49 protein-coding genes (1 of these 49 only partly in view) are annotated in these 52,662 nt (G+C 69.4%); 34 read left to right on the forward strand and 15 right to left on the reverse strand.

Going from position 1 to position 52,662, the window contains the following annotated elements; all coding sequences use genetic code 11:
* From ABT304_RS16630 to ABT304_RS16715, 18 genes are all read left to right on the forward strand, one after another.
* Positions 1-649 carry the 3' portion of a branched-chain amino acid ABC transporter permease gene (locus ABT304_RS16630; protein WP_350716711.1) on the forward strand. Its footprint begins 434 nt before the window's first position, so only the last 649 of its 1,083 coding nucleotides appear in the window; the start codon falls outside the window, past its left edge; it ends in the stop codon at positions 647-649.
* Complete coding sequence (locus ABT304_RS16635) at positions 646-1,974, forward strand: ABC transporter substrate-binding protein (RefSeq protein ID WP_350716713.1); 1,329 nt, start codon at positions 646-648, stop codon at positions 1,972-1,974. Before ABT304_RS16630 ends, ABT304_RS16635 begins: the two co-directional genes overlap by 4 nt.
* 128 nt (positions 1,975-2,102) lie before the next feature.
* Complete coding sequence (locus ABT304_RS16640; RefSeq protein WP_350716715.1) at positions 2,103-2,882, forward strand: SDR family oxidoreductase; 780 nt, start codon at positions 2,103-2,105, stop codon at positions 2,880-2,882.
* Between the two features lie 9 nt (positions 2,883-2,891).
* Complete coding sequence (locus tag ABT304_RS16645; protein WP_160025306.1) at positions 2,892-3,662, forward strand: serine hydrolase; 771 nt, start codon at positions 2,892-2,894, stop codon at positions 3,660-3,662.
* Positions 3,663-3,664: 2 nt separating this feature from the next.
* A complete protein-coding gene (locus tag ABT304_RS16650) occupies positions 3,665-4,774 on the forward strand; it encodes a dipeptide epimerase (protein ID WP_350716717.1) in 1,110 nt (369 codons plus the stop codon).
* Positions 4,771-5,352 carry a C40 family peptidase gene (locus ABT304_RS16655; protein ID WP_350716719.1) on the forward strand — a complete coding sequence of 194 codons (582 nt, stop codon included), beginning with the start codon at positions 4,771-4,773 and terminating at the stop codon, positions 5,350-5,352. The genes ABT304_RS16650 and ABT304_RS16655 overlap by 4 nt, the downstream gene beginning before the upstream one ends.
* Positions 5,353-5,451: 99 nt before the next feature.
* Complete coding sequence (locus tag ABT304_RS16660; RefSeq protein ID WP_160025303.1) at positions 5,452-7,191, forward strand: glycerol-3-phosphate dehydrogenase/oxidase; 1,740 nt, start codon at positions 5,452-5,454, stop codon at positions 7,189-7,191.
* A 280-nt stretch (positions 7,192-7,471) separates the two neighbouring features.
* Positions 7,472-7,906, forward strand: coding sequence for a hypothetical protein (locus tag ABT304_RS16665; protein ID WP_350716721.1), 435 nt, complete (start codon positions 7,472-7,474; stop codon positions 7,904-7,906).
* 90 nt (positions 7,907-7,996) lie between these two features.
* Positions 7,997-8,596 (forward strand): hypothetical protein, encoded by a 600-nt coding sequence (locus ABT304_RS16670; protein ID WP_350716723.1) that lies wholly within the window; start codon positions 7,997-7,999, stop codon positions 8,594-8,596.
* Between the two features lie 48 nt (positions 8,597-8,644).
* Positions 8,645-10,267 carry a succinic semialdehyde dehydrogenase gene (locus ABT304_RS16675; protein ID WP_350716725.1) on the forward strand — a complete coding sequence of 541 codons (1,623 nt, stop codon included), beginning with the start codon at positions 8,645-8,647 and terminating at the stop codon, positions 10,265-10,267.
* Positions 10,264-11,982, forward strand: a complete 1,719-nt coding sequence (locus ABT304_RS16680) for a GMC family oxidoreductase N-terminal domain-containing protein (protein ID WP_350716727.1) — start codon at positions 10,264-10,266, stop codon at positions 11,980-11,982. Before ABT304_RS16675 ends, ABT304_RS16680 begins: the two co-directional genes overlap by 4 nt.
* A gap of 269 nt (positions 11,983-12,251) precedes the next feature.
* Positions 12,252-13,826, forward strand: a complete 1,575-nt coding sequence (guaA, locus tag ABT304_RS16685; RefSeq protein ID WP_160025297.1) for a glutamine-hydrolyzing GMP synthase — start codon at positions 12,252-12,254, stop codon at positions 13,824-13,826.
* A gap of 36 nt (positions 13,827-13,862) precedes the next feature.
* Positions 13,863-14,894: a hypothetical protein gene (locus ABT304_RS16690; protein WP_350716729.1), complete on the forward strand. Its 1,032-nt coding sequence runs from the start codon at positions 13,863-13,865 to the stop codon at positions 14,892-14,894.
* Positions 14,895-14,960: 66 nt separating this feature from the next.
* A complete protein-coding gene (locus ABT304_RS16695) occupies positions 14,961-15,302 on the forward strand; it encodes a DUF3140 domain-containing protein (protein WP_350716731.1) in 342 nt (113 codons plus the stop codon).
* 79 nt (positions 15,303-15,381) lie between these two features.
* Complete coding sequence (locus ABT304_RS16700; protein WP_350716733.1) at positions 15,382-16,014, forward strand: UdgX family uracil-DNA binding protein; 633 nt, start codon at positions 15,382-15,384, stop codon at positions 16,012-16,014.
* 81 nt (positions 16,015-16,095) lie between these two features.
* Positions 16,096-16,467, forward strand: a complete 372-nt coding sequence (locus ABT304_RS16705) for a DoxX family protein (RefSeq protein ID WP_350716735.1) — start codon at positions 16,096-16,098, stop codon at positions 16,465-16,467.
* 103 nt (positions 16,468-16,570) lie between these two features.
* Positions 16,571-16,924 (forward strand): hypothetical protein, encoded by a 354-nt coding sequence (locus ABT304_RS16710; RefSeq protein ID WP_350716737.1) that lies wholly within the window; start codon positions 16,571-16,573, stop codon positions 16,922-16,924.
* 10 nt (positions 16,925-16,934) lie between these two features.
* Positions 16,935-17,198: a hypothetical protein gene (locus ABT304_RS16715; RefSeq protein WP_350716739.1), complete on the forward strand. Its 264-nt coding sequence runs from the start codon at positions 16,935-16,937 to the stop codon at positions 17,196-17,198.
* 30 nt (positions 17,199-17,228) lie between these two features.
* On the opposite strand, the gene ABT304_RS16720 is transcribed toward ABT304_RS16715, so the two are convergent.
* Complete coding sequence (locus ABT304_RS16720; protein ID WP_350716741.1) at positions 17,229-17,870, reverse strand: GntR family transcriptional regulator; 642 nt, start codon at positions 17,868-17,870, stop codon at positions 17,229-17,231.
* Positions 17,871-18,020: 150 nt separating this feature from the next.
* Here ABT304_RS16720 and ABT304_RS16725 point away from each other — a divergent pair, with 150 nt between their 5' ends.
* The 5 genes from ABT304_RS16725 to ABT304_RS16745 are packed head-to-tail and all read left to right on the forward strand — an operon-like array spanning position 18,021 to position 24,183.
* Positions 18,021-19,277 carry an NRAMP family divalent metal transporter gene (locus ABT304_RS16725; RefSeq protein WP_350716743.1) on the forward strand — a complete coding sequence of 419 codons (1,257 nt, stop codon included), beginning with the start codon at positions 18,021-18,023 and terminating at the stop codon, positions 19,275-19,277.
* A 14-nt stretch (positions 19,278-19,291) separates the two neighbouring features.
* A complete protein-coding gene (locus ABT304_RS16730; protein WP_350716745.1) occupies positions 19,292-20,065 on the forward strand; it encodes a LamB/YcsF family protein in 774 nt (257 codons plus the stop codon).
* Positions 20,062-20,856, forward strand: a complete 795-nt coding sequence (locus ABT304_RS16735; RefSeq protein ID WP_350716747.1) for a putative hydro-lyase — start codon at positions 20,062-20,064, stop codon at positions 20,854-20,856. Before ABT304_RS16730 ends, ABT304_RS16735 begins: the two co-directional genes overlap by 4 nt.
* Positions 20,853-22,466, forward strand: a complete 1,614-nt coding sequence (locus ABT304_RS16740) for a 5-oxoprolinase subunit B/C family protein (protein ID WP_350716749.1) — start codon at positions 20,853-20,855, stop codon at positions 22,464-22,466. Before ABT304_RS16735 ends, ABT304_RS16740 begins: the two co-directional genes overlap by 4 nt.
* Before the next feature lies 1 nt (position 22,467).
* Positions 22,468-24,183 carry an acetyl/propionyl/methylcrotonyl-CoA carboxylase subunit alpha gene (locus ABT304_RS16745; RefSeq protein ID WP_350716751.1) on the forward strand — a complete coding sequence of 572 codons (1,716 nt, stop codon included), beginning with the start codon at positions 22,468-22,470 and terminating at the stop codon, positions 24,181-24,183.
* A gap of 1 nt (position 24,184) precedes the next feature.
* On the opposite strand, the gene ABT304_RS16750 is transcribed toward ABT304_RS16745, so the two are convergent.
* Positions 24,185-26,296 carry an MMPL family transporter gene (locus ABT304_RS16750; protein ID WP_350716753.1) on the reverse strand — a complete coding sequence of 704 codons (2,112 nt, stop codon included), beginning with the start codon at positions 26,294-26,296 and terminating at the stop codon, positions 24,185-24,187.
* A 94-nt stretch (positions 26,297-26,390) separates the two neighbouring features.
* Here ABT304_RS16750 and ABT304_RS16755 point away from each other — a divergent pair, with 94 nt between their 5' ends.
* Positions 26,391-26,843 carry a MarR family winged helix-turn-helix transcriptional regulator gene (locus ABT304_RS16755; RefSeq protein WP_350716757.1) on the forward strand — a complete coding sequence of 151 codons (453 nt, stop codon included), beginning with the start codon at positions 26,391-26,393 and terminating at the stop codon, positions 26,841-26,843.
* Between the two features lie 43 nt (positions 26,844-26,886).
* On the opposite strand, the gene ABT304_RS16760 is transcribed toward ABT304_RS16755, so the two are convergent.
* The 3 genes from ABT304_RS16760 to ABT304_RS16770 all read right to left on the reverse strand — a co-directional run bounded on the left by ABT304_RS16760 (position 26,887) and on the right by ABT304_RS16770 (position 29,313).
* Positions 26,887-27,741, reverse strand: a complete 855-nt coding sequence (locus ABT304_RS16760) for an alpha/beta fold hydrolase (RefSeq protein WP_350716759.1) — start codon at positions 27,739-27,741, stop codon at positions 26,887-26,889.
* A 40-nt stretch (positions 27,742-27,781) separates the two neighbouring features.
* Positions 27,782-28,831, reverse strand: a complete 1,050-nt coding sequence (locus tag ABT304_RS16765; RefSeq protein ID WP_350716761.1) for an adenosine deaminase — start codon at positions 28,829-28,831, stop codon at positions 27,782-27,784.
* A gap of 248 nt (positions 28,832-29,079) precedes the next feature.
* Entirely contained in the window at positions 29,080-29,313 is a 234-nt protein-coding gene (locus tag ABT304_RS16770) for a hypothetical protein (protein WP_350716763.1), read from the reverse strand.
* 68 nt (positions 29,314-29,381) lie between these two features.
* Here ABT304_RS16770 and ABT304_RS16775 point away from each other — a divergent pair, with 68 nt between their 5' ends.
* A complete protein-coding gene (locus ABT304_RS16775) occupies positions 29,382-29,777 on the forward strand; it encodes a VOC family protein (RefSeq protein WP_350716765.1) in 396 nt (131 codons plus the stop codon).
* On the opposite strand, the gene ABT304_RS16780 is transcribed toward ABT304_RS16775, so the two are convergent.
* On the reverse strand, positions 29,774-30,232 hold the full coding sequence (locus tag ABT304_RS16780; protein WP_350716767.1) for a DUF5709 domain-containing protein: 459 nt from the start codon (positions 30,230-30,232) through the stop codon (positions 29,774-29,776). The genes ABT304_RS16775 and ABT304_RS16780 overlap by 4 nt on opposite strands.
* Positions 30,233-30,359: 127 nt before the next feature.
* On the opposite strand from ABT304_RS16780, the gene ABT304_RS16785 reads away from it, so the two are divergent.
* Positions 30,360-31,901 (forward strand): sulfatase-like hydrolase/transferase, encoded by a 1,542-nt coding sequence (locus tag ABT304_RS16785; RefSeq protein WP_350716769.1) that lies wholly within the window; start codon positions 30,360-30,362, stop codon positions 31,899-31,901.
* On the opposite strand, the gene ABT304_RS16790 is transcribed toward ABT304_RS16785, so the two are convergent.
* Both ABT304_RS16790 and ABT304_RS16795 read right to left on the reverse strand, forming a co-directional pair.
* Positions 31,886-32,863, reverse strand: a complete 978-nt coding sequence (locus ABT304_RS16790) for a formylglycine-generating enzyme family protein (protein WP_350716771.1) — start codon at positions 32,861-32,863, stop codon at positions 31,886-31,888. The two genes, ABT304_RS16785 and ABT304_RS16790, sit on opposite strands and share 16 nt — an antisense overlap.
* Before the next feature lie 10 nt (positions 32,864-32,873).
* Positions 32,874-34,091 (reverse strand): hypothetical protein, encoded by a 1,218-nt coding sequence (locus tag ABT304_RS16795; RefSeq protein ID WP_350716772.1) that lies wholly within the window; start codon positions 34,089-34,091, stop codon positions 32,874-32,876.
* A 133-nt stretch (positions 34,092-34,224) separates the two neighbouring features.
* On the opposite strand from ABT304_RS16795, the gene ABT304_RS16800 reads away from it, so the two are divergent.
* Together ABT304_RS16800 and ABT304_RS16805 are read left to right on the forward strand one after the other, a co-directional pair.
* Entirely contained in the window at positions 34,225-34,812 is a 588-nt protein-coding gene (locus tag ABT304_RS16800) for a nucleotidyltransferase family protein (RefSeq protein WP_350716774.1), read from the forward strand.
* Positions 34,812-35,213 (forward strand): hypothetical protein, encoded by a 402-nt coding sequence (locus ABT304_RS16805; RefSeq protein ID WP_350716776.1) that lies wholly within the window; start codon positions 34,812-34,814, stop codon positions 35,211-35,213. Before ABT304_RS16800 ends, ABT304_RS16805 begins: the two co-directional genes overlap by 1 nt.
* Positions 35,214-35,219: 6 nt before the next feature.
* On the opposite strand, the gene ABT304_RS16810 is transcribed toward ABT304_RS16805, so the two are convergent.
* The 6 genes from ABT304_RS16810 to ABT304_RS16835 all read right to left on the reverse strand — a co-directional run bounded on the left by ABT304_RS16810 (position 35,220) and on the right by ABT304_RS16835 (position 45,735).
* Positions 35,220-35,801 carry a hypothetical protein gene (locus ABT304_RS16810; RefSeq protein WP_350716778.1) on the reverse strand — a complete coding sequence of 194 codons (582 nt, stop codon included), beginning with the start codon at positions 35,799-35,801 and terminating at the stop codon, positions 35,220-35,222.
* Between the two features lie 11 nt (positions 35,802-35,812).
* The gene (locus tag ABT304_RS16815; RefSeq protein ID WP_350716780.1) at positions 35,813-38,338 is read right to left on the reverse strand and encodes a bifunctional FO biosynthesis protein CofGH; all 2,526 of its coding nucleotides are present in this window, start codon (positions 38,336-38,338) and stop codon (positions 35,813-35,815) included.
* Between the two features lie 37 nt (positions 38,339-38,375).
* Positions 38,376-40,643 (reverse strand): serine/threonine protein kinase, encoded by a 2,268-nt coding sequence (locus tag ABT304_RS16820; protein WP_350716782.1) that lies wholly within the window; start codon positions 40,641-40,643, stop codon positions 38,376-38,378.
* A 114-nt stretch (positions 40,644-40,757) separates the two neighbouring features.
* Positions 40,758-41,933 (reverse strand): hypothetical protein, encoded by a 1,176-nt coding sequence (locus ABT304_RS16825; protein WP_350716784.1) that lies wholly within the window; start codon positions 41,931-41,933, stop codon positions 40,758-40,760.
* A 344-nt stretch (positions 41,934-42,277) separates the two neighbouring features.
* On the reverse strand, positions 42,278-44,587 hold the full coding sequence (locus ABT304_RS16830; protein WP_350716786.1) for an MMPL family transporter: 2,310 nt from the start codon (positions 44,585-44,587) through the stop codon (positions 42,278-42,280).
* 92 nt (positions 44,588-44,679) lie between these two features.
* Positions 44,680-45,735 carry an LLM class F420-dependent oxidoreductase gene (locus ABT304_RS16835; protein WP_350716788.1) on the reverse strand — a complete coding sequence of 352 codons (1,056 nt, stop codon included), beginning with the start codon at positions 45,733-45,735 and terminating at the stop codon, positions 44,680-44,682.
* Between the two features lie 23 nt (positions 45,736-45,758).
* Here ABT304_RS16835 and fgd point away from each other — a divergent pair, with 23 nt between their 5' ends.
* The 4 genes from fgd to ABT304_RS16855 all read left to right on the forward strand — a co-directional run bounded on the left by fgd (position 45,759) and on the right by ABT304_RS16855 (position 49,541).
* Entirely contained in the window at positions 45,759-46,763 is a 1,005-nt protein-coding gene (gene fgd, locus ABT304_RS16840; RefSeq protein ID WP_160025275.1) for a glucose-6-phosphate dehydrogenase (coenzyme-F420), read from the forward strand.
* A 168-nt stretch (positions 46,764-46,931) separates the two neighbouring features.
* The gene (locus tag ABT304_RS16845) at positions 46,932-47,906 is read left to right on the forward strand and encodes an RNA polymerase subunit sigma-70 (protein ID WP_350716790.1); all 975 of its coding nucleotides are present in this window, start codon (positions 46,932-46,934) and stop codon (positions 47,904-47,906) included.
* Between the two features lie 107 nt (positions 47,907-48,013).
* Complete coding sequence (locus ABT304_RS16850; RefSeq protein WP_350716792.1) at positions 48,014-48,796, forward strand: SDR family NAD(P)-dependent oxidoreductase; 783 nt, start codon at positions 48,014-48,016, stop codon at positions 48,794-48,796.
* Between the two features lie 19 nt (positions 48,797-48,815).
* Positions 48,816-49,541, forward strand: a complete 726-nt coding sequence (locus ABT304_RS16855; RefSeq protein WP_350716794.1) for an acyltransferase — start codon at positions 48,816-48,818, stop codon at positions 49,539-49,541.
* Positions 49,542-49,568: 27 nt separating this feature from the next.
* On the opposite strand, the gene ABT304_RS16860 is transcribed toward ABT304_RS16855, so the two are convergent.
* A complete protein-coding gene (locus ABT304_RS16860) occupies positions 49,569-50,747 on the reverse strand; it encodes an alpha/beta fold hydrolase (RefSeq protein WP_350716796.1) in 1,179 nt (392 codons plus the stop codon).
* A gap of 160 nt (positions 50,748-50,907) precedes the next feature.
* On the opposite strand from ABT304_RS16860, the gene ABT304_RS16865 reads away from it, so the two are divergent.
* Together ABT304_RS16865 and ABT304_RS16870 are read left to right on the forward strand one after the other, a co-directional pair.
* Positions 50,908-51,786 (forward strand): glycerophosphodiester phosphodiesterase family protein, encoded by an 879-nt coding sequence (locus ABT304_RS16865; RefSeq protein WP_350716798.1) that lies wholly within the window; start codon positions 50,908-50,910, stop codon positions 51,784-51,786.
* A gap of 28 nt (positions 51,787-51,814) precedes the next feature.
* Positions 51,815-52,435, forward strand: a complete 621-nt coding sequence (locus ABT304_RS16870; protein ID WP_350716799.1) for a TetR/AcrR family transcriptional regulator — start codon at positions 51,815-51,817, stop codon at positions 52,433-52,435.
* Positions 52,436-52,662: the final 227 nt, after the last annotated feature.

The following is a 52,662-nucleotide window of genomic DNA, read 5'->3' on the forward strand; positions in this document are numbered from 1 at the left end:
GTGGGAGGTCCTCGGCGGTGAGCAGGGGCTCCAGGTGCCGGTTCCCCGCGCGACCGACCTCCCGGCCTGGATCCAGGACCTGGTCTGGTTCTTCACCGCGGTGGAGATCGACCAGTACTCCTTCCTCGCCTACCTCGGCTGGCTGCTCCTCGCGATCACCTTCGTGGCGCTCGCCAACCTGAGCCGCTCGCGGGTCGGTCGGCGCTGGCGGGCGGTGCGGGACGACGACGTCTCCGCCGAGCTGGCCGGCATCCACCTGGGCCGTGCCCGCGTGGTCGCCTTCACCGTCAGCGCCATGGCTGCCGGGCTGGCCGGCGGCCTGATGGCCATGAACGTACGTCTCACGGCGCCGGGCGCGTTCACGATCACGCTCTCTCTGACGCTCCTGGCCGCTGTCGTCCTGGGCGGGCTCGGCAGCCTGACCGGAGCGCTCATCGGGGCCGGCGTACTCGCCTTTCTTCCTCACTTCGCCACCGATCTCGGGGAGTCGGTCGGGCTCAGCGCAACCCAGGCCGCGGAGGTCACCCCGGTGGTCTACGGACTGGTGCTGATGCTCGTCATCCTCCTCGCTCCGGCAGGGATCGTCGGCAGCCTGCGCACCTTCCTAGCGCGCTCAACTCTCGGGTCAACCAAGGAGAAGACAACATGAGAACCACTGCACGCAGAGCCGTACAGGTCGTCTGTGTCCTCACCACTGCCTCCCTCCTCGCGGCCTGTGGCGCGGGGAAGGAGAGGCCTTCCGAGGACGGGTCGGCGGTCGGTGTCACCGACACCTCGATCAAGGTCGGTGCGCACTTCCCGCTGACGGGGCCGGCCGCGCCCGGCTACTCGGAGATCCCGTCCGGCCACCAGGCGTTCTACGAGTACGTCAACGACAACGGTGGCGTCCACGGCCGGGACATCGAGATGGTCGTCAAGGACGACGCCTACAACCCGACCAACACCAGCGCGGTCACCAACGACATGATCCTGCAGGACGAGATCTTCGCGATGGTCGGTGGCCTCGGCACCCCCACGCACCGCGCGGTCGTCCAGCGCCTCAACGACGACGGCATCCCCGACCTGTTCGTCTCCAGCGGCTCGCTGCAGTGGGGCGACAACCCGTCCGGCTCGCCGATGACGTTCGGCTGGCAGCCGGACTACGAGATCGAGGGCAAGGTCATCGGTCAGTACATCAAGGAGAACATGCCCGACGCCAAGGTCGGTCTCTTCCTGCAGGACGACGACTTCGGCGAGGACGGCGAGAAGGGCGCACGGCAGTTCCTCGACGCCCAGATCGTCGACGTACAGAAGTACACGCCGGGTGGGTCGACCGACTTCTCCCCCCAGATGTCCTCGTTCAAGTCCAAGGGCGTCGACCTGGTGATCGGCTTCAACACGCCGTCCTACACCGCGCTGAGCCAGATCGCCGCGCAGGGCGTCGGCTTCAAGTCGAAGTGGTTCTACTCGAACGTCGGCTCGGACCCGGCGCTCGTCGGCGGGCTGCTGGCCTCGATGACCAAGGGCAAGATCCCGGCCGAGCAGGGCGTGAAGCTGATGGACGGGATGATGACGACCGAGTACATCCCCGGCGTCGACGCTCCTGACGACGAGTGGGTCAAGCTGTGGCAGAAGGTCTGGGACGAGTACTCCAAGAAGGGCTCGGAGAAGCTGACCAACTACCGGATCTACGGCATGTCGCAGGCCTATACCTTCGTCCAGGCGCTGCAGGCCAACGGCAAGGATCTGACCCGCGAGTCGATCGTGGAGACCATCGAGAAGGAGGGTTCCTCCTTCGAAGGACCCGGGATGGCGCCCTTCCGGTTCTCCGAGGACTCCCACATGGGCATCTCCGGGATGAGCGTGGTCGAGATCAAGAACGGTGCCTCGGAGCCGCTCACGCCGGTCCTCGTCACCGACATCGGCGACGCCCCCATCGAGGAGGACGACAGCGCTGCCTCGGACGCCCCGCCCTCGTCGGGGATCCCGGAGTGAGTGCGGGTCCCGTAGATCGGCACTGATCCGGCACCACCGGATACTGATCAGTAGGTTGCTGCACGTTCACGGACCGGCCTCGGTTACAGTGATTAACCCTCACTAACGCCACTGGAGGTGGTCGGTCCGTGAACGTACTCGCACCCGGGAGCGGGGTGGTTGTGACCGGAGCAGCCCGAGGGATCGGGAGAGCCCTGGCCATGCGGTTCGCAGCGGAGGGGTGTCGTGTCGTCGTGGCGGACATCGAGACCGCCGAGCTCAACTCCGTGGCGGACTCGATCGGCGCCCTGGCGGTCCCCGGGGACGCCGCCTCGGCCGCCGGCACCGCGGCGCTGGTGGACGCTGCCCGGGAGGAGCTCGGCAAGATCGACGCCTGGTACGGCAACGCGGGAGTCGAGCGCGGCCGCGGGCTCGAGGCCTCGGACCACGCCTGGATGACCTCGTACGAGGTCAACGTCCTCGCCCACGTACGCGCAGCGCGGCTGCTGCTGCCGGAGTGGGTCGCCCGCGGCGCCGGCCGGTTCGTGGTCACCTCCTCCTCAGCGGGTCTCCTCACGCTGCTCGGCTCCCCGTCGTACGCGGCGACCGAGCATGCCGAGATCGCCTTCGCCGAGTGGCTCGCCGCCACCTACCGGCACCAGGGCGTCGTCGCTCAGGCGATCGTCGCGCGCAGCGTGAAGACGGCGATGCTCGAACGCTCCTCCGGACTCCCGGGTTTCCGGTCGGCCGAGGGTGCGCTCACCGCCGAGGAGGTCGCCGACGCCGTCTGGGAAGCCGGGCAGAGCTCGCGGTTCTGGATCTCGCTCGAGCCCGACGTGGCCGAGGAGTACGCCACGCGTGCCTCGGACGTCGACACCTGGATCGACGACGTGAACCGTGTACGGCAGGAGCTCGACCGAACCGACTAGTCTCGAGCCGTGGAACCTTTGGTCTCGACCTGGCTCAGCGGCCTCGACGGCATCCCGACGCAGGCGCAGAACGTCAACCAGCAGCACTATGCGGCGAGCCTGATGAAGGTGCCCGTCGCGATCGCCGCCTATCGGCTGCGCGACCGCGGGCTGCTGTCGCTCGATGAGCCGATCACGGTGCATCCCGACTTCGACTCCGCCGTCGTCGGTGCGCGGTTCGAGATGTCGCAGGAGGAGGATCAGGATCCTGAGACCTGGGCGGCGGTCGGCTCGCCGCTGCCGCTGGGTGATCTCGTACGCCGCTCCCTGACCGTCTCCGGCAACCTGGCCGTCAACCTCGTGCTCGAGCGGGTCGGGCTCGAGGAGGTCGCCGCGGTGCTCGCCGACGCGGGCGTGACGCCGATGACGACGGTCTCGCGGGGGATCGAGGACGCGCCCGCGCGCGAGGCCGGGCTGCAGAACCTGGTGACCGCCAACGACATGGGCAAGCTGCTCACCAAGCTCGCCTCCGGCCGGCTGCTCTCGCCCGAGTCGACCGCCGAGCTCGAGGGGATCCTGGTCGCCCAGGAGTATCGCGACGCGATCCCGCTCGGCGTCCCCGAGGACGCGGTCGTCGGCAACAAGACCGGCTGGATCGACGGCGTACGCCACGACATGGCGATCATCCGGCCGGCTCAGGGTGAACCGCAGGTGATGGTCGTGCTCACGACCGGCCTGGACGACGACGAGTCGGAGTTCCGGATCAGCGAGGTCGCTCGCTATCTGTGGTCGACCCTGTGACGGTGCCTCGGGTCGCCGCGGTGCGCACTCGGCGGGTCCGGGTGCCGCTGCACACCCCGTTCGTGACCGCGCTGCGGCGTACCGACTTCGCCGAGACCGTCGTCGTGACCGTCGAGGACTCCGACGGGTGCGTCGGCTGGGGTGAGGCTCCGCAGGTCTGGAAGGTCACCGGCGACTCGCTCGCGGGGTCCGCCGCGGCGCTGGAGGGGCCGATCTCGGATGTCCTGGTCGGTGCCGCCGCCGAGCTGTCGTCTGCCGGTCTGATCCAGGGCGCGGTCGTCGGCAACCGCTCGGCCAAGATGGCCGCCGACATCGCACTGCACGACCTCGTCGCCCGGAGGGCCGGTGTGTCCATGGTCGAGCATCTGCAGTCTCATGCGTCACAGCGCTCAGGAATACCCGGTGAACCGGGTATTCCAACGCAGCTCACGACCGACATGACCCTCTCCGTAGGCACCCCCGACGAGCTGGCGGAGGCAGCGGCCGCCCGAGCGCGAGACGGGTTCAAGACGCTCAAGATCAAGGTCGGGACCGATGCCGCTGGCGATGCCGAGCGGGTGCTCGCGGTCCGCGAGGCAGCCCCGGGATGCGTACTCAGGCTCGACGCCAACACCGGCTGGCGGGCGGACGAGGCGGTGGCGGTGCTGACGACCCTCGCCGACCAGGATGTCGAGCTGGAGTTCGTCGAGCAGCCGGTCGCCAGGCGGGACCTGGAGGCGATGGCGTACGTCCGTCGCCACCAGCCTTACAAGATCCTGGCCGACGAGTCGGTCTTCGACCTCGAGGACCTCGTCGACGTCATCCGGGCCGGCGCGGCCGATGCGGTCAACGTCAAGCTTGCCAAGTGCGGCGGGATCACGCCCGCGGTCGAGCTGCTGGAGGTCGCGAAGCTGCACGGCCTCGGCCGGCTCGTCGGCTGCATGATGGAGTCGCACCTCGGCATCGGCGCGGCCGCGGCACTGGTCGCGGCGGGCGGCATCCCCGGCGAGCAGGACCTCGACGCGGGATGGTGGGCGAGGACCAGTCCGTATATCGGTGGCATCGGCTACGACGGCCCCCGCATCCTGTTCCCCGACGCCCCCGGCCTCGGCATCGAAGGAGTCCTCTCGTGACCACCGTGAACCAGCCCACCTTCGTCGTCTCCGAGCCCGCCGACGACGCCGAGCACGAGACGGAGGTCGTCCCGGGCGAGGAGATCGTCGTCCTGAAGAGGCAGGGGGAGTGGGCGTACGTCGTGGTCCCCTCTCACGCCTCCACGAAGGACGAGCGCGGCTATCCCGGCTGGTTGCCGACAGCTGCCATCGCCGAGCCCGTGGCCACCCTGCTGGGCAAGGCTCGCAGCTTCCTCGGCGTCCCCTACGTCTGGGGCGGCACCACCGACGCGGGCATCGACTGCTCCGGCCTGGTCTTCCGAGCCGCGGAGGCCATCGGCGTACGTGTCCCGCGAGACGCCCGCGACCAGGCCGCCGCGCTCGCGACGATCGACCTCGACGAGGTCCGTCCGGGCGACCTCTACTTCTTCGCCCAGGATCCCGGCGACCGCATCACCCACGTGGCCATCGCCACCGCGCCCCCGGAGCCCGACGGCGTACGTCCGATGATCCACGCCGACGGCGACAAGATGGTCGTCGTCGAGGAGCCGATGCCTCCCGACCGGCTCGCCACCCTCGTCAGCGCCGCGCGTCTGTGACCGCCTGTCTGTGACGGCTGCGTGACGTATCGAGCGGCGCCGGTGAATTTCTCGCGCGCCAGAAGTGACAATTCGACGTGGTGAGTTAACTTCGAACGTATGACTCGTACAGGGGCACTGAGTCCACACAGCCGCGACCTCGCGATCGGCACGATGGTCGGTGCGGCGGGGGAGACCGAGCTCGACGTACTCGTCGTCGGTGGGGGTGTGACCGGCGCCGGGGTGGCGCTGGACGCCGTCACCAGAGGCCTGAGCACGGGGCTGGTGGAGCAGCGCGACCTGGCCTCGGGAACGAGCTCGCGGAGCTCGAAGCTCGTCCACGGCGGACTTCGCTACCTCGAGATGCTCGACTTCGAGCTGGTCCGCGAGGCGCTCCAGGAGCGTGGTCTGCTGCTCAACACCCTGGCCCCGCACCTGGTCCGGCCGGTGCCGTTCCTCTACCCGCTGACCAACCCGGTGTGGGAGCGCGCCTACATCGGCGCCGGCCTCGCGCTCTACGACGGGATGGCGAGCTTCGGGCCGCTCTCCGGGATGGGCAACTCCGGCCTCCCGCGCCACCGCCACCTCACCCGCCGGGGCGTCGCCCGGATCGCCCCCGACTTCCGCACCGATGCGATCACCGGCGCGATCCAGTACTACGACGCCCAGGTCGACGACGCCCGCCTGGTCATGACGATCGCCCGCACCGCGGCCTCCCACGGCGCCCATATCGCGACCCGCGTCCAGGTGACCGGGTTCCTGCGCGAGGGCGAGCGGGTCGTCGGCGTCCGAGCCCGCGACCTCGAGCACGACCAGGACCTGGTCATCCGGGCCAAGACGGTCGTCAACGCCGCCGGGGTGTGGACCGACGAGATCCAGGACATGGTCGGCGGCCGCGGCGCCCTGCACGTCAAGGCGTCCAAGGGCATCCACCTCGTCGTCCCGCGCGACCGGATCCGCTCCGAGTCCGGCTTCATCGTCCGCACCGAGAAGTCGGTCCTCTTCGTGATCCCGTGGGGCCGCCACTGGATCATCGGCACCACCGACACCCCGTGGACGTACGACCTCGCCCACCCGGCGGCCTCCAAGACCGACATCGAGTACGTCCTGGAGCACGTCAATGCGATCCTGCGCGTGCCGCTCGACCTGGAGGACGTCGAGGGCGTGTACGCCGGGCTCCGCCCGCTCCTGACCGGCGAGTCCGAGCAGACCGCCGCTCTCAGCCGCGAGCACACCGTGGTCACGCCGCTGCCGGGCCTCGTGCTGATCGCCGGCGGCAAGCTGACGACCTACCGGGTGATGGCCAAGGACGCCGTCGACGCCGCGGCCCACTCGCTCGGTACGACCACCAACATGACCCTGCGCGACTCGATCACCGACAAGGTCCGACTCGTCGGCGCAGAGGGCTTCGAGACCCGCTCGAACCAGCGCGTCCTTCTCGCCCGCCGCTCCGGCCTCCACGTCGCCCGGATCGACCACCTCCTGGGCCGCCACGGCGGCCTGATCGACGACGTGCTCGACCTCATCCAGGAGCGCCGCCCGCTCGCGCTGCCCCTGGAGGGCGCCGAGGACTACCTGGCCGCCGAGGTCGTCTACGCCGTCAACAACGAGGGCGCCCGCCACCTCGACGACGTGCTCGAGCGCCGCACCCGGATCTCGATGGAGACCTTCGACCGCGGCGTCAGCGCTGCCCCGGGGGTCGCCAAGATCATGGCCGACGAGCTCGGCTGGGACGAGACGCGCACCAAGGAGGAGGTCGACCACTACCTGCGCCGCATCGAGGCCGAGCGCCGTTCCCAGCTCCAGGTCACCGACGAGGAGGCCGACCGCGCTCGTCTCGAGGTCGAAGACCTCGTCTGACCTGTCTGCGGTGAAGGCAAAATTCGGGGCGAGGAAGTTGGATCTGAGCCGCCGTCGACGTCATCGAATCGGGGTGGGGGTTCTCCTGGTGGCGGGTGTCATCGCGTGTGCCTTCCTGGTTGCACGGTCGGACTCCACGTGGCTCCAGGTTGCCGGGGGATGCGGGGTGATCGCATGCGGCGTATCAGCCCATGTTGTGTACGCGCCACGGGGACGACTGGAACCGGAGGCATTCGGCGGAGGCGTACTGCTGCCGCGACGCCCAGGTTATGCCGCCGAAATGTTCGCCATCTGCTTGTTCGGGGCTGTCGGAGGCGGCATTGCCGGGGTCGTCTCGCTCCTTGCCGATGCAGGGGATCGTCGCGCGGGAGCGCTCGTCATCTGCGCGCCGGGATTACTCGCACTGGCCGGCTTCATGGCCGTCGCCATCGTCCGTCGTCGGGGCGGCCTGCTCTTGACCCCGGATGGTTTGACCTCCTACCCGGTGCTGAGCCGATCACGCACCGTGTTGTGGCGCGACATCATCGAGGTGGAGAGCGATCCGCTCTGGGACGGGTGGATCGGGCTGCGCCTGCGTGGTGACGAGGAGATCAAGGTTGGTATCTCGGCTGTTGCTCTCCCCGGCAAAGAGGTCATCGGTCTTGTGTCCCGGTACGCCAAGACCCCTGCCGACCGCGCAGAGCTGGCGTCCTTGGAGCGGTTCACCTCAAGTTGATGGTGCTCGCGGGTCGCGACCGAGCCCGGCATGGCTGCGTCCCACGAATTGCCGTGGCGGAGCAAGCGGTTGACGTAGCAATCTGACTCCATGTTCTTGGTCGCTGATCCCCCCGAGCCGCTGGCCACCGACGATTTCGTGCTTGCCCCGCTCCGCCCCGAGCTGCTCGACCTGGACACCGAGGCCTACCTGGCCAGCCCGGACGTGATCCGCGACCACAGCTGCGGCAGGTGGCCACGGGAGGGCTTCGGCAGCGACGACAACCTGCCGCTGGTGATCCGGCACTGGTCCGACCACCAGGCGAAACGAGCGTTCACCTACCTCTTCCTCGACCCCGAGGGCACGTCGTCCCTCGGCTGTCTCTACGTGCAGCCCCTGTTTCCCTACCTGGAGGCGATGGGCGCCGACGCCCAGACCCTGCTCAGGTACGCAGGTGGGTCCACCGCCCGGGTCAGCTACTGGCTCCGCCAGGACCGAAAGCCCGAGCTCACCGCCTCGGTCGCCGAGCGGCTGGACGAGTGGCTGCGTACGAAATGGCCGTTGGACGCGTATCTCTACCGGGCCACGCCTGCGGAGGAGTGCACCGTGCACGCGCTCGACCGGCTGCCGCTGGACCGCGTCGTGATCGATCTTCCGGCCGAGCAACACGACTATCTGTGGTGGGCCGCGGATGTTCGTATGGTGAGTTAGTGGGACGGCTGTCTGGCTTCCGAGACGCCCGTCACATACTCTCGGTACATGAGCGCATCGAACCCGACCCCTTCCGGCGGCCCGATCGTCGAGGGCCCGCTCGATCCCGAGCACGACGCCACGGCGTCCCTGGCCCTCGAGCCTGACTATGTTGCCCGCCTGACCGGCCGCGTCGTGGCGACCACGGGGGAGTCCCGAGAGGTCATCAGCCCGCTCAACGGGGCGCCGCTGGCGCACATCCCGCAGTCGAGCGATGACGATGTCGCCGCGGCCTTCGCGAAGGCCCGGGTCGCGCAGGAGAAGTGGGCGGCGACGCCGGTCGCCGAGCGCGAGCGCATCCTGATCAAGCTGCACGACCTCGTCCTCGACCGGCAGGACGAGATCCTCGACCTGATCGTGCTGGAGTCGGGCAAGGCCCGCAAGCACGCGTTCGACGAGCCGCTGCACATCGCGCTGACCGCGCGCTACTACGGCCGCCGGAGCAGCAAGATCCTCGACACCGAGCGCAAGCTCGGCGTCATCCCCGTGCTCACCCGGGTCGAGCTCAACCACGTTCCCAAGGGCGTCGTCGGCATCATCAGCCCGTGGAACTACCCGTTCACCATGGCGCTGTGCGACGGCCTCGCCGCGATCGCAGCCGGCAACGCGGTCGTCATCAAGCCCGACTCACAGACCATGCTCAGCGCGCTCCTCGGTGCCGAGCTGCTCGCGGAGGCGGGGCTCCCGGAGAACCTGTGGACCGTCGTCGCCGGCCCGGGCTCGAAGATCGGCACCAGCATCATCCAGCGCGCCGACTACGTCTGCTTCACGGGCTCGACCAACACCGGAAAGATCGTCGCCAAGCAGGCGGCGGAGCGGCTGATCGGCGCCAGCCTCGAGCTCGGGGGCAAGAACCCCATGCTCGTCCTCAAGGACGCCGACATCGAGAAGGCGGCCGAGGGCGCTACCCGCGCGGTCTTCTCCAACTCCGGCCAGCTCTGCGTGAGCGTCGAGCGGCTCTTCGTCGACGACAAGGTCTACGACCGGTTCGTGGAGCGCTTCGTCGCCCGCACCCAGGCGATGACCCTCGGCGCCACCCTAGGCTGGGAGAACGACATGGGCACCCTGATCTCGCAGGCCCAGGTCGACACCGCGACCGCCCACGTCGAGGACGCGGTCTCGAAGGGGGCCCGCGTGCTCACCGGCGGCAAGGCTCGCCCCGACCTCGCGCCGTTCTTCTTCGAGCCGACGATCCTCGAGGGCGTCACCCCGGAGATGACCTGCTTCGGCAACGAGACCTTCGGCCCGGTCGTCTCGATCTACCGCTTCCACAGCGAGGAGGAGGCGATCGAGCGCGCCAACGACGGTGAGTACGGCCTCAACGGCTCGATCTACAGCCGCGACACATCCCGCGCCCGCCGCATCGCCCGGCAGATCAAGTGCGGGACGATCAACATCAACGAGGCCTTCGGCGCCACCTTTGCCAGCATCGACGCCCCGATGGGCGGCATGCGCGAGTCCGGCCAGGGCCGCCGCCAGGGTGTCGAGGGCATCTTGCGCTACACCGAGACCCAGTCGGTCGCCTCCCAGGCCATCCTGCGCTTCGCCCCGCAGTTCGGGATGAGCGACCAGGCGTACGCCAAGTTCATGACCGCCTCGCTGCGGGTGCTGAAGTCGCTGGGCCGCGCATGAGCGGGAACCACTACGACGTACTCATCATCGGATCGGGCTTCGGTGGATCGGTCAGCGCGCTGCGGCTGACCGAGAAGGGCTACAAGGTCGGAGTGGTCGAGGCGGGTCGCCGGTTCGCCGACGACGAGCTGCCCAACACCTCCTTCGACCTGCGCAAATACCTCTGGGCGCCGGCGATCGGCTGCTACGGGATCCAGCGCATCGACATGGTCAAGGACGCCGTGATCATGGCCGGCGCCGGGGTCGGCGGCGGCTCGCTGGTCTACGCCAACACCCTCTACGAGCCGCTCGACCCGTTCTACGAGGACCCTTCCTGGAGCCACATCACCGACTGGAAGGACGAGCTCGCTCCCTACTACGAGCAGGCCAAGCGGATGCTCGGCGTCACCCTCTACCCCCATCTGACCCCTGCTGACGAGGTCATGCAGAAGGTCGCGGCTGAGGCCGGCCGCGGGGACACCTTCCACAAGGCGCCGGTCGGTGTCTTCTTCGGCGGCCCGAGCCACGTGGCCGGGCAGGAGGTGGCCGACCCCTACTTCGGCGGGGAGGGCCCCGACCGGCGTACGTGCACCAACTGCGGCGAGTGCATGACCGGCTGCCGCCACAACGCGAAGAACACCCTGGTCAAGAACTACCTCTACCTGGCCGAGAAGAACGGCGCCGAGGTGCACCCGCTGACCACGGTGACGCGCGTCTACCCGGCCAAGACCGGAAGCGGGTACGTCATCGAGACCCGCTCCACGAAGGCCAAGCTGGGCATCGGCCGCACGAAGCGGTTCACCGCCGACCAGGTGATCTTCTCGGCGGCCTCGCTCGGCACCCAGAAGCTGCTCCACAAGCTCAAGCGCACCGGCGACCTCCCCGAGATCTCCCCGCGCCTGGGTGAGCTGACCCGCACCAACTCCGAGTCGATCCTGGGCGCGATCGCCCCGGACACCGCCATCGACTACACCGAGGGCGTGGCGATCACCTCCTCGTGGCACCCCGACGAGCACACCCACATCGAGCCGGTCCGCTACGGGCACGGCAGCAACGCGATCGCTGCGATGCAGACGGTGCTCACCGAAGGTGGTCCCCATCGCCTCCGCCGGTGGCTCAAGGAGATGTGGCTGCAGCGGCGGTCGCTGCGTACGTTCTACGACTTCAAGCACTGGTCCGAGCGCACCGTCATCGCGCTGGTCATGCAGGCGCTGGACAACTCGATCACGACCTTCCCGAAGCGCACCATCTTCGGGTGGCGGATGTCGTCCAAGCAGGGCCACGGCAAGCCCAACCCGACCTGGATCCCCGCCGGCCTCGACGCCGTACGGAAGATGGCCGGGGTGATGAGCTCGGGCGAGAAGCCGGGGTATGCCGGTGGCACGATCGGCGAGCCGTTCAACAAGCCGATGACAGCCCACTTCATCGGCGGCTGCACCATCGGCGACTCGGTGGAGACCGGCGTGATCGACCCCTACCAGCGGCTCTACGGCTACGACGGCCTGCACGTCGTCGACGGCTCCGCGATCTCCGCCAACCTGGGTGTGAACCCGTCGCTGACGATCACCGCTCAGGCCGAGCGAGCGATGGCGTTCTGGCCCAACAAGGACCAGGCCGACCCGCGGCCCGAGCTCGGTGCCGGCTATGCGCGGATCCAGCCCGTCCGGCCGGCCTCGCCCGCGGTGCCCGCGAGTGCACCGGCTGCCCTGCAGCTGCCCATTGTTGACGTACGGTGACCAGGCTGTTGTGTTGGTGACACGGGCTGCGCAGGAATTTTCTGGCAGGAAGTTTTTAGTTGACCCGTAACCGTGGTTAAGAGGGTTCGTTGGAGTGATCAGACCCGGGATTGCTCCCTCCCTAATACATGCCGGGTCTTTCGTCCGGGACAGTTTTGCCTCGGGCAATCAGGGCCCGGCCACCTCCCTCCCCGGCCGGGCCCTGGTGCATTTTCGAGCGAGCCGCAGGAGATTCGGCTCGCGGCGTACGGCCTCGTTAGGATTCGTGCATGACGCAGGCTCCTGGGGCGGAAGAGCACGATCTGGTTCTCGTGGTGGACTTCGGCGCGCAGTATGCGCAGCTGATCGCCCGCCGCGTACGTGAGGCGAAGGTCTACTCCGAGATCGTGCCGCACTCGATGCCGGTCGAGGAGATGCTCGCCAAGAACCCGAAGGCGATCATCCTCTCCGGCGGCCCCTCGAGCGTGTACGCCGAGGGCGCCCCCGCCATCGACAACAGCCTGTTCACCGCGGGCACCCCGGTGTTCGGGATGTGCTACGGGTTCCAGCTGATGGCCCAGGGCCTGGGCGGGACCGTCGACGACAACGGGGCGCGGGAGTACGGCCGCACGCCGGTCACCGTCGGTGTCTCCGGCACGCTGCTCAAGGACATCCCGCCGGCCCACAACGTGTGGATGTCGCACGGCGACTCGGTCTCCGAGGCGCCCGAGGGCTTCACCGTGCTCGCGAGCACCGCGGACACCCCGGTGGCGGCCTTCGAGAACGTCGAGAAGCAGCTCGCGGGCGTGCAGTGGCACCCCGAGGTGCTCCACTCCGAGCACGGGCAGAAGGTGCTCGAGCACTTCCTGTGGGACATCGCCGGCGCGCGCCAGACCTGGACCATCGGCAACATCGCCGAGGACCAGATCGAGCGGGTACGCGAGCAGATCGGCGACCACCGCGCGATCTGCGCGCTCTCGGGCGGTGTCGACTCCGCGGTCGCGGCGGCCATCGTCGCCAAGGCGATCGGTGACCGGCTGACCTGCGTCTACGTCGACCACGGCCTGATGCGGAAGAACGAGTCGGTCGCGATCGAGAAGGCGTTCCGGGAGTCGACCGGCGCCGAGCTGAAGATCGTCGACGCCGAGAAGGAGTTCCTCGACGCGCTCGCCGGGGTCACCGACCCGGAGGAGAAGCGCAAGATCATCGGCCGCGAGTTCATCCGCTGCTTCGAGCGTGCCGAGGTCGAGATCCTGGGCGACAGCGACGAGAAGGTCGCCTTCCTCGTCCAGGGCACCCTCTACCCCGACGTCGTCGAGTCCGGCGGCGGTGCCGGCACCTCCAACATCAAGTCCCACCACAACGTCGGCGGCCTCCCCGAGGACCTCGAGTTCGAGCTGGTCGAGCCGCTGCGTGAGCTCTTCAAGGACGAGGTGCGCGCCGTCGGCTCCCAGCTCGGCCTGCCCGACGAGATCGTCCAGCGTCAGCCGTTCCCCGGCCCCGGCCTCGGGATCCGCATCATCGGTGAGGTCACCAAGGAGCGGCTCGACATCCTCCGCGAGGCCGACGCGATCGCCCGCGAGGAGATGACCCTCGCCGGTCTCGACCGCGACATCTGGCAGATGCCGGTCGTGCTGCTCGCCGACGTCCGCTCGGTCGGCGTTCAGGGCGACGGCCGCACCTACGGCCACCCCGTCGTGCTCCGCCCGGTCACCTCCGAGGACGCGATGACCGCCGACTGGGCCCGGCTTCCCTACGAGGTCATGGAGCGCATCTCCACCCGGATCACCAACGAGGTGAGCGAGATCAACCGGGTCACCGTCGACATCACCTCGAAGCCCCCGGGCACCATCGAGTGGGAATGAGTCGTTGACAGGTCTCGGCCGTGGACAATGTCGTCCATGACTGAGCCGGACCTCGCTCGACGACTCCTCGACGCACACGTCGCCCATGAGATGGCGGCGCTGCGCGGCGTACGTTTCCTCGATCTCGTCACCGGCGAGATCGACTTCGCGCTGCGCTCCGCCAGCGAGCTGACCCTCGACCAGGTGATGCCCCGCGACCTGATCAAGGAGGTGGCGCTGAAGTACGTCAGCACCTTCCGGCTCCCGGGCGCGATCCCGGAGGTCGCCGGTGCGCTCGCGACGAGGCTCAAGGCGCATCCCGCCAACGAGACACCGCTGGGCAAGGTGGTCAGTCGGCCGCGGATCGCCGAGCTCGTCGAGGCCCTCGTCGAGATGCGTACGCTGCGCCAGCAGGTCCTGCGCAGCCTGGCCGACAACTCCGGGATCCAGGCGGGCGTCGGCACCTTGATGCGCGGTACGGCCCGGGGTGCGGTCGACACCGGCCGCAGACTCGCCGACAACCTGCCGGGTGGCTCACTCGGCTTCTCGATCGCCGAACGTGTCGCCGGCCGGATGGCGGACACGATGAAGGGCACCCCGGTCGGCGCGGCCGTGGACCAGAGCGCCCGCGAGCTCGCGGAGCGGGGTGCCGGAGCGCTGCTCGGCTACCTCACCGACACCGCCGCGAGCTCGGTCACCGACGAGGAGGTGCACGACGCGCTGCTGGAGGTCTGGGACGCGCTCGCGACCCGTCCTGTGCGCGAGATCGCCGACCTGGTCGACGACGAGCAGCTGGTCGCGCTCTTCGTCGGGCTCTACCAGGTCTGGCTCGACGTGCGCGACTCCGAATACCTGCAGGCCCTGGTCGACACGGGCGTCGACTTCTTCTTCGACACCTATGGGAGCTTCACCCTCGACCGGCTCCTGGAGGAGTGGGGTCTGGGCCGCGACGACCTGGTCGAGGAGGCGCTCCGCTTCGGCCCGCCGGTGATCGAGGCGCTCGCCGAGGCCGGCGTCCTCGAGCAGCTGATCCGCCGCCGGCTCTCGAGCTTCTACGACTCGCCGGAGGCTCGGACCCTCCTGGGTTGAGGCCGTGTGCCCGGCCGTCGGGATGGGTACCGGAACCGGTGCACTCGATCAGGCAGGAGGCACGAGATGGCCGAGACGATCGTCGACGACAGGCTCTGGGAGAACTTCCACCGCGCGGTGAACATGAGCTCGCGAGACCTACGGAAGTGGCTCGCCGTGCAGGGTGCGGGGGAGATCACCGAGACCGAGCCGGACCAGGCGGGCAGCGAGCTCGGCCACCGGGTGGCCGACATCCTCGGCAAGCGCCGGGCCGACGTGACCCCCGACGACGTCGAGGTGATGCGACGCGTCGTCGACAAGGTGACCGACCTTCGCGGCGGTGACACCGGCCAGTGGGAGCCGACCGCGGGCGATGACCACTGGCGGCACCGGCTGATGAACGTCGGGCACGACCCGCTGGCGCCGTGAGCGAGCGTCAGCGAGTGAGCCGTCCGGACAACACGCGACCGCGTCCGTATTCTGGCGCTTGCGCTACGGACGTGGTCGCGTGAGCGCGGCGGAGTGGGTGCCGGAGTCGCCGACTCTCGCCGACCTGCGCAGCGCCGTCCAGGACTGCCGTGGCTGCGAGCTCTACCGCGACGCGACCCAGGGTGTGATGGGCGAGGGGCGTACGCCGGCCCCGCTGATGCTGCTCGGCGAGCAGCCCGGTGACCGCGAGGACCGTGAGGGCGAGCCGTTCGTCGGTCCGGCGGGCGGCATCCTCCACGAGGCGCTCGCCGATGCCGGGATCGAGCCGGAGGAGACGTACACGACGAACGTCGTCAAGCACTTCCGCCACCGTCTCTCGGGCAAGCGCCGCATCCATCAGGCGCCCACGAGCAAGCACGTCGGCGCCTGCGCTCCGTGGCTGGCGGCGGAGCTGGATCTGGTACGTCCCAGCGGCGTCGTCCTGCTCGGCGGCACTGCCGGCAAGGCGCTGTACGGCTCGTCCTTCCGCGTCGGTGAGGCACGCGGCCACCTCCTCGAATGGCCCGACGCCATCGCCACGGAGACCCTCGACCCCTGGGTCCTCGCGACGACCCACCCCTCCGCCGTCCTCAGGGCGGAGGACGAGCGGCAGGCGACGTACGACGGTCTGGTCGCGGATCTGAAGGTCGCCGCCGCAACCCTGGAAAAATAGCGAGAAGGCGGTGTCGAGATCGCCGGTGTCCGCTCGACGCGTGGGTAACAGCATCACCACCCACCCTTCGAGGAGATCGAGATGAGCACCAACGCACAACGAGCCGGCTGGGTCATCACCGTCCTGGTCACCCTGTTCCTCGGCTTCGACATCGTCACGCACCTGCTGCAGGTCGAGCCCGTCATGGACTTCAACGACAAGATCGGCGCGCCGGGCTGGTTCCCCGTCATCTGCGGCGTCGTCCTCGGCCTGTCGCTGGTCGCCTACCACGTCCCGGCCACCCGGGCGATGGGCACGATCTTGATCACCGCCTACCTGGGCGGCGCGGTCACGGTGAACCTGGTGTTCGGGCAGCCGGCCTTCAACACCGTCTTCGCCATCGCCACCGCGGTCCTCGTCTGGGCCGGTGCGTGGCCGCGCGACGCGCGGCTGCGAGCACTTGCTTCCGTGTGAGGAGGGGGAAGGTGGAGACGCACGTACGCCGGCATGACCGGCTTACCGCGACTGAACTCGGGGCGACCGAGAATGTCGGTGGTCCGGGCTACCGTTCCTGTGCGTGAGATGGAGCTACCCGGCGATGGCGGACGGCACGACTGTGCCGTTCCGTCCGTCGGAGCGCCCACATATCTCAGCGTGGATGAGCGCACACATCCTCGAGCGGCACCAAGCCACGTCCGAGTCCGAACGGGAGTGGCCCAAGAAGTCGAAGTTTCACGCTGACTGGAGCGCAGTTCAGATCATCGCTGCGGTAGACCTCGCACTCGCAGACCCCGACCGCCCGCCGACGCGTCTCGGCGACAAGATTCGCTTCGAGCGGGTTGTCGACGGTCAGCTCGTCCGCGTTCAGGTGCGGGACGATATGGAGCCACCCGAGATCTGGAACGCCTATCCCGTGGACAGTGAGGGCTAGCATGGTTGTCATGAACGTCGAGGACTTCGCCTATGGCGTGCTGATGGAGGCACTGCCGTCCATCCCCGCTGATGTGCTCGAGGTCATCGCGGACGATATCGACGCAGGTGAATACCTGACGTCCTTGATCGAACTGATCGAGCGAGCTCCGGAGACCGTTTCTGTGGCAGTCGTCGATGCGCTGGAAGGCCATCTCGAGACCCTTCCCGAAGGGCCGCACCACCGGGTTGGTGCCGATGCGGTGGCCCGACTCCGGCACCTCAAGAGCGCCTGACCTCACCGGAGGTCGTCGAGCGTCTATCGCCTAGCCGCGGCGCAGTCGCGTGAACGCTCCGAGCACGGTCTGCTCGGAGAGGATGAGGTAGTCGCGCAGCTCGTCAGCGGCCGCCGGTCCTCCCTGCTCGAGGAAGGTCTCGAGCAGGGAGCGGTTGCGTGTCACGAACGGAGCGTGCAGCGCCTCGGGGTTGTCGATCTCGAGGAACGCGAGCCGCAGCTCGGCGGCGATGTCGCGGAACAGGCGCTCCAGGCGTGGGCTGTCGGCGAGGGCGACGATGGCATCGTGGAACGCCATGTTGGCGGTGCCCACCGTGCGCCAGTCGCGCGCCTCGAGGCTGGTCTCGCTCTGTTCCACCGCCTCGCGCATCGCCATGACCGCGGGATGCAGCGGGGAGCCGGCGGCCAGCGCGGCCGGCTCGACGTAGCGCCGCGCCCGATAGATGTCGACGACGTCCGCCACGGTGGGGGAGGCGACCGAGACCCCGCGATGAGGTACGTGCTCGATGAGGCCCTGCTCGGCCAGCACGCGGAATGCCTCTCGAAGCGTGTTGCGGGAGACCCCGAGCTTCTCGGCGAGGGAGATCTCCGACAGCCGGGTGCCGGGCGCGAACTCGCCGTCGATGATCCGCCGGCGCAGGGCGTTCGTCAGGGTGTCCTCGACATCGGGCATGACCGCATCCTAGGGGAATCGCATCCGCGGACAATCGAAACGTCATTTTAACAGGCGGGACTATTATTGTTGAACAATTACTGCCATCCTGTACTACACCCAAGAGAGTGTGGCGGGAGCCACACAGCCCGTTGATGGCAGGAGTCCCCCATGACCGAGACGACCAGCGCCGAGCGCGCGAAGAGCTTCGCCCGTTCCCGCCGAGGACCCATCCTCGGCGCCATCTTCCTGATGGCCACCTCGGCCATCGGCCCCGGCTTCATCACCCAGACCGCGACCTTCACCGCGCAGCTCGGCGCGGCGTTCGCCTTCGCGATCCTGGCCTCGATCCTGATCGACTTCGCGCTGCAGATGAACGTGTGGCGCATGATCACCGTCGCCGGCAAACGGGCCGGCGACCTGGCGAACGAGGCGGTGCCGTACTCCGGTCACCTGCTGGCGACGCTCATCGTGATCGGTGGTCTGGCGTTCAACATCGGCAACATCGCAGGTGCCGGGCTCGGCCTGAACGCCCTGCTGGGACTCGACCCGAAGGTCGGTGGCCTGCTCTCGGCGCTGCTCGCCATCGGCATCTTCATGTACAAGCGGGCCGGCCGCGTCGTCGACATGGTCGTGCTCGTGCTCGGTCTGCTGATGATCGGGCTGACGCTCTTCGTCGCGATCGCCTCGCAGCCCCCGGTGGGTGACGCGCTGCGCCAGACCTTCGCGCCCGACACGCTCAACTTCGCGACCATCACCACGATCGTGGGCGGCACCGTCGGCGGCTACATCACCTACGCCGGCGCCCACCGCTACCTCGACTCCGGCCTGACCGGCCCCGAGCACGTCCCGGCCGTGCACCGTGCCTCGATGAGCGGCATCCTCGTCACCGGGATCATGCGCTACGTACTCTTCCTCGCGATCCTCGGCGTCGTGGCCTCCGGTGTCACCCTCGACTTCTCCAGCCAGGCCGCCAACCCGGCCGGTCAGGCGTTCGGCGCCGTGCTCGGCGACGCGGGCATCCGCATCTTCGGCGCGATCTTCTGGGCCGCGGCGATCACCTCGGTCATCGGCGCCGCCTACACCTCGGCCACCTTCATCTCGACCTTCTCGAAGAAGCTCGGAGCGGGCTGGCCGCTGCAGCTCGCGACGGTCGCCTTCATCCTGGTCTCCCTCGTCCTCTACCTGATGATCGGCGCCGCACCCGCGGCTATCCTGGTCTTCGTCGGCGGCTTCAACGGTCTGATCCTCCCGATCGGCATGACGATCTTCATGTACATCGGCTGGTTCCGTCAGCGCGACGTCCTCCGCGGCTACCGCTACCCGGTGTGGCTGCTGGCTCTGGGGACGATCGCGACCCTGCTCAGCTGGTACATGGGCATCGTCTCGATCCGCCCGATCTTCGCCTTCATCGGCATTGGAGCGTGAGCACCATGAACAACATGGCAGCAACCATCGACCTGAACTCCGACCTCGGCGAGAACACGCCCGACCGGGTGGTCGCCGACGACGCGGCCATGCTCGCGATCGTCTCGAGCGCCAACGTCGCCTGCGGGTTCCACGCCGGCAGCCCCGAGGGGATCCGTTCGACGCTCGCCGACGCCGTGGCCAACGGCGTCGCGATCGGCGCACACCCGGGTTACCGCGACTACGAGGGCTTCGGACGCCGCGCCATGGATATCGACTCCGCGACGCTGCAGGCGCATGTCGAGTACCAGCTCGGGTCACTGCTCGGCCTGGCCTCGGCGGTGGGTGGCGCCGTCCGCTACGTGAAGCCGCACGGTGCGCTCTACAACACGATCGCCCGTGACGAGCGGCAGGCGCGGGTCGTGGTCGCCGCGGTCAAGGCGATCGACCCCTCCCTCGTGCTGCTGGGACTCGCGGGCGGTGTCGTCCTCGACGTGGCCGACGCCGCCGGACTGGCCACGGCCGCGGAGGCGTTCGCGGACCGTGCCTACACCCCCGGCGGCGAGCTGGTCTCGCGTGCCGAGCCGGGTGCGGTGCTGCACGACGCCGACGCGGTCGCAGCCCGCATGCTGCGGCTCGCGCGCGAGGGTGTGGTCGAGGCGATCGACGGCACCGACGTCGCCATCCGTGCCGACTCGATCTGTGTGCACGGCGACAGTGATGGGGCGATCCGGATGGCCGCCGCGATCCGTGCCCTGTTCGAGGCCGAGGGCATCGTGATCGCTCCGTTCGCCGGAGCCGCCGCATGACCGCGAGCATCACCCAGCTCGCCGCGGCTCGCGCCGCGCGTACCTCCTACCGGGCGGGTGAGGTCGCGCCGACGAGTGGCGTCGCCCACGGCCTGGTGCAGGCGAACCTGATCTCCGTGCCGGCCGACTGGGCCTTCGAGGTGCTGCTCTTCGCGCAGCGCAACCCCAAGCCGTGCCCGGTGCTCGAGGTGCTCGACCCGGGCGCCTACGAGTCGACCCTGGCGCGCGGATCCGACCTGCGCACCGACATCCCCGCATACCGGATCTGGCGCGATGGCGTGCTGACCGAGGAGGTCACGGACGCGAGCGCGGCGTGGAAGGAGCACCCCGATCTGGTCTCGTTCCTGATCGGCTGCAGCTTCACCTTCGAGGCTGGCCTGACCGACGCCGAGATCCCGATCCGTCACCAGGAGCTCGGCCGCAACGTGCCGATGTACCGGACATCCCGCCCGTGCGCTCCCGCCGGACGCCTGCGCGGCGACATGGTGGTCTCGATGCGCCCGATCCCCGCTGACCGCGTCGCCGATGCCGTACGCATCTCCGGGCGGTATCCGGCGGTGCACGGTGCGCCGGTGCACGTCGGCGACCCGGACTCGCTCGGGATCGCCGACCTCGCCGCTCCCGAGTTCGGGGACCCGCCGGAGGTGCGCGACGGTGAGGTGCCGGTGTTCTGGGCCTGCGGGGTCACGCCGCAGGCCGCGATCATGGACTCGCGCCCGCCGTTCGCGCTCACCCACGCGCCCGGTCACATGTTCATCACCGACGTACGGGATGCGGAGTATCTGGCGTGAGGCGCGTTCTCATCGCATCGGACCGGGCGCTGCTGGTCGAGGAGGAGGACCTCGAGGGCGCGATGCGGCTGCACGCGGCGCTCGTGGCCACACCGCCGACCGGCGTCGTCGAGCTGGTGCCTGCCGCCCGGACGGTGCTCGTCCGGTTCGATCCGACGCTGGTCGACGAGGTGAGCCTCGCGAAGGAGCTGGGTGGGGTCGAAGCCGTCCACGGTGGCCTCCCGACCGCTGGTTCGGTGACGATCGGTGTGCGCTACGACGGGCAGGACCTCGACGAGGTCGCCGACCTGCTCGGGGTCAGCGCCGAGCAGGTCGCCGCGCGCCACGTGGCCGCGACCTGGCGGGTGGCGTTCACCGGCTACGCACCAGGCTTCGGCTACCTCGTCGGCGACGAGCCTCTCTTCGACGTCCCGCGGCGGTCCTCGCCGCGCACCCGGATCCCCGCCGGATCCGTCGGTCTCGCCGGGACGTTCTCGGGTGTCTACCCGCGCGAGAGTCCCGGCGGCTGGCAGCTGATCGGGCGTACGGACGCGCCGATGTGGGACCTGCACCGGGATCCACCCGCCCTGCTCGCGCCCGGGATGACCGTGCGGTTCGAGCGGCTCGAACGGGAGTCGGTCGCGGTGACTGCGTCCGCTCCCTCGGTCGACGCCGCGGAGCACCCCTTCGCTGTCGAGGTCGTACGCCCCGGCCTGCAGCTGGTGCTCGAGGACCTCGGCCGCCCGGGCCATGCCGCGCTCGGCGTCTCCGCGTCGGGAACGGCCGACCGCCGCGCCCTGCGTGCCGCGAACCGCGCCGTGGGGAACGCTCCGGGGGAGGCAGGTTTCGAGCTCGCCGGTGGCGGTGCAGTCCTGCGCTTCACCGGTCCCGCGGTGGTCGCGGTCGCCGGCGCGCCCGCCGAGACGACGATCGTACGCACCGACGGCCCGCCGCTCCCCGTCGAGCACGGCGCCGCCACCGCGCTCGAAGACGGGGAGGAGCTGCGCCTCGGCGCGGTGACCTCCGGACTGCGCGCCGTGATCGCGGTACGTGGCGGACTGGATCTTCCGCCGGCGCTCGGCAGCCACTCGAGCGACACGCTCGCGGGCCTCGGCCCAGCAGACCTCGGTGGACGACCCCTGCGTGCCGGCGACGTCGTGCCGCTGCACGGTCCCGCCGCTGCGCCGTACGCGGTCGACCCCTGCCCGGCTCCCGCCGACCCGCTGCCCGCACCCGGCGACACCGTCGAGCTGCGCGTCGTGCTCGGCCCGCGCGAGGACTGGTTCACGGAGGCCGGCCTGCGCACGCTGGTCGAGCAGGAGTGGACCGTCACGCCGCGCTCCGACCGGGTCGGCGTACGCCTGGAGGGCGCTGTCCCGCTCGAACGCGCGGTGGCCGGTGAGCTGCCGAGCGAAGGAGCGGTGACCGGAGCGATCCAGGTGCCACCCGATGGCCAGCCCGTGCTGTTCCTTCCGGACCACCCGCTCACCGGCGGCTATCCGATCATCGGCGCGGTCATCGACCGCGACCTGGACCTGGCCGGTCAGCTGCCGCCCGGCGTCCGCATCCGCTTCCGACCCGTCGCGCCCACTGTGCCCGTCGGGTCGACCACCGAGACCCGAGGAGACTGACATGCGCAGGGTGCTCATCGCCAACAGGGGAGAGATCGCCGTCCGCGTCGTGCGGGCGGTTGCCGAGGCCGGCCTCGTGTCGGTCGCCGTCTACGCCGACCAGGACGCCGACGCGCTGCACGTGCGTCTCGCCGACGAGGCGTACGTGCTCGGCGGCGCCACCGCCGCCGAGTCCTACCTCAGCATCGAGTGGCTGATGGCCGCGGCGCAGGCCTCCGGTGCCGACGCGGTGCATCCGGGCTACGGGTTCCTCTCGGAGAGCGCCGAGTTCGCGCGCGCCGTCGAGACAGCCGGCCTGATCTGGATCGGCCCCAGCCCCGAGAGCATCGACAGCCTCGGCGACAAGATCACCGCACGCCGGATCGCGCAGAGCGTCGGCGCCCCGCTGGTGGCGGGCACCGACCGCCCGCTGGAGTCGGCCGACGAGGCGGTCGCGTTCGCGCGCGAGCACGGGCTTCCGATCGCGATCAAGGCCGCCTTCGGTGGTGGCGGCCGCGGTCTGAAGGTCGCCCGCGAGCTCGACGACGTCGCCGACGCCTTCGACTCCGCCTCGCGCGAGGCGTTGGTCGCGTTCGGTCGCGGTGAGTGCTTCGTCGAGCGCTTCCTGGAGCGCCCGCGGCACATCGAGGCGCAGGTGCTCGGCGACGGCACCGGTCACGTCGTGGTCGTCGGCGACCGGGACTGCTCGCTGCAGCGCCGCAACCAGAAGCTCGTCGAGGAAGCGCCCGCGCCGGGTCTGACGGACGAGCAGCGCCGCCGCATCCACGACGCCGCCCGCGACATCTGCGCGGCGGTCTCCTATCGCGGGGCCGGGACCGTCGAGTTCCTGATGGGCGAGGACGGGGTGATCTCGTTCCTCGAGGTGAACACCCGACTCCAGGTGGAGCACCCGATCACCGAGGCGGTCACGGGCGTCGACCTCGTCGCCGAGCAGTTGCGCATCGCCGCGGGTGAGGGCATCTCCTTCGCGGAGACCCCGGCGCCCTCGGGCCACGCGATCGAGCTGCGGATCAACGCCGAGGACCCGGGCCGCGGCTTCCTGCCGAGCCCCGGCGTCGTGACCGGCCTGCGGGCTCCCTCCGGTCCCGGCGTGCGCTGGGACGCCGGGATCGAGGCGGGCGACACGGTGCAGAGCGCCTTCGACTCCCTGATCGCCAAGCTGATCGTGCATGCGCCGAACCGGGACACCGCCGTCGTACGTGCCCGCCGCGCGCTCCGTGAGCTCGACGTCGAGGGGGTCGCGACCGTCGTACCCTTCGCCCGCGTCCTGCTCGACGACCCGGCGTTCTCGACCGCCGGGTTCGCTGTGCACACGCAGTGGATCGAGACCACGCTGATGCCGCGCCTGGAGGCGCAGCGGCGACCCGAGCCGGCGCCCGAGAAGCCGCTGCGGCGGGTGCCGATCGAGATCGACGGTCGCCGGGTCATGCTGGGGCTTCCCGAGGAGCTTCTGCAGGGGATCGCGGCGGGCGGTCCGGGACCGATGGAGGCCGCACCGGCGGTCGACCCCGCCGGGCTCGAGGCCCCCGTCCCCGGCGTACTCGTCGACTGGCTCGTCGCCGACGGCGAGCGGGTGGCCGAGGGCCAGGACGTCGCGGTCATCGACGCCATGAAGATGGAGACCCGGGTCGCCGCCCATCGCGCGGGCGTGCTCGCCCACGGTGCCGATGTCGGTGGCACGGTCGCGATCGGGGACGTGCTCGGGAAGATCGAGTAGTTCATGAGCCCGGCCCCTCGCGCTCGCCCGTGAACGCACTGGATCGGCGCGGCCACCAGAACGCCGGGCCCAGCCACAACGACAGGGCAGGCACAAGTACGGTGCGCACGAGCAGCGTGTCGAGCAGCACGCCCACGAAGATGACGATGCCGAGTTGGGCAAGCACCACCAGCGGGAGCACGCCGAGCACGGCGAAGACCGCCGCCAGCAGGATGCCCGCGCTGGTGATCACGCCGCCGGTCGCTGTGAGACCGCGGAGCATTCCGTCGCGGAGTCCGTGCGATCGCGACTCTTCCAGCGCCCGGGTGACGAGGAAGATGTTGTAGTCCACCCCGAGGGCGACCAGGAACAGGAACGCCAGCAGCGGCACTCCCACGTCGATCGCGGAGAACCCGAAGACACCGGTGTAGATCCACCACGATGTGCCGAGGGCGGCAAAGAAGGTGCCGACCACGGTGGCCACCAGCAGCAGCGGAGCGACGATCGATCGCAGCAGCAGCACCAGGCCGATGATGACCAACCCGAGGATCAGCGGAATCAGCAGCGCCCGATCGCGCTCGGCGGCGTCGCGCTCGTCGACCGACTGTGCCTCGGTGCCGCCCACCCAGGTGTCGTCGAAGCCTTCGAGCCGGTCACGAAGGTCGACGACGGCGGCCTCGGCGGCTGCGGAGTTGCTCGCGGCGTCGAACACCACGGCGAACTGGGTGAGGTCGCCGCTCTGCCCTGTGGTGCGCACAGACACGACGTCGTCGCCCTGCTCGATCGCGGTTGTCACCTCGCCGGGCTCGCTGCGGGTGATGACGGTGGCGGGGTCGACGGTGCCGGCGGGGAAGGACTCGCCGAGGCGGGCGGCGGCGCTGATCGACTCCGGCGTGTCGAGGAACTGCTCGGAGGTGGGCAGTCCCTGCTCGATCTGGGTGACGGAGAAGCCCAGCAGTGCGACCACGACGACCGCGCCCAGGGCGAAGCCGCGGGGACGCCGGGAGACGGCGCTACCGAGCCGGTGCCACGCAGAAGTGCGCGAATCGACCAGTGGTTCCTGGCCGACTCGCGGGACCAGCGGCCAGAACATCCACCGTCCGAAGAGGACAAGAGTGCACGGCAGCACGATCAATGCGTACGTTGCCGCGATCACGACACCGACTGCGCACGCCAGTCCGAGGCCGCGGGTGGTCGGCACGACCGACAGCAGCAGGGTCAGCAGACCGAGCGTGACCGTCGTGGCGCTGGCCAGCACCGCTTCGAACGTACCGCGCACGGCGGTGGCCATCGCGACGTATCGATCCTCCTGTCCTCGCAGTTCGTCGCGGTAGCGGCTGATCAGCAGCAGCGCGTAGTCGGTGCCGGCGCCGAAGACGAGAACGCTCAGGATCCCGATGGTCGACTCGTCCCACACGACACCGAACGTCGCGAGCACATGGGTCGCAGAGACGGCGGCCACCTGGTCCGCGAGCCCGACCACCAACAGCGGGACGATCCACAGCAACGGGCTGCGGTAGGTGATGATCAGCAGCAGCGCGACGATCACGGCGGTGGCGGCGAGCAGGGTGACGTCGGCGCCCTCGAAGACGCCGGCGAGATCGGCCTGGACCGCAGCGGGACCGGTGACCTGCGCGGTGACACCTTCGGGCGTCTGGTCGTCGAGGAGTTCGCGGATCCGCTCGATCGCGTCGGCGGTCTCGCTCGCGCCCTCGGCGCCGATCGGCACGACTCCCAGGGCAGCTGTGGCGTCCTCGCTGATCCGAAGCGGTTGCTGCTGGCCGGGTCGGCCGCTGTCACCTTGCTGCGGACTCTCGGCCGCCACGATCTCGCCGTAGAGCGCCGTGAGCTCGCCCTCGACTGTCTCGGCGGGCAGCTCGCCCTCGTCGGCGGTGAACAGCACGATCGCGAGTGAGGAGTCGTCGGCCCCGAACTCGTCAGCGAGTTCTGCGACGGTGGTGGAGTCGTAGCCGTCAGGGAGATTGTCGGTCGCTGACGGTGTGCGTTCGGCTTCCCCTACGGCGCCGATCAAGAGCCCGGAGAGAACGAGCGCGACCAGCGAGACGGTGGCGGCCAGGGGTGGTCGTAACAGCCGTCGGGTGGCTGGTGCTCGACGCGCGGAGTGGGACGGCACGAGCGGCCTCCTAGGTAGACTTGAACGGAAAGTATGAAAGAAACTTAGTAAGTTGGTGAGAGAAATCCAAGGCGACGACTCAAGGGACGCACAGGTGAAGCCCTCGCCCGAGCAGGTAGCCGAGGCCATGGGCACATCCACGTTGCAGCTGCTTCGGCGACTGCTCGACGTCGCGCAGGAGTCGGCGCCGGCGGTGGCTCGTCGTGCCGACCTGAATCACCACGAGCTCTCTGCGATGAAGCTGATCACCCGCGCGCCGATCGGGCCGGGCGACCTGGCCCGCCACTTGGGCGTGAGTTCGGCCGCAGCCTCCGGGATCGTCGACCGACTCGCCTCACGCGGTCACGTCCGGCGTGAACCGGACCAGGACGATCGCCGCCGGATCCAGGTAGTGGTCACCGACTCCGGGCGCGCGGACATCCTCGGGCAGCTGATGCCGATGTTCGTTGCCCTGGACGATCTCGATCGGGGGCTGTCACCTGAAGACCGTGCGGTCATCGACGCATATCTCACCGCGGCGATAGCGGCGGTCGAGCGGCTCCTTTAGGCGGCGTCGGCCGACAGCAGGTCGTGACCTCGGTACGGCGTCCTTACTGCCTCGTGTGGTCGAGGATTGCAGGGATGACCATGTCCCAGGTGTAGGGCGGGGGCGGCTCGTGGCCGACGCCGTCGAGGACGAGGAGCGTCGCGTCGGGGATGTCACGGGCCAGGATCTCGGCATGCCCGATCGGAAACAGCGGGTCGCGGGTGCCGTGGATGACCAGCGTCGGGGCGGCGATGTCGGCCAGGGTCGCCTCGATCGGCTCGCCGTCGCTCATCGCCTGGTGGTTGGCGAAGCTCGGCCGCATGTCCGGCGTGCGGCGTACGACCCGCTCGATCACCGCCCGCATCCTGGCCTCGTCGAAGCCCTCCGGCACGAACGCCTGCTGGTCCTCGACGAGCATCGACACCAGAGCCTCGTGGTCATCGGGATCCGGGACGGTGGTGGTGGCTGCCTTCGCGAAGAAGTCGGCCAGCTCCTCGCCGATGGGCGGCAGGTCGGGTACGCCGTCGAAGGCCGGTGAGGTCTCGTCGAGGATCAGCGTCTCGACCCGCTCCGGATGGAGCACCGCCGCACACTGGGCCATCGCCCCGCCCATCGAGATGCCGAAGATGTGGGCCTTGTCGAGGCCGAAGGCGTCGAGGAGAGCCGGGATGTCCGCGATCATGTCGCGCCCGGTGTAGCCCGGCTCTCCCGGCGGCCAAGTCGTCGAGCGTCCGGTGTCGCGGTGGTCGTAGCGGATCACGAACCTCCGGCCCGCGGCCAGCGCCCGGCAGAAGTCGTCCTCCCAGTAGTCCATCGAGGCGCTCATCCCACCGACGAGCAGGATCGGCGGGTCCGCAGGACTCCCGAACGTCTCGACGCACAGCTCGATCCCGTTGACCGCCAGTGTCAGTTCGCCCATGGCGACCAGCAAACGGGCGGGTCCGAGCGACGTCAAGCGCTTAAGGCGTGGCGTACGTGTCGATCTCGGCGCGCAGCCGGGCCTTGAGGTCGTCGGGTGCGTAGGAGACGTCGACGGCGGCGCGGGCGAGATCGGCGATGCCGGCGGTGTCGAGGCCGAGGAGGTCGGTCGCGATCTCGTACTCCTGGTTGAGCGTGGTCGCGAACATCGGCGGGTCGTCCGAGTTGATCGTGACCGGCACACCGGCATCGACGAACGTCTTCAGCGGGTGCTCCTCGAGCGTCGCGACGGCACCGGTGGCGACGTTGGAGGACGGGCAGACCTCGAGCGGGATCCGGTGCTCGGCGAGGTGGGCGAGCAGAGCCGGATCCTGGGCCGCCGAGGTGCCGTGGCCGATCCGCTCGGCCTTCAGCACGGTCAGGGCGTCCCAGATCGTCTGCGGTCCGGTGGTCTCACCGGCGTGCGGCAGCGAGCGGAGCCCCGCGGCGCGGGCCGCGTCGAAGTGCCTCTCGAACTGTGGCCGGGGAACCCCCACCTCGGGACCACCGAGGCCGAACCCGACCAGGGTCTCCGGGCCATGGTCGACGGCGTACGCCAGGGTCGCATCGGCCGCCGGGATCCCCGACTCACCCGGGATGTCGTAGATCCAGCGCAGCGTGATCCCGAAGTCGCGCTCGGCGCCCACCCGGGCGTCCTCGAGTGCCTCGGTGTAGGCCTCGATCGCCATCCCGGTGTGCCCGGTCCCGGCGGGACGCTCGGCCAGATCCGGGCGTACGGAGGTGTAGGGCGTGCAGGTCAGCTCGGCGTAGCGCACCTGCTGGGTCTGCGCGAGGTCGCGCGCGATCTCGTAGGTCAGATAGCGGATGTCCTCGGGTGTCCTGACCAGGTCCACAACCGAGAGGTAGACCTCGATGAAATGCGCGAAGTCGCTGAACGTGAAGTACTCCCGCAGCAGCTCGATGTCCGCCGGCACCGTCCCCGGATGCCGTGCCGCCAGCTCCGCGACGATCCGCGGCGAAGCCGACCCGACGTGGTGGACATGGAGCTCAGCCTTGGGCAGCCCGGCGATGAAGGTCTTCAGGTCACTCACGCCCCGATCCTCACACGCGGGTTCGCCCTCCCGCGACTCCGTTTCCGCTCGCATGGCCCGAACTCAGCGTGCATCGGAGGGGCGTTGCCCGGGCGAACGAAAATTCGTTCGCCGGACAGCGTTGCGTTCGGAGCCGCGCGAACGAATTTTCGTTCGTCCGGTGGATCGAAGTCGGCTACGCGCCGCACCCCTTGAGCGGCGCGGTCATCGAGTGCGGGTCATGCCACAGCCGATGTAGGTCATCGCACCTAAGCAGCGTAGATGACCTTGTCTGGCCATAACCCTGTGGCTCTGGCCTCCTTGTACGCCTTTATGAGGATCTTCGCAGCAGCTGGGTCGAGGTCGGAGTCAGCGGCAGAAAGGCGCGCCTGTACCTCTGACTTGGCCATTTTCACCTCGCCAGAACGCTCGGCTCCGGGCCACTCGAACGCGTACATGATGGACTGATCGTCCTCGAAGATCTTTTGCCCCTCAACGAGCATGCCCATTATTTTCAGCCCTACCTCTCGCTCCCAGTTAGATCGGACCAGATCGAGGCTAGGGTGATGGCATGCGGGCGATCCACCACTGGGACCTCTGGGTCGACGACTTCGAGACTGCCTCGGGGGAGTGGGGCTGGCTCTTCGGCGAGCTCGGCTGGGAGGCCGGCACTCAGGGCCACTTCTGGGAGGCGCCGGACGGGACGTACGTCTTCATGGAGCACTCCAAGGACCAGCACGGCACGCAGGACCGGCTTCGGCCCGGCGTCAACCACATCGCGTTCATGATCGACGACCGAGACCAGCTCGACAGGATCCGGGCTGCGTCGACCGAGCATGGCTGGCACGAGATGTACGCCGACCGCTACCCGCACGCAGGCGGCGACGAGCACACGGCGCTCTACCTGGAGAGCTCTGAGGGGTTCGAGGTCGAGATCGTGCTGGAGATCGACGACCTCACCGCCTAGCGGTAGTCGTCCCCGTCGTCGCTGTCGTCGATGATGTGGATGGCGGCCTCCTCCGCGGAGGCGCCGGCGCCGTCGATGCCGGCGTCGATCCCGTAGAGCTCGGACTCCGCGTCCTCGCCCTCGCCGCGGTCGGGGTCGACCAGTCGGCCCGCTCGCTGGTTGCCGACCTCGCGGCCGTCGGGGTCGTCGCTCTCCTCGGCATCGTCGTACTCGACCGCGTACGGATCCGGCTCCGGCACCTCCTGGTGGACCCGCTGGTCGATGCACTCCCGGTGCTCCTCCTCCCAGGGCGTGTTGCCGTAGTCGGTGGAGTAGTGGTCGGCGGTGACGATGCCGTGGTCGAGCTCGTCGCGCACCTCACCTTCGAGAACCTCCCCGGAGAGCGCGTCCTCCCCGGTGATCTGGTCCTCGTCGTCGACACTGTAGTCGCCGTAGTTCTCGCGCGATTCGCTCACTTGAGTCTCCTGATCGGCCGGGCATTGGGGTCATGACGGCCCCCTTCGGTAACGTTAACCCGGTCCGGTATGGAGTGGAACCGGACGGAAATATACGACGCGGGGATCGACCAAGGGAGCAGACCAGATGGCGCCTCGCGCCCGATTGGCGGTGGCGGCCGTTGCCGTGCTCGCCGGCGCCTCGATCGCACTCGGCGCGATGCCTGAGTCGGCCGGTCCGCTGGGGTCGTTGGGGTCTCTGGCCGGGAACGCCTTCGCGCGCGACAACGAGGGTGTGGTGCCCTCGACGCCGACATCGACGCCCGACTGGGCGCCCTACTCCACCCAGCCCAACATCCTCATGATCACGGCGGACGACCTCGCCTACGAGGATCTCGAGTTCATGCCCCACACTCGCCATCTCCTGGCCGAGCAGGGCACCTCGCTGACCGAGGCGATCGCTCCGACGCCGATCTGCGTGCCGGCCCGTGCGTCCCTGCTGACCGGGCAGTACAGCCAGAACCACCACACCGTCACGATCAACGGCGAACGAGGTGGCTACGAGTCGATGGACCACACCGGCACGCTGCCCGAGGCGCTGCAGGACGCCGGCTACGACACCCTCTTCGCCGGCAAGTACCTCAACGGCTACGGCCTCAACGGAACGGCGAAGGACGTGCCGCCCGGGTGGACCGACTGGCGGGCGACGACCGATATGTCGACCTACAACTTCATCCGGCCGCGGATCAACCACAACGGCAAGCTCACGACCTACAACCGCTACACGACGTACGTCATGCGGGACCAGGCCAACGAGATGATCTCGGCGCCGGAGCGCGCCGACAAGCCGTGGTACATGTGGCTCAACTACGTGGCACCGCACCACGGCGGGCCCGACGAGCCGGAAGACCCGGAGGGCACCAGCACGACCAGGCCGGCGGAGGAGGACAAGCACTCCTTCGACGGACTCGAGCTGCCGGACACTCCCTACATGTTCCGCACCCCGACCGATGCGCCGCGGATCTCGGCCTCACGCAAGTACTTCGACGCGCAGGGCCGCGCCGAGCTGCGGATCGCGCACGAGCAGCGGGTGGAGGCCGTCCAGTCGCTCGACCGCGCGGTCGCCAGCCACGTACTGCGTCTGCAGGAGACCGGTCAGCTCGACAACACGATCATCATCTTCTCCTCGGACAACGGCTACACCACCGGCGGCCACAACATCAACGGCAAGCTGATGCACTACCGCGAGACGCAGCGGATCCCGGTGATCCTGCGCGGCCCGGGCATCCCGGCCGGCCGGACCCTGGCCACCGGCGTCGGCAACCCCGACATCGCCACCACGATCATGGCGGTCGCCGGTGCCGAGCCGGGGCGGACCCAGGACGGCGTCAACATCATGCCGTGGCTCGACGCCCCCGCGCAGGACCGGGTGATCCCGCTCTCCGCCTGGCGGGTCAACGACGGTTACAAGCAGATCTACTCGGGGATCCGCTTCGGCGACTGGACCTACGCCCGCTTCTCCGACGGCAGCGAAGAGCTCTACAACCTCGCCGACGACCCCTACCAGATCCGCTCGCTCGCGCTGCTCCCCGAGTACGCCGACGAGCTGGCCGAGCTGCGTGGGCTGAGCGAGAAGTACGCCGACTGTGCCGGTGCCACCTGCCCGAAGGAGTTCTACCCCGCCGACTGATCGTCCAGGTCGGCCGCGCAGCGGAACCCCAGGTTGCCCGCGGTCGAGTCGGGCGGGCTGCTGGAGCGCGCCGAGAGCCGGTAGCGGTGGCAGTAGGAGTCGTGGCACAGGTAGGAGCCGCCGCGCATGACCCGGGTCAGGCCCTCGGCCGGGCCCCGCGGGTCGGATGAGGAGCCCCCGGAATCGGGAGAGCCGACGAGGTCGGCGTAGTAGGTCGGCGAGAACCAGTCCGCGCACCACTCCCAGACGTTGCCGATCATCTGGAACAGCCCGAAGCCGTTGGGTTCGTACGTCCGTACCGGCGCGGTCGTGACGAACCCGTCGTCGGCAGTGTTGCTGTCGGGGAAGACTCCCTGCCAGACATTGGCGTGGTGGGCGCCGTCCTGCTCCAGCTCGTCGCCCCACGGGAACCGGGAGCCGGCGAGACCGCCGCGGGCGGCGTACTCCCACTCGGCCTCGGTCGGCAGCCTGGTCCCGGCCCAGTCGCAGTAGGCCAGCGCGTCGTCGTGGGAGACGTGCACGACCGGGTGGTTGCCGCGGCGGCCGACGTTCGAGCCGGGGCCCTCCGGGGCCCGCCAGGAGGCGGCGCGTACGCCGAGCCACCAGGGTGCCTCGGGAGAGCGGCCCAGGATGTCGCGGGGCGAGCCCTCGAAGGCCAGGTGGAAGACGGCAGAGAAGCCCTCTCGCTCGGCCGTGGTGACGTGGCCCGTCGCCTTCACGAACCGGGCGAACTCCTCGTTGGTGACCGCGGTCGCGTCCAGCCGGAAGCCGGGCAGGTCGACCGGGTGCACCGGACCTTCGCCGTCGGCCCGGTAGCCCTCGCCGAACGAGTCCCCGGCGGCGTACGTCCCACCGGGGACGTCGACAAGGGTCCGGCGGCGCTTGCGGGGCAGCGCCGGCGGGCGCTGGGCCGGGTCGGGGCTGGGCCCACGGGTCGCGCCGAAGGTGAGGTCGGAAGGCACGCCCACAAGCCTACGAGCCGGCGTACGTCGCCTTCAGACTGCCTGCGCTCGCCACGACCTTCCCCTTCTTGCCGGTGACCATGAGGCCGGGCGTACGGGCCTTTCCGTTGGCGTCCGCCTTGATCTTGACCGTGCAGGTCGGCTTCTTGCCGGCGCACTTGAAGTCACCCGTCGGCCGGTAGGTGACCGTCATCGTCTGGTTGTCCGCCAGCCCCTCGACGTAGGCGGCCATGTAGGTGCACTTCGGCTTGCCCTTCGGACAGGAACGCTCGACCGTGTGCCACTCCATCCGGGCCGCGGCCGCCTTGCCGCAGAGCTTGGCCGGCTCGCCGGCGCGGACCGTGCCCCAGGCGTACGTCACCTTGGTGGTCGCCTGCACGCAGGCCTCGGTGCCGCCCTTGGCGACGGGCAGCGTGTAGGTGAGCTCCGGGTCCTCCCCGGCGGTCGGCTGCGTGGCGCCGTCGTCGATGGAGGCGATGCCGGAGGTGACCGGTGGGGCGGTGACCTTCAGCGTGACCTCGCGGTAGCCCGCGGCGGCAGCAGCGACGGGCGCCTCGGGTGTGCGGGCGTAGCAGCTGTCGAGGTGGGTGATCGCGTCGACGTTCTTGGCGGCGAGGTCCTCGTCGGTGAGCCGCAGGTTGGTGACGGCCAGGACCCCGGCGATCGCCGGTCGCCCGACCTCCCGCAGGCATCGGGGGTCATCGAGCGTCCAGGCGTCCGCGACCTGCCTGCTCCAGCTGTTGGCGCCACCGTCGGCGCAGTCGAGCAGCTCCGCGTACCACTGCGATCCCAGCGCTGATGGCCACTCCCCGGCATAGCTGAACCCGCTGCCGGCCTTGGTGACCACTCCGGCATCGGCGAGCCCGGCACTGCCCGTGTCCTTGACCATGGTCTCCGCGGCGCAGCGGATCTGCTCGGGGTCGGCCCAGGCCGGGGTGTCGCCGGCCAGGGCGAGCGTGCGCGCGACGTCCTTCTCGTCGCCGCGCAGCGGACCGATCTCACCGGTGAAGTAGGCCCACGCCGAGGTGCCGAGGAAAGCCACCGCGACGAGTACGCCGACGCTCACGAGCCAGCGCAGCGCCAGGCGTACTGGGCGGCTCCGGTCACGCCGCCGCCGTGGTAGCGGGGGCAGCCCGAGCCGACGCCTACGGGCCTCCTCAGCTGCCGCGTTGGCGAGCTCGGTGGGTTTCGGTTGTTGTTGAGCGGTGCTGCCGGTGGGGTCGGACATCTCACTCCCTCGAGAACAGTTCAGCGAGGATCGTAGAGGGTAGTCCCTTCAGATACCCCCTGCCACTCCCGATCGAGACCTGAGGGGCGAGTAGTGACTGGAAATATGTTCATGTGACCGATATTTTGATCATATGAACCTCAGTGACCCCTTTGGGGGTGTCATCCCCGGTGCCAGGGGTGCAGTGCTGGCCGCCCTCCTTCGCACAGGGCGAGAGCTGACAGGCCGGCAGGTGCACGGCCTGGTTGGCCGCTACAGCCTCGGGTCGGTTCAGGATGCCCTCAAGGCTTGGGAACGCCTTGGAGTCATCGAGTCGCGCCCCGTTGGCCGAGCGTACGTCTATCGGGTCGAGGAGACCCACGTCGCGGTCGGCCCGCTTCGTGCGCTGCTCGACCCGCTCTCGGCATTGACGGCGATCGTCACCCAGATCGTCGGCGGCAGCGTTGAGTCTGTGATCCTCTTCGGATCAGTCGCTCGAGGCGAGGCGAACGATGACAGCGACATCGACCTCGCGGTGATCGCGACCGAACCCTGGGACCGGCGCGCAGACCTGCGGGAGGCGATCCGAGCAGGAATAGGCAACGAGAGCGACATCCTGGTGTTCACGCCCACATCATTCTCGGAAGCTGTCGACAGAGGTGAACCGGTCGTCTCCGAAATCCTCAGGGACGGCGTCGCTCTCATTGGTCGCAAGCCCCGCCGTCGCAAGAGGTCTGCCTGATGGTCACCGCCGAGCAGAGGAACTACGCCAAGGCGTTCCTGCAGAAGGCAGAGGAGTACGTCGAGTCGGCCGAGGACAACCTTGACCTGGAGCGCTACACGCCCGCCGCCGGTGACGCCATCCACGCCGGCATTAGTGCCAAGGATGCGATTGTCACGTCGCTGACCGGCGCGACCGGCAAAGCCAAGGATCACGCGCGAGCGGCCAAAGAGCTCTCCGAGGCGCTCGGAACCCGCGCCGAAGGAAAGCCTGCCGAGCGAGCGCTGCGCGAGCTCATATCCACGAAAGGTGACGTCGAGTACGGAGTCGAGCTCGTCACCGCGGCAAAAGCTGAGACTCTGGTGCGTCGAGCGCGCATGCTCGTCGACCTCGCCACCTCGATCGTTCGCCTCGGTCGCTGACCGCGTCTATCGCACGAGGTCGTGTCGTAGGCGTACGCCGAACTCGACGAGCTGTTGGAAGTGCTCCCTCATCCCCTCGACGGGCGGGTTCACCGGAACCTCTCCGAGGTGTTCCAGCGCAGCGTCGAGGAACATCGTCGCGTCTTCCTCGTACTCGTCCGCTCGAAGGCGGTTCGATCTGAGAGTCTCGACTGCCGCGTCGCCTGCGGTCAGGACAGCTGCCGTGCACAGGGGAGCGGCTGTCAGGTCACCGTCGCAACGAGCAAGCGAGAAGAGGACGTCGTCGGTGATCTCGTCGGGGTCGCATGCGAGGCTGAGCCAGGCGCCCATCACGACTGGCCGCCAGGGGAGATGACCTGGAGCGACGCCGGTGACATGGGTCAGCAGGGCGGCGCGATCTGGCGACTCAGCTGCAGCCTCGTACCACGCATCGACCGTCAGCGAGCCGCCCCGCAGAAGCGCCCTCACTTGCGTGGGCGTCGCCTTCCGTCCGGCGCGGACCAGCTTTCGGTATGTCCTCTTGTCCAGCCAGGTCGCGTTCGAACCCATCATCTTCAGGTAGAACGGCGCGACGAGTCGTCGCTCCACTCGCCGCAGGTTCATCGCGTCCCGTACAGCGTCGTCCGTTCGCGTACGTCCCGGCCGATACCGTGGCCGATCTCTTGGAGCTCGGCGACGGTCTTGGCCGAGCCGTGCTCGGAGCCGGCCATCCGGGAGATGGTCTCCTCCATCAGGGTGCCGCCGAGGTCGTTGGCGCCGGCCTGGAGCATGGCTCTGGTGCCGTCGATGCCGAGCTTGACCCAGCTCGTCTGGATGTTGTCGATGCGGCCGTGGAGCATGATCCGCGCGAGCGCGTGGACGGCGAGGTTGTCGCGCATGGTCGGGCCGGGGCGGGCTGCGCCGGCGAGGTAGATCGGTGCGCTGGTGTGCACGAAGGGGAGGGGTACGAACTCGGTGAATCCGGCGTTGCCGTGCTCGCGGGCCTGGTCCTGGATACCGGCGAGGACGCGGAGGTGGCCGACCCAGTGGCGCGGGTTGTCGACGTGGCCGTACATCATCGTCGAGGTCGTCGGGATGCCGACGCGGTGGGCGGTGGAGACGATCTCGATCCAGGTCTTCGCGGGCAGCTTGCCCTTGGTCAGCACCCAGCGGACCTCGTCGTCGAGGATCTCCGCGGCGGTGCCGGGCAGCGAGCCCAGCCCGGCCTCGCGGACCTTGATCAGGAAGTCCTCGATGGAGAGTCCGGTGCGGGAGGTGCCGTTGACGATCTCCATCGGGGAGAAGGCGTGCACGTGCATCTCGGGCACCCGCTGCTTGACGGCCTGGACGAGGTCGAAGTACGCCGTCGAGGGGAGCTCGGGGTCGATCCCGCCCTGCATGCACACCTCGGTGGCGCCGAGGTTCCACGCCTCCTCGGCACGGTCGGCGACCTGGTCCAGATCCAGGGAGTACGCATCCGCGTCGGTCTTGCGCTGGGCGAAGGCGCAGAACCGGCAACCGACGTAGCAGACGTTGGTGAAGTTGATGTTGCGGTTGACGACGTACGTCACGGTGTCGCCGTTGACCTGCCGGCGCAGGTCGTCGGCGAGCCGGGTGACCTGACGGAGCAGGTCACCCTCGGCGGTCATCAGGGTCAGTGCGTGCTCGTCGGAGAGGTTGCCGGGGTCCTTCTCAGCGGCGGCGAGAGCCTCGTGTCCCTCGGCGTGGAGTACCGCAGGCGCACCGGTCGCGGTGGCTGCCTCTCGAACGGCGTCCCAGTCGCCGTAGACGGTCTCGAAGTCGTCCCTGCGGTCGTTGGTGCGGCCGGTTGTGTCGACGGAGGCGTGCAGGTCGACCCGGCCTGCCGCGGTGAAGCCGCCGTCGGGCTCCTGCCACGGGCGGCCCTCGGGCCGGATGCCGTCGCGGGCCAGCCCGTCCTCGTCGGCGAGGGCCTCGACGTGGGAGAGGACGCGTGGGTCGATCCAGGCCTGGCCGTCGCGCAGGGTGCCGTTGACGTACTCCGGGTGGACGGTCAGCCGCGGCCGCAGCTGGAATCCGGCCTCGGCGCTGACTTGGCGCAGCGCGTCCAGCGAGGGCCAGGGGCGCTCGGGGTTGACGTGGTCCGGCGTCAGCGGGGAGACGCCGCCCCAGTCGTCGATCCCGGCACCGAGCAGCGCCCGGCACTCATCGAGGTCGACCAGGTTGGGTGGCGCCTGGACCCGGGCCTTCGGTCCGAGGACGATCCGGGTGACCGCGATCGCGGCCAGATACTCGTCCAGTCCCAGGTCGTCGACATGGCGCATCGCGGTCGCCGGCTTGGCCCGGAAGTTCTGCACGATGATCTCCTGCAGCCCGGCGTACGCCTTGTGCACCTTCCGCAGCGCGAAGATCGTCTCCGCGCGCTCGGTGAGGTTCTCGCCGATGCCGACCAGCAGCCCCGAGGTGAACGGGATCGAGAGCCGACCCGCGTCCTCGAGCACCCGCAGACGCACCGCCGGGTCCTTGTCGGGCGAGCCGTAGTGGGCCTCACCCTTGGTCTCGAACAGCCTCCGCGACGTGGTCTCGAGCATCATCCCCATCGAGGGGGAGACGGGCTTGAGCCGGTTCATCTCCTCCCACGACATCACCCCGGGGTTGAGGTGGGGGAGCAGCCCGGTCTCTTCGAGCACCCGGATCGCCATCGCGCGCACGTAGTCGAGGGTCGACTCATAGCCACGGGACTCGAGCCACTCGCGGGCTTCGGGCCACCGGTCCTCGGGCCGGTCCCCGAGAGTGAACAGCGCCTCCAGGCAGCCGAGCTTCGCGCCCTCGGCGGCGATCTCCAGGATCTCGTCGGGGCTCAGATAGGGCTCGCGGCCCTCGCGCTCGGCCTGCCCCGGCGTCTCCACGAACGTGCAGTAGTGACATCGGTCCCGGCACAGCTTGGTGACCGGGATGAAGACCTTGGGGGAGTACGTCACCGTCTCGGGTCGCCCGGCCGCGACCAGCCCGGCGTCGCGTACCTTCGCTGCGGCGGCGGTCAGTCGTTCGAGGTCATCGCCCCTGGCCGCGAGGAGTGCCGAAGCCTCCGCCACGTCGAGGGCTGCGCCGCGTTCGGCCCGGGCCAGCGCCCGGCGGATCTGCTGAGGTGTCGGCTGCTCGCTCATCATCAAGCAGCCTAGTAGGCACCGCCCAGTTGTCGAACTAGTTGTCGATCTGGGCGCTCGCTCCGGGCGCGGTGGCGACGAACTTGGCGTTCCAGTCCTGGGGGCCCGACCAGTCGACGATGACACCCTTGCCGTCACCGCCGGGGGTGCCCGGCCAGTCACACTTCTTGGCGCCGCACTTGCCCCCGTTGAGAGTGAGCTTCACGTTGAACTTCTTGCCCGGCTGGAAGCCTTCGAAGCTGAGCCGCCAGGTGTTGCAGGCGATCTTCTGCTTCGTGTAGACGGGGTCGGTGCACTTGTCCTGCTTGGTCCACTCGAGCTTCTTCGCCGCGGCCCGGCCGCAGGACTCGGCGTCGGTGGCCTTCTCGGTGCCCCAGGCGAAGGTGACGGTGGTCTTGACCGCGATGCAGCCCTCGACGCCACCCTCGGTGACGGGCATCTCGTAGGTGGAGCCCTTGAGCTCCTCGAAGCTTTCGCTTCCGCCCTTGGCGATCCCGATCACCGACTGTCCGCCGGGTGCGGTGGGCTCCTGGACATCGAAGTCGACCTGCATATAGGCGGCCTTGGGAGTCACCTTGGCGCCGAGCGCGTCGGCCTTGACGTAGCACGCGTCGAGGGCCTTGACGGCCTTCTCCTTGGCCGGGCCGGCAGCGCCGGGGTCGCCGTCCTTGAGGAGGTCGCCGACCGCGAGGAGACCGGCCATGGAGGTCTTGTCGACCTCCTTCTCCATGCAGCGGGTGTCGCCGACCTTCCAGTTGTCGCCGATCTCGGTCGCCCAGGACTCGGTGCAGTCGAGCAGGCCCCGGCTGAAGTTCATCGCGTCGTCGGCGGGCCATTCGCCGGTGTAGGTCCAGTCGTCGCCGGCGTCCACGACGCCGTGGGAGCGCAACTCGGCCGCGGGAACCTTCCCGACCAGGGTCTCGGCCGCGCAGGTCATCTGGTCCTCGGTGGCCCAGCCCGGCTTGGGTACGCCACTGGCGATCGCCTCGGCCGCCTTGGCGTCGTCGCCGTGGAGACCGAAGATGCCGAAGCCCTGGGTGAAGATGCCGACGCCGAGCAGCAGAACCGCGGCGACCCCGCCACCGACGATGGTGTAGAGCTTCTTCTTGTCGCCGGAGTTGCCCTGGCCGGCGTTGGAGTGGTGCGAGGGCAGCCACTCGGGCTGGCCGCCGCCGGCGCCGGTGTTGCCGGTCGAGGACGCGGCCGCCGCGGCGGCAGCGGCCTGGGGCAGGCCCTTGCCGCTGTGCACGACCGTGGAGTCGGTCTCGTTGGCAAGCGGGGCGGGAATCGGGGTGCCTTCGCCCGGGCGCTTGACGATCGTCGGCTGCGCCTCGGCCTCGGGGGCGTTGGCGCCGGCCCCGGAGGTGCCGTCCGCGGTGGTGTCCCAGGTGACCCCGGGACGGGAGCCGAGATCGGCGGCGGCAGCTCCGGCGACACCACCGACGACACCACCACCGAGACCGGACTCCTCGAGCCGGTCGGCGGCCTTGTCGAGGGCCTTGGAGAGCTCGGCCGCGGTCCGGAAGCGGTTCTCCGGCTTCTTCGCCAGCGCCCGCTGGATGATCGGGTTGATCAGGTCGGCGCCGGGCGTCGAGGCGGGCAGCCGCGGCACCGGGCTGTTGATGTGGGCGCTCATCAGCTCGAAGTCGGTGCCGGTGTAGGGCGCCTTGCCGGTCAGGCAGGCCCACAGCAGACAGCCGGCGGCGTAGATGTCGCCCGCCGCGGTCGCCTGCTCACCCATGTGACGCTCGGGCGACATGTAAGGCAGCGAGCCCACCACCGAGCCGGCCCGGGTCACGTTGGAGTCGCCCTCGGTCGCGATGCCGAAGTCGGTGAGGTAGGGGACGAGCTCGCCCTCCTGGCGCTCCCACAGGAGCACGTTGGACGGCTTCACGTCGCGGTGGACCACACCGGCGCGGTGCGCGTCGAAGAGGGCGTCGCTGACGTCACCGACCAGGCGCAGCGCCTGGACGGTCTCCAGCGCCCCCTTGGTCTTCAGCCAGCCGTGCAGGTCGCCATCGGGGACGTACTCGGTGACGAGGTAGACGGTGCCCTCGACCTCGCCGTATTCGATGATCTGCACGATGTTGCGCGAGCGCAGCTTGGCCAGGATGTTGGCTTCCCGCTCGAAGCGGGTGATGAAGTCCTTGTCGACCGTGAGCGAGGGCAGCACCAGCTTGAGCGCCACCTTGCGTCGCAGTGCCGGGTCCTTCGCCTGGTAGACGACACCCATGCCACCTTGACCCAGGACCCGCTCGATCACGTAGCGACCGAACTGCTCGCCTTCCTGGGGGAACGCAACCATCTTTAGAACCTCGCCCTGATTTTTTTACCCGATTCCAGACCTCTGCCGAAACCCTAGCGTCCCCTTAACGATCGTCGCGCGGCAACGCCACGGGCGAGACCAATTGTTAAGGCGTTAGTTAGGAAGGACCGCCTTGAGTCCGTCGACCTCGGCGGTGAACCGGTCCTTCCAGCCCTTGGGTGCGGTCCAGTTGGTCCAGGTGCCGCTCGGCTTGGTGACGAAGGCCCTGTCCGAGCACGACCCGGAGGCCGACCGGCAGTCTCCGCCGTTGAGCTTCAACTTGATCGTGACGCTGGAGAGGAGCTCGTAGCCCTCGTAGTGGAGCGTCCAGGAGCTGCACGGGGCGTACTTCGGCTGGGCGCACGACTTGTCCTTCGTCCACCACAGCCGGCGGTCCTTCGCCTTGCCGCAGGCCTCGCTCTCGCTGGTCTTGGTGGTGCCCCAGGGGTAGTTGATCGAGGCCTGGAAGGTCGCGCAGCCCTCCTGGCCCCCTTCGCGTACGGGGATGTTGATCTTCCCGCCGGTCACGGGCGCCCACTCCGAGGAGTCGGCGGACTTCGCCTGCACGACCACCTCGCTGCCCTCGACGGTCGGCGAGGTGACCACGAAGTCGACGCCGAGCACGGCCGGGGTGGCCGTCGCGGCCGGTGCAGTGAGCTCGTCGCTGACGTAGCACTCGTCGAGCGCGGCGACCGCCTTGTCGGCCTGCTTCGTGACGCCGGCGTCCTCGACCTCCATGACCTGGGTGGTGATCAGGCCGGCCATCGCGGTCTCGTCGACGTCGCCCAGGCAGTCGGTGTCGGTCAGTGCCCACTCCTTGCCGATCGCCTTGCTCCAGTCACCCGAGCAGGAGAGCAGACCCTCGGCGTACGTCGTCGCCTGCTGTCCTCGCCACGCGCCGGTGTAGCTCACCGACTCGCCGGAGATCTGGATCAGCCCGGCCTTGCGCAGGGCTTCGCTGCGCTCGTCCTTGACCAGCTGCTCGGCGGCACACGTGGCGTCCCCGGCCGAGGCCCAGGCCGGCTTCGGCGCGTCCGCGGCGATCGCGGCCACCGCCTTCTTGTCCTCCGCGCTCAGCGGGCCGAACCCGAGACGCCCGGTGAAGAACGCCCAGGCCCCGGTGCCGAGCAGCGCGACGAGCACCACCGCGCCGGCGGCACCCAGCCCGATCAGCAGCCCCTTGTTGCTCCTCTTCTTCTGCTGTTGGTGGTGCGGCGGCAGCCCATAGGCCGAGGCGTACGCAACCGGAGGCGGCCCGTAGCCGCTGGGCGGTGCCGCCGGCATCGCCATCGTGGGTGGCGGCGGGGGCGGTGCCGTCGGCGGCTGAGCGGGCGGCGGCGATGAGGGAGGGGGCGACGACGGGGGAGGTGACGACGGGGGAGGCGACATCGGGGGAGGCGGAGGCGGCGGGGTGGGGCGCGCGCTGGGGATCCGGGTCGCGTCCGGGTCGATCGGATTCGCCGGCTCAGGTGCCGGAGGCGGCGTGGGCCGCGGCGTACCCGGTCTCGTCTTGTCCTGGTCGTCTGGCCCCATGTCGCACGCCCCGCATGTCAGTGAAGTGGAGCGACCGGGCCGAGCGACCCGAGTCGTAGGGCACATCGTAAAGACACTTCGCCGAATTCGCAGCCGGGGCCTCAGTACTGGCCTGGATACCGGCCGGGGTCGCGCGGCCGGCGCTGCTGCGGTGGCTGGCCCCGGAGGTCCTGAGGGGGCCGCGGGCCGCGCATGGGCGGGGGCTGGCGGAGCTGGTGATCGATCTGCTGGCGGGGCTGGTGATAGGCAGGGGCCATCGGCCGCCCGACGGCCGCCGGATGCGGCGAACGAATTTTCGTTCGCCCGCGCGCGAGCCGGCTCGGCCACCAGATGACGTCGCCCAGGTCGAGGTTGATGGCGGTCACCAGGACGGAGCGGACGACGAGGGTGTCGAGGAGTACGCCGAGGGCGATCGCCAGGCCGATCTCGATGAAGCTCACGTGCGGCAGCGTGGTGAGCACCGCGAACGTCGCGGCCAGGACGACGCCGGCGCTGGTGATGACGCCGCCGGTGGCCGAGAGCGCGACGAGCGAGGCGCGCCGGGTGTCGCCGTGCTCGACGGCCTCCTCGCGGACCCGGTGCATCAGGAAGATGTTGTAGTCGATGCCCAGTGCCACGAGGAAGACGAAGACGAACAGCGGGAACTCGCGGCCCTGCCCGGCGAATCCCATCGCGTCGAAGATGATCGCCGAGAGGCCGAGCGCGGCGCCGAAGCTGAGCACGACCGTGGCCATCAGCAGCAGCGGGGAGAGGACCGAGCGGAGCAGGATCATCAAGATGATCAGCACCAGCCCGAGCACCAGCGGCATCACGACCTTGGTGTCCCGGTCCGTCGCCGAGGCCATGTCGAGCTGGATCGCGGCGGTGCCGGTGGCGAGCGCGTCGGCGCCGTCGACGGCGTGGACGACGCCGCGTACGTCCTCGACGGTGTCGAACGACGCCTTCGACATCGGGTCGGTGGCCAGCGGGACCGCGGTCAGCGCGACCTCGTGGGTGCCATCGGTGACCGGGGTGACGCCCTCGTAGCCGGCCTTCGTGAGCGCCTCGACGACGTCCTTCTCGGTGCCCGGGGCCGAGACGACCTGGATCGGGTTGGAGGGGTCGCCGAGGTCGTGCTCCTCGAGTACCCGGTCGCCGATCAGCGACGGGAAGTCCTTGGTGTAGGTCTCCGAGCTGTCCAGCGTGGTGATCTTGAGCATCGAGAGCCCGCCGCAGCAGGCCAGCAGCACCGCGGCCGTGCCGATCCAGACCGCCCGAGGCCGCTTCCGGATCCAGTCGCCGAGCCGCGCCCAGATGCCGCCGGACTTCTCGCCGGAAGTGCCGTACGCCGGCTTGACCGGCCAGAACACCCAGCGACCCGTGATCACCAGCAGGGCCGGGAGCAGGGTCAGCATCACGACCAGGCCGGCGACGATGCCGATCGCGCAGACCGGGCCGAGGCTGGCGGTCGACCCCATGGTGGCGACCATCAGGCCGAGCATGCCGACGGTGACCGTGCCGGCCGAGGCGATGATCGCGGGGGCCGACCCGCGCAGCGCGGCCGCCATCGCCTTGTGCCGGTCCTCGTGGCGGCCCAGCTCCTCGCGATAGCGGGCGATGAGCAGCAGCGCATAGTCGGTGCCCGCGCCGAAGACGAGCACGTCGAGGATCGCCCGGTTCATCTGGTTGAGGGTCAGACCGGCATACATCGCGCAGAGATAGACGACCCCCATCGACACGACCAGTGCGACGAGCACCGAGACGAGCGGGAGGAACCACAGCACCGGGCTGCGGTAGGTGATCAGCAGGATCACGATGACCACGCCCGCGGCGGCGTAGAGCAGCGCACCGCCGATGCCGGCGCCGGCCTCCATCTGGTCGGCCGTGGAACCACCCGCGCCGCCGATGTAGACGTCGACGCCGTCGATCTTCGTCATCTCGACCAGGTCGTCGCGCAGCTCGAGCAGCGCGGTGGGGTCCTCGTCGGCGTAGTTGACCACGAGCGAGACCGTGGCGACCTCGCCGTCGGCGGAGACCAGACCGTGCTTCTGGCCCTTCTTCTCCCCGGTCGGATAGGCGATCGCCGGCATGACCGGCTGATCCGGCTTGCTCTCCTGGGTCACCACGCCATCGAGCGACGCGATCTCCGGGATCTGCAGCACGATCGCGGTGTAGTCGGACTTCGTCAGACCGCCCTCGCGGTGGTAGACGATCGTGGTGGTCAGGTCGTCGGGGTCCTGCACCTTGGCGAGCTCGTCGATCGCCTGGGTCGACTCGGCGTTGGCCGGGAGCCAGTCGGAGTTGTCGTGGGACTCGACGTCGCCGAGCTTGCCCGTCAGCGGACCCATCAGGACCAGCATCACCAGCCAGAAGCCGAGCACGACCCACTTGGTGACGGGTCCCGTGATGGCGCTGACGATCCGCTCAGACATGCGTCCATGCAACCAATGCCCGTGGGGGCAGCGTCACATCGGGACGTCGGGGCCGGCTGTGGGTGTAAGCGAGTTCACAGCCGGCCGGGAGATCAGACCAGCCACTCCTTGACCTGAGCGATCGACGCGAGGCCGTCGGTGCCGAACGCGGGCGTCACCTGGAGGCTGGTCACGCCGGCCTCCTGGAACGCCGCGATCCGCTCCTTCACGAACGACTCCGGTCCGACCAGGTTGCCGGCCTCGAGCCAGGCGTCGGGGACCTCGGCCTCGGCGTCGCGCTTGTGGCCGTCGAGGTAGAGGTCCTGGATCTTCTTGGCCGCGTCCCCGAAGCCGTACTTCACGGCCATGTCGTTGTAGAAGTTCTTGCCGCGGGCGCCCATGCCGCCGACGTACAGCGCCAGCAGGCCGCGCATCGTGTCGCGGTGGCGCTTGGCCTCGTCGGGGTCGTCCGTGATCGCGAGCAGACCGCCGGCGGAGATCTCCAGCGGCTTCAGGTCGGGCGAGCGCTTGGCCAGGCCCTTGTCGATGGCCTCGCCCCAGACGTCGCGTGCCTTGTCCGGCAGGAACTGGAACGGCAGCCAGCCGTCGGCGATCTCAGCGGTCATGGCGACGTTGTTGTCACCGAGCGCGGCCACCCAGATCGGGGTGTCGGCACGCTCGGGCTTGTTGAGCAGCTTGAGCGGCTTGCCGAGGCCGGTGCCCTGGTCGGCCGGCAGCGGGATCTTGTAGATACCGTCGCTCTTCAGCCGCTCGCCCCGCAGGCCGGCGCGCAGCAGCCCGATGATCTCGCGGGTGCGGGCCAACGGCTTGTCGTACGCCACCCCGTGGAAGCCCTCGATGACCTGCGGCCCGCTCGCGCCCAGGCCCAGGATCGCGCGGCCGCCGGAGACGTTGTCGAGACCGGCCGCGGTCTGGAGCAGCGCTCCCGGCGTACGGCTGTAGATGTTGAGGATGCCCGAGCCGAGCTCGACGGTCTCGGTCTTCGCGGCCAGGTAGCCGAGCAGGGAGACCGCGTCGAAGCCGTACGGCTCGGCGACCCAGAGCTGGTCGAGCCCCGCCTTCTCCAGGCCGACGACCTGGTCCGCGGTCTCGCGCGGGTTGCCGAAGTAGGTCAAGGGCATCGCAAGCTTCATACTGGGCTGCTTCATGTTGGGGAGGCTACCGTGACCGTGTGACGGAGATCAGGTTCGGATACAAGGCGTCCAACGAGCAGTTCGCACCCACGGAGCTGCTGAACTACGGCGTGATGGCGGAGGAGCAGGGTTTCGACTCGGTCTTCATCTCCGACCATCTCCAGCCCTGGAGACACGACGGCGGTCACGCACCGTTCGCGATGACCTGGCTGGGCGCGCTCGGCGCGCGCACGGAGCGGATCGTGATGGGCACCTCGGTGCTCACCCCGACGTTCCGCTACCACCCGGCGATCGTGGCACAGTCGTTCGCGACCCTCGGCTCGCTCTTCCCCGACCGCGTCGTGCTCGGGATGGGCACCGGTGAGGCGATGAACGAGGCCCCGCTGGGCATCGAGTGGCCCGAGGGCAAGGTGCGGTTCGCGCGGTTCCGCGAGGCCGTGCGCGTGATCAAGAAGCTCTGGTCCGAGGACCGGGTCACCTTCGAGGGCGACTACTACCAGCTCGACCGGGCGACCATCTACGACAAGCCGTCCACGCCGGTCCCGATCTACCTGGCGGGTTCGGGTCCCGCCGCGACCAAGTACGCCGGCCGCGCGGGCGATGGCTACATCACCACCTCCGGCAAGGGTGCCGAGCTCTACACCGACACGCTGCTCCCGGCCGTACGGACCGGCATCGAGCTCTCCGAGCGCAAGCCGGAGGACGTGGACATGATGATCGAGGTCAAGGTCTCCTTCGACCACGACCTGGAGCAGGCGATGGAGGCGACCCGCTTCTGGGGCGCTCTCGGTCTCAGCGCCGAGCAGAAGCACTCCGTCGAGGACCCGGTGGAGATGCAGCGTCTCGCCGACGCGCTCCCGACCGAGGCGACCGCAAAGCGGTTCATCGTGTCGACCGACCCCGACGAGCACGTCGCGCGGATCAAGGAATACCTCGACATGGGCTTCACCCACCTGGTCTTCCACGCCCCGGGCCCGGACCAGGCGAAGTTCCTCAAGCTCTACGGTGAGGAGATCCTCCCCAAGCTCCGCGCTCTCGCCTGAGCTGGGCCGGAGCATGGCCAGGGCCCCGGCCGGGAATCAGAACCGGGGCCCTGGGAGGACCGCCCCACATACGTGGTACGCCGCCCGGATGTGTTGTGTTGCACTCGTTTGGGATCGGTTGCGAATTCCGTTTCCGGTGTGGTCGGCAGGCACCTACGCTCACCAGGCATGAGCCTGATGGTCGACCCGTTCGTGGACGCCGCCGAGAAGCACCGGCGCGAGCTGCGTGTGCACTGCTACCGGATGGTGGCGAGCTTCGACGAGGCCGAGGACCTGGTGCAGGAGACCCTGGTCAAGGCCTGGGAGCGGCGCGACCAGCTGACCGACCCCGAGGCGATGCGGGCGTGGCTCTACCGGATCGCGACCAACACCTGCCTCGACTTCCTGCGCCGCAACGAACGGCGGCCGAGGACGTACGCCCCGCTGCCGGGGTTCGACCACGGCACCGGCGAGCCCCCGGAGCTGCTGGAGTGGTTGCAGCCGTTCCCGGACTCCCTGCTCGAGCCGGAGCGCCCGGACGAGGAGGCGGTCGCGCGGGAGACGATCGAGCTGGTCTTCCTGACTGCGATCCAGCACCTGACCCCGCAGCAGCGGGCCGTCTTCGTCTTCCGTGAGGTGCTCGGCTGGTCGGCCGCCGACACCGCGGCCGCGCTCGACGTCACCGTCGCCACCGTGAACTCGCTGCTGCAGCGGGCCAAGCCGGCGCTGCGCCGTCATCTGCCCGAGGACCGGTCGACGTGGCGTACCGAGGGGCCGACCGAGGAGGAGCGGAAGGTCATCGACGCCTACATCGCCGCCGGGGCGAGCAACTGGCGCGAGGGCATCGCCGACCTGCTGACCAGCGACGCCGTGCTCACCATGCCGCCCAACCCGTTCTGGTTCACCACCCGCGACGCGCTGCTGTCGTTCGTGCTGCCCAACCTCGACCCGGCCTCGCCGACCTACCTGGGCGAATGGAGGTTCATCCCGGCGCAGGCCAACCGGATGCCCGCGGTCGCGGGCTACGTACGCCGCCCCGGCACCACGATCTACCGCCCGCAGACGCTCGACGTGCTCCGCATCGTCGACGGCCGGCTCGCTCAGATCACCACTTTCGAGCCGCATCTCTTCCCCGCCTTCGGACTCCCGCAGGTGCTGACCTGACGCCGGCCCGAAAAAGTTTCGGCGCACCCGATGAGCTGCCGGCGCTGCGTACGTCCTAACGGGCAGATCGCGCACGACGGGTGCGCGACAGGAGCTCAGGAGAGACCATGAACGCACAGCTTCAGGACCGTACCGCCATCGTCTGGGGCGGCGCGGGCGACATCGGCTCGGCGACCGCGAAGGCCTTCGCCGAGGCGGGCGCCACGGTCTACCTCGCCGGCCGGACCGAGGCCAGCCTGGCGGCCAGAGCCGAGGAGGTCGGCGCAGCCGGCTACGGGGTGGTCGACATCCTCGACGAGGACGCCGTGGTCGCCTTCGTGGAGCGGGTCGTCGCCGAGACCGGCTCGCTCGACATCTCGTTCAACGTCGCCGACCGCGGCGACATCCAGGGGCAGACGCTGCTGGAGATCTCGGCCGCCGACTACACCCAGCCGGTCGTACGCGGCATCGCCGGCGGGTTCCACACCGCCCGCGCGGCCGCCCGGCAGATGGTTGCGCAGGGCCGCGGGGTCGTGCTCGCGCTCGACTCCGGCTCCGCACGTGGCTCGGCGCCCGGCATGGGCGGGACCAGCGCGGCCGACGGTGCCCTCGACGCGCTCGTCCGTGATCTCGCCGCGGAGGTCGGACCCGCCGGCGTACGCGTCGTGGGGATCTGGACCGCCGGGATCACCGAGACGTTCACCGCGGAGAAGTTCGAGCGGGTCCTCGGCACGAGGCTGCCGGAGGAGGCCCTCGACGGGATCCGGGCGAACCTCGACGGCATGCGGATGACCAAGCGGTCGCCGCGGCTGAAGGAGGTCGCCGACACCGCGACCTTCCTCGCCTCGGACGGCGCCGGCGCGATCACCGGCACCTGGCTCAATGTGACCAGTGGGATGTACCCGAGCTGAACCGGTTATGGTTCCCGGCATGTCCTGGACCAGGGGTGAGCCGCTCACCGACGTACATCGGGAGCGGCTCATCGCCGCGGGGCTCGAGCCGGAGGTGCTTGCCGGGCTCGAGCTCAGCGAGATCACCGGGCCGTTGCCGGAGTGGTGGCACGAGGGCGGCAACGCGCTCTACCTGCGCGACGGGTTCCCCCTCGACGAGCGGCTGATCGAGCTGCTCGGGTTCTACCCGTTCTCCGACGCGCTGATCGTGATCGCGACCGACATCACCTCGATGCAGGCGCTGCTGGTCGGCGGCGACTCGCCGACCATCTTCATCGGCCCGGACACGAGCATGGTCTGGGGCGAGATCTACTGCGGCGGCGGCTCTGCGGTGATCCTCTCCGGTGGTCTCGTCGCGACCTCGCGCGCGCAGATCGACGCCCGCAACGGCGGGTCGATCGTGGCTGCCCGCGACCAGCTCTGGGCGGCCAACGTCTACGTCGCCACCGACGACATGCACCGGCTCGAGGACGGTGAGACCGGGCAGCGGATCAATCCGTACGGCGCCAACATCCGCTTCGGCGAGCACGTCTGGCTCGGCCGCGACGTGATCGTCACCGGCCACGCCGAGATCGGTGACGGTGCCGTCGTCGGCATGCGCGCCATGGTCCGCAACCAGAAGGTCGAACCGCGTACGGCCGTGGCCGGCGTCCCCGCCCGACTGATCCGCGAGAACGTCGTCTGGTCCGGCGAGGACACCCCCTGATCCCTGCCCCGTGTGCTCAGAGCTCGCTCAGAGCTCGAGCAGCGGCACGAGAGCGCGAGCGAACTCGGCGGGAACCGCACTGGCGCCCACGTGGTTTCCGGGCATGTCGATCAACGGTTGACGCAGCAGGTCGGCCAGGGCCTGGGCCGCCCGACGCGCCATCTGGTGATGGCTCAGCGCGCCGGCGCACACGGTCAGCCGGACTCGACGGATGACCTCGATATCGGGCTCGTAGAAGACGCTGGGGCCGGCCATCTGGCCAAGGAAGTAGCGGTTCTTGTCGAGCTCCTCGGGCGGTAGCTCCGGCAGCGCGATGTGCGCGGGAGGCACCTGATCCTGCGCCGTGTGGTGGGCGGCGCCGCTGAGGTCGAAGAACTCCTGCACGGCTTGCTGAGGGTCGGTCGTCGCGACGGCGAATGCCGCTGCCGCGCGGTCGGCGAGGGTGGAATCGTCCAGGAGAGTGATCAGGGGCGGCTCGTGCAGCTCGGCCGATCCCATGATCTCGGGATGCTGCTTGGACAGCTCGAGAAGGGTCACGGCCCCGCCGCTCGTACCTACGAAGAACGCCGGTGTGCCGGTGAATGCGTCGACCAGCGCAGCGAGGTCTCCAGCGAGGATCTCGGGCGTCGGTGCCGCCATTCCAGGCCTCACGTGACTGGCTCCGATGCCGCGAGGATCATGGGTGACGACGGTGAACCGCCCCGCCAGCTCCTTCGCGAGAGCTGCAAACCCGGCCCGCCCTGCCGGCGCTCCCACGAGGAAGAGCAGCGGCCCCTTCCCCTGGACGCTGTACGTGATCTCCGTGTCAGGCCGCTCGAGGACGTTCGTCGATCCGGTTGCTTGATCGGTGAAGTCCGCGATCTTGCGGCTGATCACCTCGAGGGCCCGGTCCAGCGCCTCGCGGCGTTCTTCGACACGGCGGCGATGCGCGGTGAGCAGTTCCAGCCGCAACCGCGACGGGTCGGTGACCTCGGTGTCGGCTCCGGTGAACTGCGCGATGTCGGCCAGGGGCATTCCGGTTTCGCGTAGGTGGACCAGCATGCGGATCACATCGACATCGGCCGCAACGTACTGACGGCGCCCAGCAGCGTCACGCCGAGGGGCAGGCACGATCCCCTCCCTCTCGAAGTACCGCAGTGTGTCGGGTTCGAGGCCGGTACGCGCGGCGACCTCGCCGATGCCGAACCGCACTTCTTGCTCACTCATGGGGCAAGCCTCCGACCTGGACCTCGGTTCAGGTCAAATGGCTCTCCGACCCGCGACCCGAGGTCGAACTCCACCGAACCTCCGAACGGCCCGCCGCTCGTTACGTCCCATTCACATTGCGCCCGCCGCAGCGTCGCTGCCGGCACGCACGCTTGGCGCCATGGCATCGGCCCACCGCCCCCTTGTGATCGGCCATCGCGGAGCGCCCGGCTATCTGCCGGAGCACTCCTTGGAGTCCTACCGCCTGGCGCTGCGCCAGGGAGTGGACGCGCTCGAGACGGACGTGGTGATGACGAGCGACGGGGTGATGGTGCTCCGCCACGAGAACGAGCTGTCCCGCACCACGGACGTGGCCTCGCGCCTGGAGTTCGCGGAGCGGCGTACGACCAAGGTCATCAGCGGCAAGAAGTGGACCGGCTGGTTCACCGAGGACTTCACCTTCTCCGAGCTGCTCAGCCTCGGGGCGCCGACGTCGAGCCAGCCGATCATCACCCTCGACACGCTCCTGCTGCTCGTCGCTGACGAGTCGCAGCGCCGCGGACGGCGGGTCGGGCTGCACGTGGAGGTCAAGCACCCGACGTACTTCGCCTCCATCGGCCTGCCCGTCACCGAGACCCTGCTGCAGACCCTCGCCGACCACGGCGTCGACGCCTGGAACAGTCTCCCGGGCCTGCCCACCCAGCGGCTGTGGCTGCAGAGCTTCGATGAGGCGTGGGTGCGGGAGATGAGCACCCGGACCGACCTTCCGCTGGTGCAGCTGGTCGACAAGAAGTGGGGCGCGGTCGACTGCGCGGAGATCGCGACGTACGCCCAGGCCATCGGCCCCAAGAAGTCGATGGTCCGCAAGAAGGGTCAGCCACCCACCGGTTTGGCCGACGAGGCCCACGAGCACGGTCTGCTGGTCTTCGTCTGGACCCTGAAAGCGGGTCGCGACCAGGCTAATCGCCTCTTCGAGGCCGGTGTGGACGGCGTGTTCGCCGACTACCCGAACCGTCCGATCGCGGCCTTGGCCGACATCACACAGGTTCAGACCGCCTGAGTCTGGCGCCCGCACGTAGGGTGTGGGCATGCCGCCCCTCAACGCGGACCGCGCGGTCCTGATCGCCGCTCGGGAGGTCCTGCTCAGGGACCCCCGCGCGACCATGGCCGCGGTCGCAGAGGAAGCCGGGATGGGAGTGGCCGGGCTCTATCGGCGCTACGCCAACAAGCAGGCACTGCTGCGGGCCGTCGCCGCCGACAGCTATCGCCGCTACATCGCCTTCGCCGAGGCGGCGCTGAGCGACACCGACGACCCGTGGCACGCGTTCACGGGCTTCCTGCGCCAGGTGCTCGACGACGGACTCCCGCGGCTCACCCTCGCCCTCCGCGACGAGGTCAGCTTCGACGAGGTCCTGCGTGACCTGGACAAGCTCGCCGTACACACCACCAACCGCCTCCTGCGTGGTGCCCGTGGCAGCGGCATCCTCCGCCCCGACGTCACCCGCGCCGACATCACCGTGCTCCTCGAGCAGATCAGTCGCATCGACGTAGGAGATGACGTACGCAGCGCCGCCCTGCGTCGCCGCTACCTCGCCCTCGTCTGCGACGGCCTGCGTGCCGAGGCAGCCAGCCGCCGCCTCCCGGGGCCGCCTCCGCATGAGGCTGAGCTGATCGGGCGGTGGGCGGGGGAGATCTCGAGCGTCTCCTAGGCTGCCGGTCGGTTGGTCGCATCCTGGTTTGGTCTGCGTTCGCCGCGCAGGAGGTGGCCGTGGTTTCGTTTCTGGGGTTCGCCGCCGACCCTTGGTTCGATTGTTTCTCGATCGCGTACCGCGTCAAGGACGCGACGAGACTCACGAAAAATGCCCGCGAAACGCCCTCGGTGCCTCATCTAGGAGTGCCCGTGAACCGGTGATTCTCGGCGGGTATGAGGAGTGGG

It is taken from the genome of Nocardioides sp. NPDC000445 (genome assembly GCF_040300245.1).
Lineage (GTDB): Bacteria > Actinomycetota > Actinomycetes > Propionibacteriales > Nocardioidaceae > Nocardioides.

Excerpts from the sequence above, each read along its gene's own strand:
- ABT304_RS16665 (WP_350716721.1), top strand. The coding sequence starts at position 7,472 with ATGTTCGCCATCTGCTTGTTCGGGGCTGTCGGAGGCGGCATTGCCGGG.
- ABT304_RS16760 (WP_350716759.1), bottom strand. The coding sequence starts at position 27,741 with ATGGGCGAACTGACACTGGCGGTCAACGGGATCGAGCTGTGCGTCGAG.
- ABT304_RS16695 (WP_350716731.1), top strand. The coding sequence starts at position 14,961 with ATGGCCGAGACGATCGTCGACGACAGGCTCTGGGAGAACTTCCACCGC.
- ABT304_RS16855 (WP_350716794.1), top strand. The coding sequence starts at position 48,816 with ATGTCCTGGACCAGGGGTGAGCCGCTCACCGACGTACATCGGGAGCGG.
- ABT304_RS16635 (WP_350716713.1), top strand. The coding sequence starts at position 646 with ATGAGAACCACTGCACGCAGAGCCGTACAGGTCGTCTGTGTCCTCACC.
- ABT304_RS16690 (WP_350716729.1), top strand. The coding sequence starts at position 13,863 with ATGACTGAGCCGGACCTCGCTCGACGACTCCTCGACGCACACGTCGCC.
- ABT304_RS16825 (WP_350716784.1), bottom strand. The coding sequence starts at position 41,933 with ATGGCGATGCCGGCGGCACCGCCCAGCGGCTACGGGCCGCCTCCGGTT.
- ABT304_RS16715 (WP_350716739.1), top strand. The coding sequence starts at position 16,935 with ATGAACGTCGAGGACTTCGCCTATGGCGTGCTGATGGAGGCACTGCCG.
- ABT304_RS16830 (WP_350716786.1), bottom strand. The coding sequence starts at position 44,587 with ATGTCTGAGCGGATCGTCAGCGCCATCACGGGACCCGTCACCAAGTGG.
- ABT304_RS16800 (WP_350716774.1), top strand. The coding sequence starts at position 34,225 with ATGAACCTCAGTGACCCCTTTGGGGGTGTCATCCCCGGTGCCAGGGGT.
- ABT304_RS16725 (WP_350716743.1), top strand. The coding sequence starts at position 18,021 with ATGACCGAGACGACCAGCGCCGAGCGCGCGAAGAGCTTCGCCCGTTCC.
- ABT304_RS16860 (WP_350716796.1), bottom strand. The coding sequence starts at position 50,747 with ATGAGTGAGCAAGAAGTGCGGTTCGGCATCGGCGAGGTCGCCGCGCGT.
- ABT304_RS16775 (WP_350716765.1), top strand. The coding sequence starts at position 29,382 with ATGCGGGCGATCCACCACTGGGACCTCTGGGTCGACGACTTCGAGACT.
- ABT304_RS16845 (WP_350716790.1), top strand. The coding sequence starts at position 46,932 with ATGAGCCTGATGGTCGACCCGTTCGTGGACGCCGCCGAGAAGCACCGG.
- ABT304_RS16670 (WP_350716723.1), top strand. The coding sequence starts at position 7,997 with ATGTTCTTGGTCGCTGATCCCCCCGAGCCGCTGGCCACCGACGATTTC.
- ABT304_RS16745 (WP_350716751.1), top strand. The coding sequence starts at position 22,468 with ATGCGCAGGGTGCTCATCGCCAACAGGGGAGAGATCGCCGTCCGCGTC.
- ABT304_RS16850 (WP_350716792.1), top strand. The coding sequence starts at position 48,014 with ATGAACGCACAGCTTCAGGACCGTACCGCCATCGTCTGGGGCGGCGCG.
- guaA (WP_160025297.1), top strand. The coding sequence starts at position 12,252 with ATGACGCAGGCTCCTGGGGCGGAAGAGCACGATCTGGTTCTCGTGGTG.
- ABT304_RS16660 (WP_160025303.1), top strand. The coding sequence starts at position 5,452 with ATGACTCGTACAGGGGCACTGAGTCCACACAGCCGCGACCTCGCGATC.
- ABT304_RS16820 (WP_350716782.1), bottom strand. The coding sequence starts at position 40,643 with ATGGTTGCGTTCCCCCAGGAAGGCGAGCAGTTCGGTCGCTACGTGATC.
- ABT304_RS16675 (WP_350716725.1), top strand. The coding sequence starts at position 8,645 with ATGAGCGCATCGAACCCGACCCCTTCCGGCGGCCCGATCGTCGAGGGC.
- ABT304_RS16730 (WP_350716745.1), top strand. The coding sequence starts at position 19,292 with ATGGCAGCAACCATCGACCTGAACTCCGACCTCGGCGAGAACACGCCC.
- ABT304_RS16785 (WP_350716769.1), top strand. The coding sequence starts at position 30,360 with ATGGCGCCTCGCGCCCGATTGGCGGTGGCGGCCGTTGCCGTGCTCGCC.
- ABT304_RS16735 (WP_350716747.1), top strand. The coding sequence starts at position 20,062 with ATGACCGCGAGCATCACCCAGCTCGCCGCGGCTCGCGCCGCGCGTACC.
- ABT304_RS16870 (WP_350716799.1), top strand. The coding sequence starts at position 51,815 with ATGCCGCCCCTCAACGCGGACCGCGCGGTCCTGATCGCCGCTCGGGAG.
- ABT304_RS16705 (WP_350716735.1), top strand. The coding sequence starts at position 16,096 with ATGAGCACCAACGCACAACGAGCCGGCTGGGTCATCACCGTCCTGGTC.
- ABT304_RS16680 (WP_350716727.1), top strand. The coding sequence starts at position 10,264 with ATGAGCGGGAACCACTACGACGTACTCATCATCGGATCGGGCTTCGGT.
- ABT304_RS16720 (WP_350716741.1), bottom strand. The coding sequence starts at position 17,870 with ATGCCCGATGTCGAGGACACCCTGACGAACGCCCTGCGCCGGCGGATC.
- ABT304_RS16815 (WP_350716780.1), bottom strand. The coding sequence starts at position 38,338 with ATGAGCGAGCAGCCGACACCTCAGCAGATCCGCCGGGCGCTGGCCCGG.
- ABT304_RS16805 (WP_350716776.1), top strand. The coding sequence starts at position 34,812 with ATGGTCACCGCCGAGCAGAGGAACTACGCCAAGGCGTTCCTGCAGAAG.
- ABT304_RS16835 (WP_350716788.1), bottom strand. The coding sequence starts at position 45,735 with ATGAAGCAGCCCAGTATGAAGCTTGCGATGCCCTTGACCTACTTCGGC.
- ABT304_RS16770 (WP_350716763.1), bottom strand. The coding sequence starts at position 29,313 with ATGCTCGTTGAGGGGCAAAAGATCTTCGAGGACGATCAGTCCATCATG.
- ABT304_RS16865 (WP_350716798.1), top strand. The coding sequence starts at position 50,908 with ATGGCATCGGCCCACCGCCCCCTTGTGATCGGCCATCGCGGAGCGCCC.
- ABT304_RS16795 (WP_350716772.1), bottom strand. The coding sequence starts at position 34,091 with ATGTCCGACCCCACCGGCAGCACCGCTCAACAACAACCGAAACCCACC.